Genomic DNA, 57,671 nt, shown 5'->3' with positions numbered 1-57,671 from the left:
GCTGGCCCGCCACGTCGGCCACGTCGAACGACGCCTCGCCGGGGGTAATGGTCGGGTCCGGCCGGGTCAGTTCGCGATGCCCGTAATACACCGCAGGCACGGCGGCACCGGTCAGCGCCAGGCCTGCCATGAACCATCGTCGAGAAATCGTCATTGCCTTACCTGTGTCCAGCCCTGGAGCGGGCTTTATCCAAGCTAGAACGAGGGGTGGGCTGACAAATTTATAGGCGAGCTGTGAGGGCCTCATCGCGAGCAGGCTCGCTCCCACAGGTTGACCGCGTTCCAATGTGGGAGCGAGCTTGCTCGCGATGGCGGCCCCGAGCGCACCTAAATTTCCCGCCCGATCACTCGTTCTCCCCAGATAGCAAAGGCCCCCGCGCCTGTCCTTCCAAGGCGAACCTGACTGAGATCGGCAATGACAACACCTCGTTCGAAAAAGGCTCTTTTCATTGGCGTGCCCCTGGCCCTGGCGCTGGCCGTGGGTGGCGGCCTGGCGGCCTGGGACCACTGGTGGCGGGACAACCCCGGCTACCCGGTCAAAGTGATGAAAGAAGCCAGGGAACTGCACGAACGCCTGCTGTCCTTCGACAGCCACATCACCGTGCCGCTGGACTTCGGCACCGCCGGCAATGAAGCCGACAAGGACGGCAGCGGCCAGTTCGACCTGGTGAAAGCCAATCGCGGCCACCTGTCCGGCGCGGCGCTGACGGTGTTCGGCTGGCCGGAGTTGTGGAACGGCCCCAACGCCCCGCACAAGCCCACCGCCGGTTTTGTCGAGGAAGCGCGCAACCAGCAGGAAGTGCGCTACAAGATCATCACCGGCCTGGTCCGGGACTTCCCCAACCAGGTCGCCATCGCCTACACCCCGGATGATTTCCGCCGCCTGCACGGGGAAGGCAAGTTCGCGATCTTCATCAGCATGCTCAACGCCTACCCCCTGGGCCACGACCTGAACCTGCTGGACCTGTGGACGGCGCGGGGCATGCGCATGTTCGGCTTCAGCTACATCGGCAACAACGACTGGGCCGACTCCTCGCGCCCACTGCCGTTCTTCAACGATTCGCCCGACGCCCTGGGCGGCCTGTCGGACATCGGCAAGCAAGCGGTGACGCGCCTGAACGACCTGGGCGTGATCATCGACGTGTCGCAGATGTCGACCCAGGCCCTGGAGCAAGTCGCGCAACTGAGCCGCACGCCCCTGGTGGCCTCCCATTCGGCGCCACGGGCGATGGTCGACATCCCGCGCAACCTCAGCGACAAGGAACTGCAACTGATCAAGGCCAGCGGCGGCGTGGTACAGATCGTCGGCTTCTCCCAATACCTGCGCCCGCTGACGCAAAAGACCCAGGACAGACTCAACGCCCTGCGCGAACGCTTCGACCTGCCGCCACTGCCCAACCTGGCGATGGCGCTGATGCCCGGCGACCCGATCATCGCCGCCTGGCCGGAACAGAGGTTTGGCGAATACGCCGGCCAGCTCTACGCCATCCTCGAAGAAGAACCCAAGGCCAGCCTCAAGGACCTGGGGGACGCCATCGACTACACCGTGCGCAAGATCGGCATCGACCACGTCGGCATCAGCTCGGACTTCAACGAAGGCGGCGGTGTGAAAGGCTGGGAGAACGTCGGCGACATCCGCAACGTCACCGCCGAATTGCTGACCCGCGGCTACTCCGAAGCCGACATCGCCAAACTGTGGGGCGGCAATTTCCTGCGAGTCTGGGATCAGGTCCAGAAAGCCGCCCGCCCCGCTGTCGTCTCGATCCAGAAGGCGGCCCAACCATGAATGAGCGTCGTACCTTCCTCAAGCAGGCCGGGATCCTCGCCGCGGGCCTGCCGCTCGCCGCCAACCTGCCCGCCACGGCCAGCGCCGATTCTCTGCCGCCACTGCCCAGGGATAAATGGGCGCAACTACGCTCACTGTTCAACCAGGACCCGGACTACCTGCACTTCTCCAACTTCCTGATCACCACCCACCCGCGCCCGGTGCGCGAGGCCATCGAGCGGCACCGCGCCGCCCTGGATAAAAACCCGGGGCTGTTGATGGACTGGGATCTGGGCGTCACCGAAGAACGCGAGGAAAACGTCCGCACCTGGGCCGGCCGCTACCTGCAAGCGACGCCGAAGCAGATCGCCCTCACCGGCAGCACCACCGAAGGTTTGTCGATCATCTACGGCGGCGTCCACGTGGCGGCCGACCAGGAAATCCTCACCACCGCCCACGAACACTACGCCACCCACACCATCCTCGACCTGCGCACCCAAAGGACGGGGACACGGGTGCGCAAGATCAAGCTGTTCGAGAACGCCCACGACGCCAGCCATGAGCAGATCCTCACGGCCATCGACCGCAACATCCGCCCCGGAACCCGGGTGCTGGGCATGACCTGGGTGCACTCGGGCAGCGGCGTGAAGCTGCCGATCGACAAGATCGGCGCCCTGGTGGACAAGCACAACCAGGGCCGCAGCGATGAGCAGCGGATCATTTTTGTGGTGGACGGCGTGCACGGTTTCGGCGTCGAAGACCTCAGCTTCCCCGCCATGAATTGCGACTTTTTCATCGCTGGCACCCACAAGTGGATGTTCGGCCCGCGCGGCACGGGCCTGGTGTGCAGCCGCAGCGAAGCGCTCAAGTACGTCACGCCGATCATCCCGACCTTCTCCGAAGCCACGGCGTTTTCCACCGTCATGACCCCGGGGGGCTACCACGCTTTCGAGCATCGCTGGGCGGCCGACGAGGCGTTCAAGTTGCACCTGCAACTGGGCAAGGCCGAGGTGCAGGCACGCATCCATGCCCTCAACAGCTACCTGAAAAAGCAATTGGTGGCACAGCCGCAGATCGAACTGGTCACGCCCCTGAGCCCGGAGCTGTCCGCCGGTTTCACCTTCTTCCGGGTCAAGGGTCGCGACAGCGACGAGATCGCCGCCTACCTGATGAAGAACCGGGTGATCGCCGACGCCGTGCATCGCGACGCCGGGCCGGTGGTCCGTACCGCACCGGGGCTGCTCAACACCGAAGCCGAGATCGATCGCTTCATGGGGTTGCTGGGCAAAACGCTCTGAGCCGAACCTTTTTGACCTTATCGAGAGAGATGGATGAACAGTTTTTCGCTGAAGTTTTTCCCGGCATTGGCCCTCGCCGCCCTGCTGCCCTCCGGCGCCCAGGCGTCGCAACCGGGCCAGGTTTTCCGCGACTGCAAGGACTGCCCGGAAATGGTCGTACTGCCCACCGGCACCTTCCAGATGGGCACCCCGGACGACGAAGTGGGCCGCGAACCCGACGAAGGCCCGCTGCACCCGGTGACGTTTGCCAAGCCGCTGGCGATCAGTCGCTTCCAGGTACTCAAGGGCGAATGGTTCGCCTACCTGCGCGACACCGGCTACACCATGCCCGACGGCGATGAGCGCCCCGGTCGGGCGTGCAAGGCCGGCATCCCGGACTACCAGGGCAGCGACCCGCGCAAGCAGTACACCGACCGGCACCCGGCGGTGTGCATGGATTTCGCCGAGGCCAATGCCTACGTGGCGTGGTTGTCGAAAAAGACTGGCAAACCGTATCGGCTGGTCAGCGAGTCCCTGCGCGAATACGCGGCACGCGGCGGCAGCACCGGGCCGTTCCCCTTCCCGTTCGATGAAGGCAAGGCCTACAGCATCGCCCAGCACGCCAACACCTACGGCGCGGCCGACGGCTACAACTTCACCGCCCCGGCCGGCAGTTTCCCGCCCAACGCCTTCGGCGTGTACGACATGCACGGCAACATCTACGAATGGACCGCCGATTGCTACAACGAAAACTATGTGGGCGCCCCGAGCGACGGCAGCGCCTGGCTGACCGGCAAGTGCGAGTTCAAGCGCATCCGCGGCAACGACTGGGGCGAGGCGCCGGTGTTCTCCCGCTCCGGCAACCGCAACGCGCTGGTGCCGGATAATCGGGGGGACTGGATTGGTTTTCGGGTGGCGCGGGATATGTAAATCAACCTGCCGGACACAGACAAGCTTTTGTGGCGAGGGAGCTTGCTCCCGCTGGGCTGCGCAGCGGCTCCAAGATTTTGCGGTCGCTGCGCAACCGAGCGGGAGCAAGCTCCCTCGCCACAATAATGTGTGTCAGACGGTTCCTCACTAAATGCCCTTTCCTCTCAATCGTTCTACAGGTGGGCGCGCCCCAACCCGGCGTGCCGCCGTCCTCCAGCCATGCGGTGAATGCCCCGCGATGGCCTTCGCCCTTTTCATCTAGCAGGGAAACCTCCATGAGCCAACCAAAACGCGGGGTGATCAATGAATTGTTCACCCTGCTCAAACCCTTCCGGCTGATTGTCATCGGCGCCATCCTGCTGGGCATGGTCGGTGGCCTGAGCGTGACCGTGCTGCTGGCGACCATCAACCAGGTGCTGCACGCCGAAGGCGGGTTGAGCCACACCGTGGTGGGCGTGTTCGCCGGGTTGTGCCTGCTGGCCCTGGTCAGCTCCATCTGTTCCGACATCGGCACCAACTACGTCGGCCAGAAGATCATCGCCAAACTGCGCAAGGAGCTGGGGGAAAAAGTCCTCTCGGCGCCCATCCAGCAGATCGAACGCTACCGCAGCCATCGCCTGATCCCGGTGCTGACCCACGACGTCGACACCATCAGCGATTTCGCCTTCGCCTTCGCCCCTCTCGCCATCTCCCTGACCGTCACCCTCGGGTGCATGGGTTACCTGGCCATGCTGTCGTGGCCGATGTTCCTGATGATGGTCGTGGCGATTGTCATCGGTACCGTGGTGCAGTACATCGCCCGCGGTCGTGGGATCAAGGGTTTCATGGAGGCTCGCGACTCCGAGGACGAATTGCAGAAGCACTACAACGCCATCGCCGAAGGCGCCAAGGAACTGCGTATCCATCGCCCCCGTCGGCAACGCATGTTCGTCTCAGGCATCGAGCACACCGCCGACAAGATCTGCGACACGCAGATCCGCTCGGTGAACATCTTCGTGATCGCCAAGACCTTCGGCTCGATGCTGTTCTTCGTGGTGATCGGCCTGGCCCTGGCCCTGCAATCGCTGTGGCCGAGCGCCGACAAAGCGGTGATGAGCGGTTTCGTGCTGGTGTTGCTGTACATGAAAGGCCCACTGGAGCACCTGATCGGCACCCTGCCGATCGTCAGCCGTGCGCAGATCGCCTTTCGCCGCATCGCCGAGTTGTCGGAGCAGTTTTCATCCCCTGAACCGCACCTGCTGCTCAATGACCAGGGCCAGCCGAAAACCCCGGTGCAGACCCTGGAGCTGAGCAATGTGGCCTACAGCTTCCCGGCGGCGGAAGGCGCCACGCCGTTCCGCCTGGGGCCGGTGAACCTGAAGATCGACCAGGGCGACATCGTGTTCATCGTCGGTGAAAACGGCTGTGGCAAGACCACGCTGATCAAGCTGCTGTTGGGCCTGTACGCGCCGCAGCAAGGGGAAATCCGCCTCAACGACCACGTGGTGACGGCCGTGACCCGCGACGACTATCGACAGTTGTTCACGACGATTTTCGCCGACTACTACCTGTTCGACGACATCGTCCAGGGCGACACCCATATCCCGGACGACGCCAACCAATACCTGCAACGCCTGGAGATCGCCCACAAGGTCAGCGTGCGCGACGGCGCCTTCACCACCACCGACCTGTCCACCGGCCAACGCAAGCGCCTGGCACTGGTCAATGCGTGGCTGGAAGAACGCCCGGTGCTGGTCTTCGACGAATGGGCCGCCGACCAGGACCCGACCTTCCGGCGGATTTTCTACACCGAGCTGCTGCCGGACCTCAAGCGCCTGGGCAAGACCATCATCGTGATTTCCCACGACGACCGTTACTTCAACGTGGCCGACCAATTGGTGCGCATGGAAGCCGGCCGCGTCATCACCGAATTGCAATCCGCGTAAATAATCACGATTCTCATTCTGGTTTTTCCGGGGTCGTGCGTCCTAATTAAGAATTGATAACAACTACACCCCTATTAAAACTAAAACCTGCAAGAGTGAAACACATGCCAGCAACTCCGGGGATTCCACGTTTTACCAAGGCACTGATCATGCGCCGCCTGCTGCAACCAGGCTTCAGCGCCACCGCGTTCAGCCTGGCACTGGCCATGCCGTTCAGCGCGCAGGTCCAGGCACAGGAAGTCGACCTCAATATTCCGGCGCAGTCGCTGGCCAGTGCCCTGCAGGCGTTGAGCAATCAATCGAACATGCAAGTGCTCTACAGCGCCAACGATGTCCAGGGCCTGCGCAGCCAGCCGGTCAGCGGCCGGTTGTCGCCGGCCCAAGCGTTGTCGCAGATGCTGGTGGGGACCGGCGTCATGTTCACCATTCAAGGCAACACGGCCAGCGTGCGCGCCAGGACGGCGGGCGACTCGCTGGAACTGGGCGCCACCACCATCACCGGTAAATCCGTGGAGTCCGCCTACGGTCCGGTGGACGGTTACGTCGCCACCCGCAGCGCCACCGGCACCAAGACCGACACGCCGATCCTGGAGATCCCGCAGACCATCAACGTGGTCACCGCCGAGCAGGTCGCCACCCAGGGCGCACGCAACCTGACCCAGGCCCTGCGCTACACGCCGGGGCTGAACACCGGCGGCTTCACCGACCGCAACGCCATCGCCGACGAAATCACCAGCCGGGGATTCTCGCCCACGCCGCTGTACCTCGATGGGGCCTACCTGCCCTACGCCGGCAGCCTCGGCGGCGCGCCGCAAATCGACCCGTACACCCTGGAACGCATCGAAGTGCTCAAGGGCCCCTCGTCGGTGCTGTACGGGCAGAACCAGCCCGGCGGCCTGATCAACATGGTCTCCAAGCGCCCGACCACGGAACAGCGCAGCCAGATCAAGCTGGGCGCGGGCAGCTACAGCCGGGTCAACGGCGCGTTCGACACCAGCGGCCCGATCGACGACCAGAAGGAATTCAGTTATCGCGTCATCGGCGTGGCGAAAAAAGGCAACCAACAGGTCGATCACACCCACAGCGAACGCATGCTGCTGGCGCCGAGCCTGACCTGGGCGCCCAACGAAGACACCTCGCTGACCGTGCTGGCGCAGATCCAGCGCGACGACGGCCTGGAGGACTACCAGGCGCTGCCGAGGATCGGCTCCCTGGAGCGCGGCCCCAACGGCCAGCGGATCGACCGGGACTTTTTCTCCGGCGATACGCGGTGGAACGACTACAAGCGTGACCAGTTCATCCTGGGCTACGACTTCAGCCACAACCTCACCGATGACCTGAAATTCCGCTCCACGGCGCGCTACACCGACGTGCGTGACCAGTACCGGGGGTTCTACCTGCGCAGCTTCGTCACCACCGGTGGCGTGACTGACCAGACCCAGGCCAACCGCGTAAAACTCGACTGGCAGCAACACAACACCGCCTACACCGTCGATAACAACGTGGAATACAAATTCAACACCGGCGCCCTGGAACACACCACCCTGGCGGGCGTGGACTATCGTCATTTCAACCGCAAGTACGACGGCTACAACGCCTACAACGTCGCGCCGATCGACCTGTACGGCAATAACAACAACTACGACACCGGCAGCGTGACCCCGACGCTGGACACCAAGTGGGACAACACCGTTCGCCAGACCGGCGTCTACCTGCAGGACCAGATCAAGCTGGACAAGTGGATCCTGACCGTGGGTGGCCGCCAGGACTGGGCCGAAGTGGACAACAAGGACCTGCTGGCGGGCACCGTCTCGTCACTGCGTGACAACAAGTTCACCGGCCGGGTGGGCCTGACCTATGTCACCGATTTCGGCCTGGCGCCGTACATCAGCTACTCGGAATCCTTCCTGCCGACCACCGGCACGGACGCTAGCGGCAACGCCTTCAAGCCGACCGAAGGCGAGCAATACGAAGTGGGCGTGAAGTACCAGCCGTTCGACAAGACGATGATTACCGCCTCGGTGTTCCAGATCAAACAGAAGAACCTGGTGACCGCCGACCCCGCCGATCCGCAGAACTCGATCCAGTCGGGCCAGGTGCGTTCACGGGGCGTTGAATTGGAAGTCAAATCCACGGTCGACAACATCGACGTCATGGCCGCTGCCACCTACCTCGACTCGTTCTACACCAAGGACAACTACGGCAACGAGGGCAACCGCAGCGAACAACAGGCTCCGTTCTCCGCCACGCTGTGGGTCGACTACCACTTCACCCAGGCCGTCCTCAATGGCCTGACCTTCGGCGCAGGCGCCCGCCACACCGGCCGCAAGCCGGGCGATGCGGCCAACTCGTTCGACGTACCGGCCTTCACCGTGTTCGACACCACCATCAGCTATGACATGGGCAAGGCCACCTCGAGCCTGCGTGGCGTCACCACCAGCCTGAACGTGCAGAACGTCTTCGACCGCGAATACGTGTCCCACTGCAACTACTCGTTCGGCTGCTACTACGGCCAGGAACGCGTGGCCTCGCTGGACGTGACCTACGACTTCTAAGCAATACCCCACACAAAAAAACCGGGCCTGGCCCGGTTTTTTTGTGCCTGCAAAATACTGAAATCACCACAAAACAACTGTGGGAGCGAGCTTGCTCGCGATGGCGGTGTATCAGGCACTTAAGTGCTGGCTGACCTGCCGCTATCGCGAGCAAGCTCGCTCCCACAGGGGATCTGTGGCCTATGCAAATTCTGAGACCACCCACAGTTGTTTTGTGGTGTTTCAGGCAGTGAGTGCAATCCGCAAGGCTTGGCTCAATTGCGCGTACACCTCGTCAATCTCCGGCACCACGCTCTGCAAACGCAGGTAGTCGTGGATCAGGCCGGTGTATTCGATCAGCTCCACGCTTACCCCCTGTTCCTGCAAGCGCCGGGCGTAGGCGCGGCCTTCGTCGAGCAGCGGGTCATGGCCGGCCAGGGCGATCAGGGCCGGGGCCAGGCCTGGGTAACCGGGTGCCAGCAACGGCGAGAAACGCCAGTCCAGGCGATCGCTGGGCTCATTGGCGTAGTGCCGGTAGAACCACTCCAGGGTTTCGCTCTCCAGCAGATACCCTTCGCCGAACAACTCGGTGGATGGGCTGCTGGTGGACGCATCGGTCACCGGGTAGCAGAGCAACTGAAAGCACGGTTGGATCGCCAGGGAGGCGGGTTCCAGGGCCGCTTGCAGCGCAAGCACCGTCGCCAGTGTCGCGCCGACGCTGTCGCCGCCGAACGCCACGCGGCTGAGGTCCAGGCCCTCGGCGCGGGCCTGCCGGGCCAGCCAGTCGAGGGCATCGGCGCCGTCGTTCAGCGGGGTCGGGAAGGTGTGTTCCGGGGCCAGGCGATAGCCCACCGACAACACCGCGCACGGCGTCCGGGCGCAGAATTCGCGGCAGACACCATCGTGGGAGTCCAGGCTGCCGACCACATAGCCGCCGCCGTGAAAGTACACCAGCACCGGCAACACCTGGGCCGCAGCCGTGGCCGGACGATACAGACGCAGGGTCAGCGGCGCACCGTCACGGGCGGTGAATGCGTGAGCGGCGCACTGCACATCCGCCGGAGCGTTCCAGCGCAATTGCCCGGTGGTACGCTCGAACGCCTCGCGGGCCTGGGCCGGCGTCGACAGGTGAAACGGCCCGGGGCCCTCGGCCTGGCTTTCTTCGGCCAGGTCGAGGAAGGCGTTGAGTTCCGGATGCAGGGACATCGCAGGGGTTCCTTGTGAAAAACCATGGGTAAAAGATGAGCCACTCAGGCTCATGCAAAACCCTGTGGCGAGGGAGCTTGCTCCCGCTGGGCTGCACAGCAGCCCCAATGGCCAGCACCTCGGTGGGTCAGTTGTTTCGAGAGGGCTGGTTTTGGGGCCGCTTCGCAGCCCAGCGGGAGCAAGCTCCCTCGCCACAGGTTCGGTGCTGGCTATCTTCCTCCAGGCGACGGCGGGTTCCTCATATAACGATGAACCCGCCCCCATCCTTAGGCAGCCTGCGCCACGCAGTGCTCGATCAACGCTTCCAGTTCCTCCTGGTACGCGCACATCAATCCCTCGACAGTCTCGGCACGGTAGCGGCGGGTGCTGAAGATGCAGCGCAGCGCCAGGCGCCCGTCGTACACCTGCCCCACCACTTCCAGCCAGTTGCCCAACGCGGCATGGGGGCTGTAGCAACTGCCGTAGCTTTCCGCCGCTGGCACCAGCAACGCCTTGTCGTCGAAACTCTGGTCGAACTGCCCCAGGTAGTTGAACGTCACCCGCGCCTGGGGGGCGCGGCCCAGGGTGGCGGCCATCGGCTCGCCGCTCATGTAGCGCAACACGCCATAGCCCAACCCCTTGTTCGGCACGGCGGCCAACTGCCGCTGCACCGCCCGCACCGACGTGCCGATGTCGGCGTCCGGGCTCGGGGCCAGGCGCACCGGGAACATGCTGGTGAACCAGCCCAGGCTGCGGCTCAGGTCGATGTCCTTGACCAAATCCTCGCGACCATGCCCCTCCAGCTGGATCAGCACCGAAGGCTGCTGGCTCCAGCGGCACAACACCCGGCTCAGCGCCGCCAGCAACACGTCGTTGATCTGCGTCTGGTAGACCGCCGGCACCTGTTTGAGCAACTGCTGGGTGTGCTGCTCCGACAGGCTCAAATGCGCGACCGACTGGTACTGCACCTGGTTCTTGCCCCGCAGGTTGTCACACGGCAACTCGCTGCCCGGCTGGTCGATCTGCTCCAGCCACCAGGCTTTTTCCTGGGCCGGATAATCCCGTGCATAGGCCTGCAAGCCCTCGGCCCAGGCCCGGTAGCTGCTGGTGCGAATCGGCAGGTTCGGCGTCTGGCCGTCGCTGTAGGCCGCATAAGCGGTCTGCAAATCCTGCAGGAGCAAACGCCACGACACCGTGTCGATGACCAGGTGATGAATGACCATCAGCACACGAATCTCACCACTGCCCAAGGTCACGTGCGCGGTGCGCCACACCGGCCCGTTGTGCACATCGAGGCTGCGCTGTACCTGTTCGGCGTACAGCTCCAGCTCGGCTTCATCGGCCACCGTGTGCTGCCACAACAAGGGTTCGCTGGCCCACTGCGCCTGCATTTCCTCCAACGCCTGGTAATGTTGCAGGTGACGCCCGCCGACCTCACTGAAGCGCAGGCGCAAGGCGTCGTGCTGCTGCATCATGCCGCGCAACGCCAATTCCAGCGCCGTCAGGTTCAACCCCTGGCGGGCCCGCAGCATCAACGCCTGGTTGTAGTGGTGGGGTTCACTCATGCGCTGGTCAAACCACCATTGCTGGATCGGAATCAGGTTGAACTGCCCTTCGCCCGCCACCTGGGTCACATCCTCGACCGTCACGGCAAGCGTGTTCGAACGCTGGTCGAAAATCGCCTCGATGGTCTGGCCACGCATCAGGTCCCGCAGCTTGAGCTCCATCTTCAGCTCCGGATGGTTGCGTACCCGCGAGACCACTTGCAGGCTGAGGATCGAGTCGCCGCCCAACTCGAAGAAGTTGTCGGTGATGCCCACCCGCTCGACCTGCAACACCTCGGCCCAGACCTCGGCCAACAGCTGCTCATCGCGGTTGCGCCCGGGCACATACTCGGCGCCCTTGAATTCCGGCTCTGGCAGGGCCTGGCGGTCGAGCTTGCCGTTCGGCGTGACCGGCAACGCCTCCAGGCAGATGACCTGGGCCGGCACCATGTAATCCGGCAACTGCGCCCGCAGCTCGGCCTTGAGCCGATCACCGATGGCCATGCCCTCGGGGGTGACCACGTAGCCGATCAGTTGCTTGCCCGAGGCACTGTCGCGGGCGATCACCAACGCATCGCTGACGTCGTTCAACTGCCGCAAGCTGGCTTCGATTTCCCCCAGTTCGATGCGGAAACCCCGCACCTTGATCTGGTGGTCGATACGCCCGACGTAATCGAGCACCCCGTCGACACGCTGGCGCACCAGGTCGCCGCTGCGGTACAGGCGATCGCCCGGCTGGCCGAACGGGTCCGGCACGAAGCGCTCGGCACTCAGGTCCGGGCGGCGGTGATAACCACGGGCGATCCCCTCGCCACCGATGTACAACTCGCCGGCAATGCCCGGCGGCAACGGGTTGAGGTTGTCGTCCAGGACATACAAGGCGCGCTCGCCCACCGCCCGCCCGATCGGCGCGTAGGCGGCTTCGCAACGTTCGCTGGCCGGCACCTTCCACAACATGGGCGTGACCACGGTTTCCGTCGGGCCATAGCCGTTGGTGAAGCATTGCGGGCGCAGCGCCGCCTTCACTTGCTCGAAGGTCTGGTCCGGCACCGCATCGCCGCCGAAGCAGTACACCCGCACCGGCGGTGGCGACAGCTGGCTGTGGGCAGCGTATTCGGCCAGTTGCTTGAGGTAGGCCGGCGGGAAGCAGGCGATGGTGATGCCGTGGCGGTGCAAGGCGTCGAAGGTCTGCTCCGGCGTCCACAGCGCGCCGTCGCGAATCACCAGGGTGCCGCCGCTCAATAGCGTGCTCAGCCAGCGCTCATGGGCGCCGTCGAAGGCGAACGACATGAAATGCAGCTCACGGGTGTGCTCGTCCATGTCATACAGCCCGGCGATGGCCTGGCAATGCATGCTCATCGGCCCGTGCGCCACGGCGACGCCTTTGGGTCGGCCGGTGGAGCCGGAGGTGTAGATCAGGTAGGCCAGGTTGCCACCCAGCAAGCCGCTGTGCGGCGGCAGGTCGCTGTAGCCACGGCTGTCGAAACCGTCGATGACCAGGCGCGCCAAACCGTCGAGTTCAGGCAGGCGCCCCTGCACCCGGCTGTGGGTCAGCAACAGCGCCATGGCCGAATCTTCGATCATGAACGCCAGGCGCTCGGGTGGGTAATCGATGTCCAGCGGCACATACGCCGAGCCGCTTTTCATCACCGCCAGCAGCGCCACGACCATGTCCACCGAACGCTCCAGGGCCACGCCGACCACCACTTCCGGGCCGGCGCCGAGTTCGATCAAACGGTGGGCCAGGCGGTTGGCCCGACACTCCAGTTCGCCATAGTCCAGCGAGTCGTCGCCACACACCAGCGCCGTGGCCTGTGGACGCGACCGGGCATGCCGGCCAATCATTTCCGGCAGCAACTGCGCCTGATAGCAGCCGTTCGGTGCCGCGCTCCATTGCTCGAAGGCCTGCCACTGCTCCAGCGACAAGCGCTGCAGGTTGCCCAGGCACGCGTGGGGCGCATTGATCATCGCTTCCAGGGTGTCTTCCAGGGTCCGGCGGATTCGCTCCACCGCTTCGACACTGAACGCGTTGCGCAGGAACAGGTACTCGATGGACAGCGTTTCGCCCAGGTTGACCGCCAGGTCCATCGGGAAGTTGGTCACGTCATGATTGCGCGACTCGCCGAAGCTCAGGCCGGTGTCCTGCTGGTCGCCCAGGCGTTCGTCGATGGGGTAGTTCTCGAACACGATGATGCTGTCGAACAAGCCCTGCCCGCCCAGGCCCGACCAGCGCTGGATGTCCGCCAGTGGCGCATGGGAATGCTCACGGAGGTCCAGGTTGTAGGCCTGCAACTGCTGCAGCCATTGATCCAGCGGCTGCTCCGGGTCCAGGGTCTGGATCACCGGCAAGGTGTTGATGAACAGGCCAAGGATGTTGTCGGCGTTGACCAGCCCCGCCGGACGCCCGGCGACGGTGGCGCCAAAGACCACGGTGTTTTGCCCGGTGAAGCGCTGCAGCAACAGCAGCCACGCCCCTTGGATCAAGGTGTTCGGTGTGATCTGCAAGGCGCGGCAGGCCTGTTGCAGCCGCGCGGTCTGCGCCGCGTTCCAGCGCGAATACAGCGCCTGGTGCCCCGGCAATGCCGCGACATGCCGCGGGAACATCGCCTGGTTGAGGGAGGTCGCCTGTTCCAATGGGTCGAGGCGGCTGCGCCAGAAGCGCTCCAGCGCACCCTGGTCCTGGCGTTGCAGCCATTCGATGAATTCGCGGTAGCGACCATTGCGGCTTGGCACCTGCCCATGGGCGTAGAACTGCAACACCTCACCGAACAAGCGCGAACTGCTCCAGCCGTCCATGAGGATGTGATGGCAGGTCCAGATCATCTGGTAGCGGTCGTCTTCCAGGCGCAGCAACAGCACCCGTTGCAAGGGCGCACGGCTCAAGTCGAAACCGGCCAGGTAATCGGCGGTCGCCCGGGCGCTGATCGCCTGCTCGCTGATGTCCTGTCCTCGCCAGTCTTCGATCTGCAACGGCAACTCAACGTAACGGTGGACGATTTGCACCGGCGCGCTCAAGCCATCCTGCCAGTGGAAACTGGTGCGCAGGATGTCCTCCCGCTCGATCACCGCGGTCCAGGCCCGGGCGAAACGCTCGGTGTCCAGGCCGTGTACCGGCAGGCTGATCTGGTTGATGTACAAGCCGGAGCTGTCGTCGGCCAGGGTGTGGAACAGCATGCCGTCCTGCATCGGCGACAGCGGGTAGATGTCCTCCACCTGGGCCACGGGCACCGGCAGGCCGTTGAGTTGCGACTGGCTCAGGCGCGCCAGCGGGAAGTCGGAAGGTGTCAGGCCCTGGTGCCCGTCGGTGCAGCAGTGGTCGATCAGTTGTTGCAACGCCACCGCGTAGGCATCGGCCAACTGCTGGAGCGTGGCCTCGTCGAAGACATCGCCACTGAAAGTCCAGTCCAGGGACAACTGGCCGTTGAAGATCCGCCCGTCGAGGGTCAGCCAGTTGCCCAGCGCCACGTCATCGCCGTGCCCTGCGCCACTGCCCTCCTCGCTTGGCACGAACAGCGCCTGCTCATCGAAGCTCTGGTCGAACTGCCCCAGGTAGTTGAAGGTGATGCGCGCTGGCGGCAGTTTTGCCAGCCGCTGCTGGACCGCTTCGGCACCGAGGTAGCGCAGGACGCCGTAGCCCAGGCCCTTGTTCGGCACCGCGCGCAGCTGTTCCTTGATCCGCTTGATGGACTCGGCGGGGTCGCTGGCCGGTGTCAGCAACACCGGGAACAGGCTGGTGAACCAACCGACGGTGCGGCTCAGGTCGATGCCATCGAACAGCTCTTCGCGGCCATGGCCTTCGAGCTGCACCAGGCAGGCCGGTTGCCCGGTCCATTGGCAGACCACTTGCGCCAGGGCGCTGAGCAGCAAATCGTTGACCTGGGTGCGATAGGCCGTCGGCGCTTGCTTGAGCAGACGCTGGGTCTGGGTAGCGTCCAGGCGTGTGCTCACCGAACGGCCATGGGCCGCGGCCTGGCTGCCTTCGGGACGGGCCCGTGGTAACGGCGGCAGAGGCTGATCCAATTGCCCGACCCAGTAATCCAGTTCCTTGTTCAGGGTTTCGCTGTGGGCGTAGTCCTGCAACTGAGCGGCCCAGGCCTTGAACGCCGTGGACTTGCCCGGCAAGGCCGGCGCCTGGTTCGCCCGTAATTGGCGGTAGACGTTTTGCAGGTCTTCCAGCAGCACCCGCCACGACACGCCGTCCATGACCAGGTGATGAATCGCCAGGTGCAGGCGCGAACTGCCGTCCTGCACCGCGATCAGGCTGCAGCGCAGCAACGGGCCGTGCTGCAGGTCGAGGCTGCGTTGCGCCTGGTCGGCGATGGCGACGATCTCGGCGGCGTTCTGGGCGGTGCGCTGCCAGATCTCCAGCGGTGGCTCATCCACGGCCTGATGGCTGGCGTGCCAGCGGCCATCGTCGGCCTGGGTGAACCGCAGGCGCAGGGCATCGTGATGGGCCACCACGTGCCGCAGGGCCTGTTGCAGATGGGCGATGTCCAGAGGTTCGCGCGGGGTCAACAGGACCGATTGGTTCCAGTGGTCGCGGTGCGGGATATCGCTGGCGAAAAACCAGTGCTGCATCGGCACCAGCAAGCTGTCGCCGGTGACCGGTGCCAGGTCGATCACCGCCTCATCGGCCACCATGGCGACCCGCGTCAGGGCCTGGATGGTCTGGTGCAGGAACAGGTCCTTGGGAGCCAGGCCGATGCCTTGGGCACGCGCTCGGCTGACCACCTGGATCGAGTTGATCGAGTCGCCACCCAGGGCGAAGAAGTTGTCGGCGGTGCCCACCCGCTCGACGCCGAGCACCCCTTGCCAGATCTCCACCAGCGCCCGCTCGATGGCGTTGACCGGTGCCGTGAATGCCTCTTGACGTTCGGCCAGGTCCGGCGCCGGCAGCGCCTTGCGGTCGAGTTTGCCGTTCGGGCTCAGCGGCATGTGTTCCAGGCGGGTCAGGTGCGTCGGCACCATGTGTTCCGGCAGGTTCAGGCGCAAATGGACCAGAAGCGCTTCACGCAGCAGCGACCAATCACCGGTTGCCTCGGCCTGGACGACCACGTAGCCGCTCAGCACCTTGCCGCTGCGGCTGTCCTGGGCCACCACCACCGCTTCGCGCACCGCCGCATGTTCAAGCAGGCGCGCTTCGATCTCGCCCAATTCGATACGGAACCCGCGGACCTTCACCTGATGGTCGATCCGGCCGATGTAGTCGATCACCCCGTTCGGGCGATAGCGCGCCAGGTCGCCGGTGCGGTACAGCCGCTCGCCGGCCACGAACGGGCTGGCGACGAAACGCTCGGCGGTCAGTTCGGGGCGGCGGTGATAACCGCGGGCCAGGCCCTGGCCGCTGAGGTACAGCTCGCCGTTGACGCCGCTCGGCACCGGGTTCAGTTCATCGTCGAGGATGTAGGTCATCAGGTTGGCAATCGGCTCGCCAATCGGCACCGCATCGCGCCCTTCGTCGCGGCAGGTCCAATGGGTCACGTCGATGGCCGCTTCGGTCGGACCGTACAGGTTATACAGCCGGGCATCGGGCAACTTGGCGAACACCTGCTGCTGGGCATCCACCGGCAGGGCTTCGCCGCTGCAGACAATACGGGTCAGGCTGGTGCAACGACTGACGTTGGCGTCGAGCACGAACGCTTGCAGCATCGACGGCACGAAATGCAGGGTGGTGATGCTTTCCCGTTCGATCAGGCTGACCAGCTTCTGCGGATCGCGATGATCCCCCGGTGCCGCGACGACCAGGCGTACGCCCGTCATTAGCGGCCAGAAGAATTCCCAGACCGACACGTCGAAACTGAACGGGGTCTTCTGCAAGACACTGTCGCCCGCCTCCAGGCCATAGGCCTGTTGCATCCAGCACAAGCGGTTGGTCAGCGCGCCATGGCTGTTGCCGGCGCCCTTGGGCTTGCCGGTGGAGCCAGAGGTGTAGATCACATAGGCCAGGTTCTCGGCGACGACCCGGGAAGGTGGGTTGTCGGTGGGATAGTCCCGCAGCCAGGCGTCGTCCCCATCCAGCACCAAGGGGGTGACACCGCCCCCTGTGGGAGCGAGCTTGCTCGCGATAAGGCCCTCACCTTCAACATCACTATTGACTGGACCACCGCCATCGCGAGCAAGCTCGCTCCCACAGGACAGCGGTAGTTGGTTGAGCAACGAGCTTTGGGTCAGCAGCAGCTCGATGCCGCTGTCCTCGATCATGTAGGCCAGGCGCTCCGTCGGGTACTCCGGGTCCAGCGGCACGTAGGCGCCGCCGGCCTTGAGGATCGCCAGCAGGCCGACGACCATCTCCACGCTGCGCTGCACCGCGATGCCCACCAGCACATCCGGGCCGATGCCGCGGGCGATCAAGGCGTGGGCCAACTGGTTGGCGCGGGCGTTGAGCTGGGCATAGCTCAGCGATTGCCCTTCGAACACCAGTGCCTCGGCGTGCGGGTCACGCTCGACCTGGGCTTCGATCAACTGATGCACCGGAACATGGTTCGGGTAGTCGGCGTAGGTGCGGTTCCAGTCCTCGACGATCACTCGCCGCTGCGCCCCGTCCAGCATCGGCAGTTCGGCGATGCGCTGGGTCGGGTGGGCGACGATGGCGCGCAACAGGTTCAGCCAGTGCTCGCCCAGGCGGGCGATGGTGCCCGGTTCGAACAGGTCGCGGGCATAGGTCAACGCGGCGCTGAGGCCATCGGCGTATTCGAAGGTGTCCAGGGTCAGGTCGAACTGCGCGGTACCTGAGTCCCAGGTCAGTTGTTCCAGGCTCAGGCCCGGCAACGCCGACAGATCCCGGCGGGCCTCGCTGGCATGGTTGAACATCACCTGGAACAACGGCGTGTGACTCAGGTTGCGCGCCGGTTCCAGCCGTTCCACCAGTTGTTCGAACGGCAGGTCCTGGTGGGCCTGGGCGCCCAGTGCGCGTTGCTTGACCTGATCGAGCAACTGGTCGAACCGCAGGTTGCCGTCGATGTCGGCCTTGAGCACCTGGGTGTTGACGAAGAAGCCCAGCAGGCGCTCGGTTTCCTCCCGGTTACGGTTGGCGATCGGCACGCCGACGCGGATGTCGTCCTGGCCGCTGTAGCGGTGCAGCAAGGTCTGGAAGCCGGCGAGCAAGAGCATGAACAGCGTGCTGTTGTGTTGCTGGGCCAGGCGCTTGAGGCCTTCGGCCAAAGCCGGCTCGATGACGATGGGCAGCCGTGCGCCCCGATAGCTTTGCTGGGCCGGGCGCGGATGGTCGGTCGGCAGTTCGAGAATCGGTTGTTCGCCGCCCAACTGCTCGAGCCAGTAATCGAGTTGACGTTGTTGCTCCCCCGCCGCCAGCCATTGCCGCTGCCAGTGGCCGTAGTCGGCGTACTGGATCGGCAGCGGCGCCAGCGCCACGGGCTGGCCCTGGCTGAAACCCGCGTACAACTGCAGCAGGTCGTCGACCATGATCTGCATCGACCAGGCATCGGACACGATGTGGTGCTGGGTCAGGATCAGCACATGCTCATCAGCCCCCAGTTGCAACAACTTGACCCGCAGCAACGGACCGCGCTGCAAATCGAACAATCGTCGGGTTTCGGCTTCGATCAAGCCGCGCAAGGCCTGTTCATCGATACCGGCGTCCACCGATTCCACCGCCAGGGTCAGCGGCGCCGGTGCATCGATCACTTGCAGGGGACGCTCATTGTCGAGCACGAAGCGGGTCCGCAGACTCTCGTGACGCGCCACCAGTGCATCGAAGCTCTGTTGCAACGCGGCACGGTCGAGGGCACCGCGCAAACGCAGCGCGGCGGGAATGTGATAGGCGCTGCTGGTGGGTTCCAGTTGCCAGAGGAACCACTGCCGCTGCTGGGCGAACGAGAGCGCCAGCGGCTGGTCGCGAGGAATACGGGGGATGCTCGGCTCATCATTCGCCGACGCCGTGCCCAGGGCCTCGACAAACGCTCGCAGGCTGTTGTGGGCGAACAACAGGCGCAACGGCACCTGGACATTCAGTTGCTGGCGAATCCGCGACATCACCTGGGTGGCCAGCAAGGAATGGCCGCCCAGTTCGAAGAAGTTGTCATCCAGGCCCACCCGCCGGACCTTGAGGATATCGGCCCAGATCGTCGCCACCGCCTGCTGCACGGAGGTCTGCGGCGCGACATAGGTTTTCTGCCACTGACTGGCATCGGGCTTGGGCAACTGCTTGCGATCCAGCTTGCCGTTGGGCGTCAGCGGGAAGCGCGGCAACAGCACCACGTGGGCCGGCACCATGTAGTCGGGCAGATTGACCTTGAGCCCTGCGGTGAGGCTGTCACGCAGGTCGCTCTGGGCGGTGGCGTCCAGGTCATCCAGTTCGGCGGTTGGGACGATGTACGCCACCAGCGCCTGGCCGCCCGGCGCGTCCTGGGCCAGCACCGCCGCTTCGCGCACGCTGCCCTGTTCCAGCAGGCGCGCCTCGATTTCCCCCAGTTCGATGCGGAACCCGCGGATCTTCACCTGGTGGTCGATGCGCCCGAGGTATTCGAGGATGCCGTCGGCACGCTGGCGCGCCAGGTCACCGGTGCGATACAGGCGCTCGCCGGCGACAAACGGATGGGGCACGAAACGTTCGGCGGTCAGCGCCGGACGCTGGAAATAACCCCGGGCCAGGCCCTGGCCGCCGATCAGCAATTCACCGGCCACGCCATAGGGCACCGGCATCAGGTCGGCACCGACGATGTACAGCGTGGTGTTGTCGATGGGGCCGCCCAGCCACGGTTGCGCAGCCTGGGTTTGCAACGGGTGCAGGGCCGACCAGATGGTGGTTTCCGTCGGGCCGTAGAGGTTCCACACTTCACCGCCAAGGGCGAGCATGCGCACGGCCAGTTCCCGGGGCAGCGCCTCGCCACCGCACAGGCACTTGCAGCCGCGCAAAACCTGGGCGTGCTCGTTGTCCAACAACATGCGCCAGGTCGACGGCGTGGCCTGGACCACATTGACCTGCTCCGCCGCGATCAGCGCCAACACCGCGTACGGGTCCTGGGCGACGTGTTTGCCGGTCAGCACGATGCACGCGCCGACCATCAGCGGCACGTAGATTTCCAGGCCGAAAATATCGAACGAGAACGTGGTCAGCGACAACGCCCGGCCCTGGGCGGTCATGCCCGGCGCCTTGGCCATGCTCGCGACGAAATTGGTCAGCGCGCCGTGGCGCACCATCACGCCCTTGGGCTTTCCGGTGGAGCCGGAGGTGTAGATCGCGTAGGCCAGGTGCTCCGCATCCAGGCGCGTCGCCGGCGCCTCGCAGGCATAGCCGTCGAGCCAGTCACCCTCCTGGTCCAACACCAGCGTGGTGATGCCAACACCGGCCCCTGTGGGAGCGAACCTGTGGGAGCAAAGCTTGCTCGCGATAGCGTCGGCACACCCACCATCACCATTGACTGAACTACCGCCATCGCGAGCAAGCTTTGCTCCCACAGGCTCGCTCCCACAGGGTGCCGAGAATCGGTTGAGCAGCGAGTTCTGGGTCAGCAGCAGCTCGATGCCGCTGTCTTCGATCATGTAGGCCAGGCGGTCCTGGGGGAACGCCGGGTCCAGCGGCAGGTAGGCGCCGCCGGCCTTGAGGATCGCCAGCAGGCCCACCAGCATGTGCGCGCTGCGCTCCACGGCAATGCCGACCAGGACATCGGGGCCGACGCCAAGGCTCTGCAGCTTCCCCGCCAGTTGATTGGCCCGGGCATTGAGTTGGCCGTAGCTCCAGCGTTCGTCGTCGATCACCAGCGCCGGAGCGTCCGGGGTGCGCGCCGCTTGTCGTTCGAATAATTGATGGACAAACCCCGCCTCGGGCGCTGGCGCCGCGTTGCGCTGGCCGTCGTCGAGCTGGGCCTGGCGTTCGGCCGCGTCGAGCAACGGCAGTTCACCGATGCGCTGCGTCGGGTCGGCCACGATTGCCCGCAACAGGTTCTGCCAATGCCCGGCCATGCGCGCGATCGTCTCGGCGCCAAACAGGTCGGTGGCATAAATCAGCCCTGCCGAGAGCCCTTCGCTGTGCTCCACGGTTTCCAGGGTCAGGTCGAATTGCGCCGTGTGCGAATCCCAGCGCAGCCCCTCGACTTTCAACGCACCGACCGGCCCCTCGCCCGCCGGGCCTTGGGTCCGGTGGTTGAACATCACCTGGAACAGCGGGCTGTGGCTCAGGTTGCGTTCAGGCTGCAATGCCTCGACCAGTTGCTCGAACGGCAGCTCTTGGTGCGCCTGGGCGCCCAGGGCTGCCTGCTTCACTTGTTGCAGCAGGGCACCAAACGAATCCTGGCTCTGGACATCGCTGTCGAGCACCTGGGTGTTGACGAAAAAGCCGATCAGGCGCTCGGTCTCGACCCGGTTACGGTTGGCCGTCGGCACGCCGACACGAATATCGTGCTGGCCGCTGTAGCGATGCAGCAGCGCCTGGAACGAGGCCAGCAGAAGCATGAACAGGCTGACGCCTTCGCGCTGGGCCATGTGCTTGAGGTCGCCAGCCAGTACCGCATCGATGGCAAGTTCCAGCCGCGCGCCGCGATAGCTCATCACCGCCGGACGGGGGAAATCGGTAGGCAGTTCCAGCACCGGTTGCTGGCCACCCAAGCGTGCGGTCCAGTATTCCAACTGGCGTTCACGCTCGCCCGCTTCCATCCAGTGCCGCTGCCAGATGGCGTAGTCGGCGTACTGGATCGGCAGCGCCGGCAGCTCCGGCACGTGGCCCTGGCTGAAGGCGGCGTAGCCGTTGACCAGTTCCTCGACCATCACCTGCATCGACCAGCCATCGGCAACGATGTGGTGCAAGGTCACGATCAGCACGTGGTCATCCGCCGCCAACCGCAGCAGGCGCGTGCGCAGCAACGGCCCTTGTTGCAGGTCGAAGAGCTGGCGGGTTTCGGCTTCGATCAACTGGCGCAGCTGGGTTTCGTCCGGCCGTTGTTCCAACGTGTCTGCCTGCAAGCGCACTGGCGCCGCCGCGTGCACCTGCTGCACGACCTGCTCGCCCTGGGTCTGGAAGGTGGTGCGCAGGCTCTCGTGACGCGCCACCAACGCCGTGAAACTCTGCTCCAGCGCAGCGATGTCCAGCGGCCCGCGCAAGCGCAGGGCCGTAGGCATGTGGTAGGCCGCGCTCTCGGGGTCCAGCTGCCACAGGAACCATTGGCGTTCCTGGGCAAATGACAGCGACAACGTGTCGAACTCGGCACTGACGGGCGCAATGGGCAGGTTCGCTGGGGAAACGTTCTCTTCGAGCATTTTCTGCAAGTACAAGCGACGTTTTTCCAGCGGCAGCGTTATGAAGCGCCTGGCAATACGTTGTGCGACAGCGGTGTCCATCAAACCTCCTCAAATTCATCGAGCAGCGCTTCAAGCTTGCTCAATTTCGACGTACTCATGGGTTCGCCGGCAGGCTCGAGTTGCGCCACGAACGCGCCGAGTACCGGGAATTGGAAAATCAGTTGCGGGGTCAAGGTCAGGCCCAGCTCCAGTTGCAGGCGCGAGACCACGCTCACCACCAGCAGCGAATGCCCGCCCAGCTCGAAGAAGTCGTCGCCCAGCCCGACCCGCTCGACCTTGAGCACGTCTTGCCAGATGGCCGCGACCCGGCATTCGAGGTCGCTCTGCGGTGCGAGGTAAGCCGAGTGCAGGGCACGGGTGTCCGGTGCCGGCAAGGCCTTGCGATCGAGCTTGCCGTTGGGGGTCAGCGGCAAGCGGTCGAGGAAGACCCAATGGGTCGGCACCATGAAGTCCGGCACCTGGGCCGCCAGTCGCGCCTTGAGCCGGTCGCTCAGGCTGGCCTGGTCAAGAGGGCTGTCGAGCGGGCTGTCCTGGCCGACCAGGTAGGCCACCAGGTTCGGCCCGCTCACGTCGTCCCGCGCCAGCACCACCGCATCGCGCACATCGGCATCGGCCTGCAGGCGCGCTTCGATTTCCCCCAGTTCGATGCGCAGGCCACGGATCTTCACTTGATGGTCGATCCGGCCGAGGTACTCGATCACCCCGTCCGCGCCGTAACGCGCCAGGTCACCGGTGCGATACAGGCGACCGCCGGCATCTGGCGCGAACGGGTCGGGAATGAAGCGTTCGGCGGACAGTGCCGCTCGTTGGTGGTAACCACGGGCCAGGGAATCACCGGCGATGTGCAACTCGCCGACGGCGCCCACGGCGCAAGGCCGCAACGCCGCGTCCAGCACGTAGGTGCGCACGTTATCGATGGGACGGCCGATGGCGATGATCCGCTCGGCGTCCTCTTCGCGGCCGCGCACCACGGCATGGCTGCTGGTGTCGATGGTCGCTTCGGTCGGGCCATAGAGGTTGCGCAGCTCGCCCTCGAACAGCGCCATGACCTGGCGTGACAGGTGCGTGCTCAAGGCCTCGCCGCCGCACAGCAGCAGGCGCAGGGAGGCCAGTTGCTCGCGGGTCGCCAGAGGCAGCAAGGCCTGCAACAGCGAGGGCGCCATTTGCAGCACGCTGATGCGCCACCGCGCCACGTCGGCCCAGAGGGTGGTCAGGTCGAGGTTCAGGTGCGGGCTGGCGAGCACCAGTTGCGCGCCGCTCATCAACGGCAGCCAGAACTCCCAGACCGAGGCATCGAAACTGATCGCGGTTTTCTGCAGGACGCGGTCGGCGGCGGTCAGTTTCAAACAATCCTGCATCCACGCCATGTGGTTGCTCAGGCCGGCATGGCGAAGGGTCACGCCCTTGGGCTTGCCGGTGGAGCCGGAGGTGTAGATCACATAAGCGAGGTGCTCGCCGTCGATGGCCACGCCCGGGTCGCGCTCGCTGTAGCCGGCCAGCCATTGCCCGGGCTGATCCAACAGCAGCGTGGCCACGGCAGCGTCGCCGAACAGCGGCAACCCATCGGTATCAGTGAGGAGCAAGGCGATGCCGCTGTCCTCGACCATGTACGCCAGGCGATCCCGCGGATAGGCCGGGTCCAGCGGCACGTAGGCGCCACCGGCCTTGAGCACCGCCAGCAAGCCGACGACCATCTGCACGCTGCGCGACAGCGCCAGCCCCACCAGCACGTCAGGGCCGATGCCGCGTTCGATCAAGCCATGGGCCAGGCGATTGGCCCGGGCGTTGAGCTCGGCGTAAGTAAGCGTTTCCTGCTCGCTGACCACGGCGACCGCGTCGGGGGTGCTTCGGGCCTGGGCCTCGATCCATTGATGGACCGGGCGCCGAGGCGGCTCCACCACCGAAGTGGCGTTCCAGTCGTGCAGCAGCCTGTCACGGGTCACCTCATCCAGCAGTTGGATGTCGCCCACGCAACCGCCGGCCGGCAGGCTCACCATCTGCGCGAGCACGTAGGCCACCTGCTCAGCCAGGCGCTCGACGGTGTGTATAGGGAAAGCAGCATGGGCATAGGTGAAGTGCAGGCTCAGGATGTCAGTTAGATTGACGGCCAGGGTCAACGGGAAATTAGTCTGTTCCTGGCTGGCCACGCTGCCGAAGCTCAAACCCGAGGGCGCCTGCGCTTGCAGGGCCTGGGACACGGGGTAGTTTTCGAACACCAGCAAGGTGTCGAACAAACCGTCACCGCCCTGCCCGGCCCAGCGCTGGATCTCGAACAATGGCGTGTGCTCGTGCTCGCGCAAGGCCACGTTCTGGCCCTGGATCTGTTGCAGCAGTGCGCTCAGCGCTTGCTCCGGACGCGGGCTGGCGATGACCGGCAAGGTGTTGATGAACAGGCCGATCTGCTGCTCAACGCCCTTGAGCTCGCTCGGCCGCCCCGACACGGTGGCGCCGAAGGCCACGGTGGCGTGCCCGGTGTAGTGCTGCAGCAGTAACAACCAGGTCGCCTGGACGACGGTGTTGAGGGTGACTTTCTGCTGGCGGGCGAACTCGCTCAGGCGTTGGGTCTGCTGGGGCGTCAGGTCGTGGTAGTGGCTGGCGTGGCTGCTTTCCAACGCCGGTTGCAGCGGTGCGACACGGGGCTCGGCCAGACGGGTCGGCGCCTCCAGGCTTTGCAATTGCGCCAGCCAGAAGGTTTCGCTGGCCTGGGCGTCGCGGCCTTGCAGCCAGGCGATGTAGTCCCGATACCGCCCGGCCGGGCGCGGCAGGGCCTGGCCGTCGTAGCGTTGCAGGACCTCGCCGAGCAACTGCGAGTTGCTCCAGCCGTCCATCAGAATGTGGTGATGGGTGTAGATCAGGTGATAACGCCGCTCAGCGGTGCGCACCAGCACCAGGCGCAGCAACGGCGCGCAGGCCAGGTCGAAGCCCTGTTCGCGCTCGGCGTCCGCCCGTTCGGCCAGGGCCTGGGTGGCATCGGCACGGGCGCTCCAGTCCAGGGAGGTGAACGGCACTCGCACCTGCTTGTGCACCACTTGCACCGGCCGCTCGCTGCCCTGCCAGATAAAACTGCTGCGCAGGCTGTCATGGGCATCGACCGCCGCTTGCCAGGCCGCCTCGAAACGCCGAGGGTCGAGGCCTTCGATGTCCAGGCGCATCTGGTTGATGTACTGGCCGCTGCCCGCTTCGTACAGGCTGTGGAACAACATGCCTTGCTGCATCGGTGCCAGCGGGTAAAGGTCTTCCACCCCGCGTGCCGACAGCGCCAGGCCATCGAGTTGTGCCTGGGTCAGGCCGGCCAGGGGAAAGTCCACCGGCGTCATGCCCTGGCTCGTCGGGTCGCAGCAATGGGCGATCAACAGCGCCAGCTCACGGGCGTACTCATCGGCCAACCGCTGGATGGTCGCCGGCTCGAACTGTTGCGCACTGAACGTCCAGCCCAGCCGCAGCGCGCCATCGAACACCTGACCGTTGAGCGTCAGCCAGTTGCCCAGGGTGGTCAGCGGGCTTTGCTCGTCGCCGGCGCTTTCGCTGGCCGGGCTGAACAGCGCGCCTTGGTCCTGATCGAAACTGCCGTCGAACTGGCCGAGGTAGTTGAAGGTAATGCGCGGCACCGGCAAGGCTTCCAAGGCCGCCCGACTGGCGTCTTCGCCCAGGTAACGCAGCGCACCGAAGCCCACGCCTTTGTCGGGAATCGTCCGCAGCCCTTGCTTGATCGACTTGATCGAGTCCGCCAGTTCGACCGCCGGCGACAACCGCACCGGGAACAGACTGGTGAACCACCCCACCGTGCGGGTCAGGTCGACGTTGGCGAACAGCTCTTCGCGGCCATGGCCTTCGAGCTGGAGCAACAGGCTGTCGTGGCCGGTCCAACGGCAAATCACCCGGGCCAGGGCCGTGAGCAACAGGTCATTGACCTGGGTGCGATAGGCCGCTGGCGCCTCTTGCAGCAACTGCCGGGTCAAGGGCGCGTCCAGCCGTGTGTGAACGGTGACGGCCTCGCGGTTTTGCCCGATCGCCTCGGGGTCGAGGCACGGCAGGTCGGTCGGTGCGTCGTGCAGTAGCCCTTGCCAGTAGGCCAATTGCTGCTGCAGCTCCGCGCTGCGAGCGTGGGCTTGCAACTGCTCGGCAAAGGCCTTGACCGAGCTGGTCTTGGCCGGTAATTGCAGGGCTTGGCCGGCGAGCAACTGCTGGTAGGCGGTTTGCAGGTCGTCGAACAGAATCCGCCACGACACACCGTCCACCGCCAAGTGATGAACCACCAGCAACAGGCGCTGGCTGCCATCGGCCAAGGTCGCCAGGACGCCGCGCAACAGCGGCCCGGCGTCCAGGTCGAGGCTGCGCTGGGCCTGATTGGCGAGGGTTTCCAGCGCGCTGGCATCGGCCACGTCACGCTGCCACAGCAAACCGTTGCTCGCCCAAGCCTGTTGTTGCGCCGCCACCTCACGGTGTTCGGCGCGCCATCCTTCGGCGGTTTCACTGAAGGACAAACGCAAGGCGTCGTGGTGCAGCACCAACGCCTGCAAGGCCTGCCCCAACACGGAAGCTTGCAACGGGCTGGCCGGTTTCAGCAGCACCGACTGGTTGTAGTGGTGACGCTCGGGAATCACCTCGGCGAAAAACGCCTGCTGGATCGGCAACAACGGTGTCGACCCTTCGGTCGACGCTTGATCGATGGCCTGCGCCTGCCCACCCATTTGGGCGACGCTCGCCAGCGCCTGCACGGTCTGGTGCTGGAACAAGTCCTTGGGGGTAAAGCGGATGCCCGTCTGACGGGCGCGGCTGACCACCTGGATGGAGACAATCGAATCGCCGCCCAGCTCAAAGAAGTTATCGCTCAAGCCGACCCGCTCCACTTTGAGCACGTCCTGCCAGATCGTTGCGATCTGTTGCTCCAGTTCACTTCGCGGCGCCACGTAGTCCTGCTGGATCTGGCTGGCGTCGGCGGTTGGCAAGGCCTTGCGATCGAGCTTGCCGTTGGCGGTCAGCGGCCATTGCTCGAGGAACAGCAGGTGCGTCGGCACCATGTAGTCCGGCAGCTCGGCCTTGAGTTGGGTCTTGATCTGTTCGCGCAGGTCGGCTTCGTCCTCGCCGACTTGCGCCGCAATCACGTAACCCACCAGTTGCTGGCCGCTCGGGCCTTCCTGGGCCAACACCAGCGCTTCGCGTACCGACACCAGGGCATTCAGGCGCGCTTCGATTTCGCCCAGCTCAATGCGGAAGCCACGGATCTTCACTTGATGGTCGATGCGGCCGACGTACTCGATCACCCCATCGCTGCGGTACTGCGCCAGGTCGCCGGTGCGGTACAAACGTGCGCCGCTGTCGCCGAACGGGTCGGGGATGAACCGCAATGCGGTGAGGTCGCCACGATTCAGATAACCCCGGGCCAGGCCGGCGCGACCGACGTACAACTCTCCGATGCAGCCTTTCGGCACCGGATTCAAATCGCCGTCCAGCAGGTACCACGACAGGTCGGCAATCGGCTCGCCGATGGGGCTGCTGGCGTCCTGTTCCAGGTCCGCTATCGACAGCGGACGGTAAGTCACGTGCACGGTGGTTTCGGTGATGCCGTACATGTTGATCAGTTGCGGCGCCGCGTCGCCGAAGCGCTCGAACCACGGGCGCAAGGACTTGACGTCCAGCGCCTCGCCGCCGAACACCACGTAGCGCAAGGCATTGCTTCGCGAGTCGGCGCAGGCTTCGTGCATCAATTGCTTGAACGCCGATGGCGTCTGGTTGAGCACCGTCACCCCGGCGTCGCAGAGCAATTCGTGGAACTGCTGCGGGGAACGGCTGATGTCGTACGGCACGATAAGCAACTCGCCGCCGTGGAGCAGTGCGCCAAAGATTTCCCAGACCGAAAAGTCGAACGCATAGGAATGGAACAGGCTCCAGACATCCGCCGCACCGAAGTTGAACCACGGCTCGGTGGCCTCGAACAGGCGCAGCACGTTGTGGTGCGGCAGCAACGTGCCTTTGGGGTTGCCGGTGGAACCGGAGGTGTAGATCACGTAGGCGAGGTTTTCGGCGTCCATCGACACCTGCGGATCGCTGTCGGCGAATGCACTGACGTCGGCGTCCAGCAGCAGCGTTTGCACGCCGTCCGGCACCGGCAATTGATCAATCAGGGACGCCTGGGTCAGCAGCAAACGGATGCCGCTGTCCTGCATCATGTAGGCCAGACGATCCTGGGGATACGTCGGGTCCAGCGGCACATAGGCACCACCGGCCTTGAGGATTGCCAGCAGGCCCACCAGCATGTCGAAACCGCGCTCGGCCGCCAGCCCCACCAGTACATCCGGGCCAACACCGTGGGTGATCAACTGATGGGCGCGACGGTTGGCCTGGGCGTTGAGGGCGCCGTAAGTCAGGCTGTTTTCGTTGAAACGCAAAGCAGTGGCATCAGGACGCAAACGCGCTTGTTCGGCGATGCGCTGATGCAGGCAGGCCTCGCCCGGGAAGCTGCGCGGCGCTGGGTTCCATTGGCCAATGTGCTGCTGTTGCTCGGCGGCCGTCAGCAGCGGCAGTTCACCGATGCGTTGCCGAGGGTTGGCGACAATGCCGTGCAGCAGGTTCAGCCAGTGCTCGGCCATGCGTTGCACGGTGCTGGCGTCGAACAGGTCGGTGGCGTAGCTCAGGGACGCGGCCAGCTCACCGTCGGTCTCGTGGGTGTCGAGGGTCAAGTCGAATTGGGCGGTGTGGGAACGCCAGTCGAGGCTCTCGACCTGCAATCCCGGCAGTTGCAGGGCCTGGGCCGCGCCGCCGCTCTGGTGGTTGAACATCACCTGGAACAGCGGGCTGTGGCTCGCCTGTCGCTGCGGTGCCAATGCCTGCACCAACTGCTCGAACGGCAGGTCCTGATGGGCTTGCGCCCCCAGCGAGGCCTGCTTGACCTGCGCCAGCAACTGCACGAAAGGCAAATCGCCCCGCACCTGGGCATTGAGCACCTGGGTGTTGACGAAAAAGCCGATCAGGCCTTCGGTTTCCGGGCGATTGCGGTTGGCGATCGGGACGCCGACGCGGATGTCCGACTGGTCGCTGTAACGGTGCAACAAGGCCTGGAACGACGCCAGCAAAACCATGAACAACGTCGAAGCTTCGCGCTGGGCCAGTTGCTTCAGGCCCTGGGTCAGCCCGGCGTCGAAGCGCAAGTCCAGGCGTGCGCCGCGATGGCTTTGCAGCGCCGGGCGTGGGCGGTCCGTTGGCAACGGCAGGACTTCGCCGCCATCGCCCAGCCGTTCGGTCCAGTAGGCCAACTGTCGTTCCAGCTCGCCGGCCTCCATCCATTTGCGCTGCCAGATCGCATAGTCGGCGTACTGGATCGGCAAGGGTGCCAGGGTCGGTGCCTGACCGCTGCGGTGGGCGGCGTAGAGTTGGACCAGGTCGTTGACCATGATCCGTGCGGAGGCGCCATCGCAAATGATGTGGTGCTGGGTCAGCACCAGCACATGGTCGTCGGCAGCCAGTTGCAGCAGCTTGATCCGCAGCAACGGCCCCTGTTGCAGGTCGAACAATCCAGCGATTTCGTCATCGATCAGGGTTTTGAGCGCGGCCTCATCCGCGGCTTCCGGTTCGATCGCCAGGCGCAATTGTGCCAGCACTTCTTGCCGAGGCCCTTGCGGGCTGTCGACGAACACCGTGCGCAGCACATCGTGACGGGCCAGCAAGGCGTCGAAACTGCGTTGCAGCGCCGGCAGGTCGAGGGCGCCGCGCAGGCGCAGCGCCGTGGGCACGTGATAGGCCCCGCTGTGACGGTCCAGTTGCCAGAGGAACCACTGGCGCTCCTGGGCGTAGGACAGGTCCAGGGTCTCGAATTCGTCGCGCATCGCCGGGATCGGCAATGCCGCCAGGCTCATGTTTTTGCTGTGCAGCTTGTGCAGGAACGCTTGCCGTTGGGCGAGCGGTAAACGGATGAATCGCTGAACCAGAGACAGGTTATCGAGCTGAGTCATTCAAAGGGTCTCCAGGTCTGCCAGGAAATCATGCATCTCACTCAGGTCGGCGCTGGAGTGAGGGGTCAGGTGGGCCGCCAGTTGTGCGGCGTAGTCGGCCAGGGACGTGGTGCTGAACAGCAAGTCCAGGGGCACCGCGGCGCCTTGCTGCATTTGCAGGCGCGCCGTCGCTTGCGTCGCCAGCAGGGAATGCCCACCCAGTTCAAAGAAGTTGTCGTCGCGCCCTACCCGTTCGAGCTTGAGCACGTCTTGCCAGATGTCGGCGATGCCCTGTTCGAGCGCGCCTTGTGGCGCCACGTAGGCACGCAGCAGTTGCCGGGCGTCCGGCAGCGGCAGGGCCTTGCGGTCGAGCTTGCCGTTGGGGGTCAGCGGCAAGCGTTCGAGCAACAGCCAGTGCGCCGGCATCATGTAATCGGGCAGCAACGGCGCGAGCTGCGCCTTGAGGGCTTCGCGCAGTGCCGCCGGCTCAGCCACCTCCGGATGGGCGGCAATCAGGTAGGCCACCAACTGCAGGCCGCCCGGCCCTTGCTGGGGCACCACCACGGCTTCGCGGATCGCTTCCTGGGCCAGCAGGCAGGCTTCGATTTCCCCCAGTTCGATGCGGAAGCCGCGGATCTTCACTTGATGGTCGACCCGACCGATGTACTCGATCACGCCGTCGCCACACTGGCGCGCCAGGTCACCGGTGCGGTACACCCGCGCGCCGTTGCCGAACGGGTCCGGCAGGAAGCGCTCGGCGGTGAGCGCCGCACGGTCGTGGTAACCCCGGGCCAGGCCGTCGCCGCCAATCAGCAGTTCGCCGATCAGCCCGACCGGGTTTGGCGCGAAGTGATCGCCGACGATGTACAGCGACGTGTTGGCAATCGGCCGGCCGAGGTACGGCACGCGTTGCTCTTCAGTCAAGCGGTAGGCCGCCGACCAGATGGTGGTTTCAGTCGGGCCATACAGGTTCCAGACCTCGCCAGCGACATCCAGCAGCCGCTCGGCCAGGTCCTCGGCCAACGCCTCGCCACCGCACAGGCACTTGCGCCCGGCCAGCAACGCGGACGCCGGGTGGTCGAGCAACATGCGCCAGGTCGAGGGCGTGGCCTGGACCACGCTGACCTGTTGCCGGTCGATGGTCTTGAGCAGCGCCTCGGGGTCGTGGGCGCTCTGCTTGTCCACCAGCACCACGCAGGCACCGCTCAACAGCGCTCCGTACAGTTCCAGGCCGAAGATATCGAACGAGAACGTGGTCAGCGACAGCACTCGATCACTGGCGGCGATGCCCGGTTCACGGGCCATGCTGGCGACGAAATTCACCAGCGCCCCATGACGCACCATCACGCCCTTGGGCTTGCCGGTGGAACCGGAGGTGTAGATCACGTAGGCCAGGTGCTCCGCATCCAGGCGCGTCGCCGGCGCCTCGCAGGTATCACCGTCGAACCAGACACCCTCCTGATCCAACACCAATGTCTTAACGCCAACACCGCTCCCACAGGACAGCGGTAGCTGGTTGAGCAGCGAACGTTGGGTCAGCAGCAGTTCGATGCCGCTGTCTTCGATCATGTGCGCCAGGCGGTCCTGGGGGAACGCCGGGTCCAGTGGCAGGTAGGCGCCACCGGCCTTGAGGATCGCCAGCAAGGCGACAATCATCTCCACGCCGCGCTCCAGCGCGACACCGACCAATTGATCGGGCCCCACACCCTGTTCGATCAAGCGATGGGCCAGGCGGTTGGCCCGGACATTGAGTTCGGCGTAGCTCAGCGCCTGCTCGGCGAACACCAGTGCCGTGGCATCCGGCGTTTGGCGGGCCTGGGCCTCGAACAATTGATGGACGCAACGCGTCTGTGGATAACTGGCTGCGGTGGCGTTCCAGCCTTGCACGTGCTGGCGGGTTTCGCGCTCGTCGAGCAAGCTCAGCTCGCCCAAGGAACGTTGCCCGGCGTCGGTCATTTGCACCAGCAAGCGCTGCAGATGCAGGCCGATCCGCTCGACCGAGGCCTGAGCAAAACTCTCGCACTGATAGCTGAACTGCACCGCCAGTTCGGCACCGAGGCTGACCAGCAGGGTCAGCGGGTAGTTGGTCTGTTCCAGGTTATCCACGGCACCGAAACGCAAGCCTTCAGGCGCCCCCTGCGCCAAGGCTTCGGAAATCGGGTAGTTCTCGAACACCAGGATGTTGTCGAACAAGGCTTCGCCGCCCAGGCCAGCCCAGCGCTGGATGTCGAACAGCGCCGTGTGCTCGAACTCGCGCAAGGCCAGGTTCTGCGCCTGGACGCTGTGCAGCCAGTCCCCCAGGCTCTGTTCCGGACGCGGGCTGGCGATGACCGGCAAGGTGTTGATGAACAGGCCGATCTGGCCCTCGACGCCCACCAGGTCCGCCGGCCGCCCCGCCACCGTTGCGCCAAACGCCACGCTGGCCTTGCCGGTGTAGCGCTGCAACAGCAGCAGCCAGGCCGCTTGCACCAGGGTGTTGACGGTGACTTTGGATTCCCGGGCGAACTCGGCCAGGCGTTGGCTCTGCAGCGCATCCAGCTGTACGCGGTGATGGCCGTACGGCTTCGCCGAGACGTCCTGCGCCGGGCGGGCAAACACCTGGGCCAGGCGCACCGGCTCATCCAGCGTGCGCAACTGTTGCGTCCAGAACCCTTCGCCGAGGCTCGCGTCCTGGCGTTGCAGCCAGGCAATGTAATCGCGATAACGACCGGCCGGACGGGCCACGCTGTCGCCCCGGTAATGCTGCAACACTTCACCGAGCAACTGCGCGCTGCTCCAGCCATCCATCAGGATGTGATGGTTGGTGTAGATCAGGTGATGACGATCAGTGCCGGTGCGCACCAGCACCAGGCGCATCAGCGGCGCCTGGGTCAGGTCCAGGCCTTGGGCACGCTCTTCATCGGCCAGGGTTTGCAAGGCGCCGCCAATGTCCGTCCGCCCATTCCAATCGAGCACACGGAACGGCACCTCGACCTGACGCTGGACGATTTGCACCGGCTGCGCCAGGTCGCCCTGCCAGAAGAACCCGGTGCGCAGAATGTCATGGGCATCGACCACCGCCTGCCAGGCCGCGCGGAAACGTTGCGGGTCGACGCTCTCGACGTCGAGGCGCATCTGGTTGATGTAGTCGCCACTGCCTTGTCCGAGCAAGGAGTGAAACAGCATGCCCTGTTGCATCGGCGACAGCGGGTAGATGTCGTCGACGGCCTGGGGTTGGCGCACCAGGGTATCCAGTTGCGCCTGGGTCAGCCGCGCCAACGGGAAGTCCGACGGCGTCACGCCACGGTGCTGGCTGTCGCAGCAATGACGGATGAGCGCGGTGAGTTCTTCCAGGTAGTCGTCGGCCAGTCGTTGAATGGTCGACGCCTGGAACAGGTCGCCGCTGAAGGTCCAGGTCAAGTCCAGCGCGCCGCCGAAGACTTTGCCGTCCAGCGCCAGCGGACTGCCCAGCGGGCCCTGCATGTTCAACTCTTCACCGCCATGCTCGTCGGTGGGCACAAACAGGGCATCGTCAGCCGCCGCGAAATTGCCGTCGAACTGGCCGAGATAGTTGAAGGTCAGTTGCGGCGTCGGCAAGGCCTGCAACGCTTGCCGCGCTGACGCATCGCCCAGGTGCGCCAGGGCACCGAAACCGATGCCCTTGTGGGGGATGGCGCGCAGTTGTTCCTTGATCTGCTTCAGCGAAGCAGCGAGGTCGGCAGCGGGTGTCAAACAGGCCGGGAACAGGCTGGTGAACCAGCCGACCGTGCGGGTCAGGTCGATGTGCTCGAACAGTTCTTCACGGCCGTGACCTTCGAGTTGCACTAACACATTGTCAGCGCCAGTCCAGCGCACCATCACCCGCGCCAGGGCGGTGAGCAACAGGTCATTGACCTGGGTGCGATAGGCCGCCGGGGCTTGCTGCAGCAATTGCCGGGTGAGGTTTTTGTCCAGGGCCGTGCGAATCGTCACGGCTTGGCCATGTTGCTGTCCGCCCTGGGGGTTATCCCATGGCAACGCCGTGGCGGCGCCTTGCAACTGCTGTTGCCAGCCCCCCAGCTCGGCCTGCAAGGATGGGCTGCTGGCGTAGCCCTGTAACGCTTCGGCCCAGGCCTTGATCGCGCTGGTCTTGGCCGGCAGTTGCACGACCGCACCGGCGAGCGCCTGCCGATAAGCCATTTGCAGGTCTTCGACGAGGATCCGCCAGGACACCCCGTCGACCACCAGGTGATGCACGATCAACAGCAGGCGCTGGGTGCCATCGGCGAGGTTCGCCAGCACCGCACGGATCAGCGAGCCACCGTCCAGTTGCAGGCTGCGCTGGGCCTGATTGCCCAGCGTTTCCAACCCAGCGAGATCGGTGACGTCGGCTTGCCAGACAATCCCGTCAGCCACCCCGTCACGGTAGCCCGCCGTCCAGCCTCCGGCCTGTTCGATGAACGCCAGGCGCAGGCTGTCGTGGTGCACGACCAGGGCGTTCAAGGCCTGCTCCAGCGCCCGGGCATCCAACGCCTGGGTCGGCTTGAGCATCACCGACTGGTTCCAGTGATGACGGTCAGGAATCGCCTGGGCAAAGAACCACTGGTGAATCGGCAGCAGCGCCGTTTCGCCGCTGGCCGGTTGCTGGTCCAGCGCTTGCCGCGGTGCGCCCGTCTGCGCCACCGCCGCCAGCGCCTCGATGGTCTGGTGCTGGAACAAGTCCTTGGGCGTGAAATGAATACCGGCCTGGCGTGCGCGGCTGACCACCTGGATCGAGACGATGGAATCGCCGCCCAGTTCGAAGAAGTTGTCCCGCAGGCCCACTTGCGCGAGCTTGAGTACGTCCTGCCAGATCGACACCAGTTGCTGTTCCAGCGCGCTGCGCGGGGCCACGTAGGTCTGCTGCAATTGGCTGACGTCGGGCTTGGGCAGGTTCTTGCGGTCGAGCTTGCCGTTGGGGGTCAGCGGCAGGCGGTCGAGCCGCAGCAGATAGGCCGGGACCATGTGCGCCGGCAAGGTTGCCTTGAGCTGGTCACGCAGGTGCTCGGCGAAATCCTCCGGCACCGGTTCATTGGCCACCACGTAGGCGACCAGGCGCTTGCCACTGCCGGCGGTGCCTTCCTGGGCCACCACCACCGCTTCGCGCACGCCGTCGAGGGCTTGCAGGCTGGCTTCGACCTCACCCAGCTCGATGCGGAAGCCGCGGATCTTCACCTGGTTGTCGATGCGGTCCAGGTAATCGAAGGTGCCATCGGCCCGTTGGCGCACCAGGTCGCCGGTGCGATAGAGCAAGCCGCCGCTGCGGCTGAACGGGTCGGCGACAAAGCGCTCGGCCGTCAGGCCCGGACGGTTCAGGTAACCCCGCGCCAGCCCGGTGCCACCCAGGTACAGCTCACCGGCCATGCCTTGGGGCAGCAGGTTCAGGTCGGCGTCGAGCACATAGGCGCTGCGGTCGCCGATGCGGCTGCCGATGGGTGCATAGGCGGCGCCACACGCCACGTCGCGGCCGGCCTTCCAGATCAGCGGGGTGACCACGGTTTCGGTCGGGCCATAGCCGTTGATGATGAAGTCCGGATCGAGGGCGCGCTTGACCCGTTCGAAACTGGCGTTGGGCACCGCATCGCCGCCGAAGCAGTAGATGCGCACCTTCGGCGGATTGCCCTCGCGCTCGGCGTGCTCGGCCAGTTGTTGCAGGTACACCGGCGGGAACGCCACTACCGTCACGCCGTGTTCGCCCATGGCGTGGTAGGTCTGTTCCGGGGTCCACAGGCTGTCGTCGCGAATCAGCAGCGAGGCGCCGTGGGTCAGGCTGGTGAGCCAGCGCTCGTGGGCACCGTCGAAGGCGAAGGACATGAAGTGGAATTCGCAATCGCTGTCGCGCATTTCATAGCGCTCGCCGATGGCCTGGCAGTGCATCGCCAGCGGGCCGTGGGCCACGCTCACGCCTTTGGGGTTGCCGGTGGAACCGGAGGTGTAGATCACGTAGGCGAGGTTCTGCGGATCGACGGCGACCGAGGGTGCATCCGCAGGTTGCAAGCTCAAGTCCAGGCGATCGAGTTCCAGCACTTGATTGGCGCCCTCCAGCGGCAGTTGCGCCGACACCCGGGAGTCGGTGAGCAACAGCGCCAGCCCCGAATCCTCGATCAGGTACGCCAGGCGTTCCCGTGGGTAACTGGTGTCCAGTGGCACATAGGCCGCGCCGGCCTTGAGCACCGCCAGCAGCGCGACGATCACCCCTTCGCTGCGTGGCAGGGCCACACCAACCCGGGTTTCCGGGGCTACGCCACGGGCAATCAAGGCGTGGGCCAACTGGTTGGCGCGCCGGTCGATGTCGCCATAGCTGAAGCGCTGGCCGTCGAAGATCACCGCCGTCGCCAGGGGCTTGTGCGCCGCCAGATGGGCGATGCGCTGATGCACGGCGATGTCGGTCGGGTATGGCTGCGGGTGGTTGGCAGCCTGTTGCCGGGCCTGTTCCTCGACGCTGACCAGGGCGATTTGCCCGAGGGTGCGCGTCGCCGACTCGGCGAAGCGTTCCAACAGCAGCGACAGCTGCGCGCTGATGCCGTCGATGGCCGCCGGGCTGAAATGCGCCCGGTCGAAACTGTAGTGCAGCGCCAGGGTCTGGCCGAGGGTCACGGCCACGCTCAACGGATAATGGGTTTGCTCCAGGTGGCTGACGTCGCCAAATACCGCGCCCTGCCCGGCGCCTTCTGCCAGGGCCTGGGCAATCGGGTAGTTCTCGAACACCAGGATGTTGTCGAACAGCGCCTCGCCGCCCTGCCCGGCCCAGCGCTGGATGTCCGCCAACGGCGTGTGCTCGAATTCCCGCAAGCTGAGGTTCTGCGCCTGCACGGCTTGCAACCAGGCGCCGACCGACTGGTCCGGCCTTGGCGCGGCGATCACCGGCAAGGTGTTGATGAACAGGCCGACCTGTTGCTCGATGCCCGGCAGATCCGCCGGACGCCCGGCCACGGTGGCACCGAAGGCGACGCTGTCATGGCCGGTGTAGCGTTGCAGCAACAACAACCACGCCGCTTGCACCAGGGTGTTGAGGGTGACTTTCTGTTGGCGGGCGAACTGTTCCAGGGCCTGGGTGCGGGTCGCGTCCAGGGTCTGGAAGTGATCACCATGGCCGCTGTGGATTTCGCTGGTGGACATGACGCGCGCCAACCGCGTTGGCTCTTGCAAGGTTGCCAACTGACCGGTCCAGAACGTCTCGCTCAATTGAGCGTCCTGGCGTTGCAGCCAGGCGATGTAGTCGCGATAACGCCCGACATTGGCCTTGGGCAAGCGACCGCTGTAGCGCTGCAACACTTCGCCCAGCAATTGAGCGTTGCTCCAGCCGTCCATCAGGATGTGGTGATGGGTGTAGATCAGGTGCCAGCGCTCGGCCTCGGTCTGCACCAGCACCAGGCGCAGCAACGGCGCCTGGGTCAGGTCGAAGCCCTGACGACGCTCGGCGTCGGCGCGCTCATTCAGGGCCTCGGCGAGGTGCTCGCGCCCGCGCCAGTCGAGGACCGTGAATGGCAACTCGACCTGGCGATGAACGATCTGCAACGGCTGCTCCAGGTCACCCTGCCAGACAAAGCCGCTACGCAAACTATCGTGGGCATCGAGGGTGGCCTGCCAGGCGTCGGCGAAGCGCTGCGCATCGATGCCTTGGACGTCCACGCGCAACTGGTTGATGTACTCCCCCGCCGCCTGCTCGTACAAAGTGTGGAACAGCAAGCCCTGCTGCATCGGCGACAACGGATAGAGGTCGTCCAACTGCCCGGCGGCCATCGGCAGGTTGTCGAGTTGCGCCTGACTGATGCGGGCCAGGGGGAAGTCCGATGGCGTCGCCTGTGGCGTTTCCAGCGCGCAGCAGTGTTCGATCAACGTCCTCAGCTCGGCGAGGTAGTCAGCGGCCAGTGTCTCGATGGTCTGCTGCTTGAACATCCGCTCGCTGAACCCCCAGTTCAGGGACAACTCCCCACCGTAGACCTGGCCTTCCACTGTCAACCAGTTCGCCAGCGGCGCCCGGGCATGTTGCGCCGCGCCACTGCCTTCGCTGGAGGGTACGAACAGCGCGCCGTCGTCGAACTGCCGGTCGAACTGCCCCAGGTAGTTGAAGGTGATGCGCGGCGCCGCCAAGGCTGCCAGTTCGGCACGCACCGCCGGTTCGCCCAGGTAGCGCAGCACGCCATAGCCCAGGCCCTTGTCCGGTACGGCGCGCAGTTGCTCCTTGATGGTCTTGATCGACGCACTCAACGCCGACGCCGGGCGGAGGCTGACCGGGAACAGGCTGGTGAACCAACCGACGGTGCGGGTCAGGTCAACGCCCTCGAACAGCTCTTCACGGCCATGGCCTTCGAGCTGGATCAGTGTGCTGTCCTGCCCGGTCCAACGGCACACCGTACGGGCCAGGGCCGTCAGCAGCAGGTCATTGACCTGGGTGCGGTAGGCCCTGGGCGCCTGTTGCAGCAGTTGGCGGGTCTGTTCGGCGTCCAGCCGCACTTGCACCTTGCGCTCGTCACACGCCAGGAGCAGGCGCTCGGGGTAGTCGCACGGCAAGCCGTTGCCGGCCGGCGCATGGCCCTGGGCACGCCAGTAATCGAGGCTGTCCATGAAGCCATCGAGATGCCCGTGCAGGTGCGCGGCCCATTGTCCATACGCGCTGGTCTTGGCCGGCACCTGGATCGGCTGGCCGGCCTGCAATTGGCGGTAGAACTGTTGCAGATCGTCCAGCAGCACGCGCCACGAAACCCCGTCCACCACCAGGTGATGGATCGCCAGCAACAAGCGCTGGCTGCCATCGGCCATGTCCACCAGCAAGGCTCGCAACAGCGGCCCATCGTCCAGGTCGAGGCTGCGCTGGGCGTCGTCGCACAGGGCGTTGAGTTGTTCGACCGACGTCGCCTGGCGTTGCCACAACACACTGGCCGCCGACGGCTCGGCATAGGCTTGCTGCCAGTGGCCGTTCACCTGGGTAAAGCGCAGGCGCAGGCTGTCATGGTGCTCGACCAAACGGGCCAGGGCCGATTCCAATGCCGCGACGTCAAGGGGCTCGCCGGGCACCAGCAGCAGCGACTGGTTCCAATGTTGCCGCTCGGGAATGTCACGCTCGAAGAACCACTGCTGCACCGGCGTCAACGGCACCGCGCCGCGCGCCAGGCCTTGATCGACCGCATGGCTGTCGCCCTGGCGCGCAACCAGCGCCAGGCTGCGCAGGGTCTGGTGCTGGAACAGGGCTTTGGGATTGAGCACGATCCCGGCTTGCCGCGCACGGCTGACCACTTGCATGGAGACGATGGAATCACCGCCCAGCTCGAAGAAGTTGTCTTCCAGGCCGATGCTGTCGAGGTTCAGTACGTCCTGCCAGATCGCCGCCAGGGCTTTTTCCATGGGGCTGTGGGGCGCGACGAATTCGCGCTGCTGCTCACTGCCGTCAATGGCCGGCAAGGCCTTGCGGTCGAGTTTGCCATTGGGGGTCAGCGGCAGTTGATCGAGGAACACCAGGTAGGCCGGCACCATGTAATCCGGCAGGTGTTCACGCAAAGCAGCCTTGAGGGTTTCGCGCAATTGCACCTGGTGCTCGGCCTCGGTCAGCACCTTGGCGTCGCTCGGGACGAGGAAGGCCACCAGTTGCTGACCGTGCTCACTGTCCTGGGCCAGCACCGCCAATTCGCGCACCTGGGGCTGTTGCAGCAGGCGCGCTTCGATCTCCCCCAGCTCGATACGGAAGCCGCGGACCTTGACCTGATGGTCGATGCGACCGACGTACTGCAAGGTGCCGTCGGCCTGGTAACGGGTCAGGTCGCCGGTGCGGTACAGGCGTTCGCCGTGGGTGGAAAACGGGTTGGGCACGTATTTCTCGGCGGTCATCGCGGCACGGCCGAGGTAACCACGGGTGATGCCCGCGCCGCTCAGGTACAACTCCGCCGAGACGCCTTGGGGCACCGGTTGCAGGTCGGCGTCCAGCAGGTAGCTGGCCGTGTGCTTGAGGGGGCGGCCGATGTTCGCCGTGCCGCCGGCGGTGCGGCGGGTCCAGGTGGAATAGGTGGTGTCTTCCGAGGGGCCGTAAAGATCGTAGACATGTTCAACGCCACCCACCTGTGGGAGTGAGCCTGTGGGAGCAAAGCTTGCTCCCACAGGCACTGACTCCACAGGCTTTGCTCCCACAGACTCACAGGGTGAATGTTGGTACAGCGCATCCACCAGGCTCTGCTTCAGCGGCTCTCCAGCGAGGTTGATGATGCGCACGCTGGCCGGGATCTCACCATTGCGCTGCAACGCGGCAATCGCCGACGGCACGGTGTTGATCAGCCGCACCTGGTCCCGGGCCGGCAGTTGCGGCAATTCCAGGGCATTGCGGGCGATGATCAGCGAGCCGCCGTTGGCCAGGGTCACGAACAGTTCCCACACCGACAAATCGAAGCACACCGACGTGGCGGCGAGTACGCCCTGGATGTCGTCGCGGCTGTAGACCGATCGGGACCAGTCGATCAGCGCCAGCACGTTGCGATGGGCAATCGCCACGCCCTTGGGTTGACCGGTGGAGCCGGAGGTATAGATCACATAGGCGAGGTTGTCTGGCGTGACGTGGGTAATCGGTGCACGGAGTGGGTACTGCCCCAGCTCGATCCGATCCAGCATCAGCACGGCGGTTTCGCTCGGTACGCTCAGCGTCGCCGCCACCGCCTGCTCGGTCAGCAAGACCCGGGCGCGGCTGTCGTCGAGCATGTAGGCCACGCGCTCGGCCGGGTAGTCCGGGTCCAGCGGCACGTAGGCGCCGCCGGCCTTGAGCACCGCCAGCAAGGCGATCAGCAGGTGTTCGGAGCGCAGCATCGCCACGCCCACGCGCACTTCCGGGCCCACGCCCAATTCGATGAGCTTGTGGGCCAGGCGATTGGCGCGGCCGTCGAGTTCGCTGTAGGTCAGTCGGGTGTCGGCGAAAGTGACGGCCAGGGCATCCGGCGTGGCCTGGGCCTGGCGAGCGATCAGTTGGTGAATGCACAGCGTCTGGTCGAACGGCGCGCCCAGCGGGTTCCAGTCATGGATCAGGCGCTGATACTCATCGGCTTCGAGCAACGGCAACTCACCGACGCGTGCATGGCTGTCGGCAACCATGCCGTGCAGCAGCCGCGTCCAGTGTCGGGCCATGCGCTCGACCGTGGCGGCGTCGAACAGATCGTTGGCGTAGGTCAGCGCCGCGTGCAGTTTGCCGGCCTTTTCCCAGGTGTCGAGGGTCAGGTCGAACTGAGTAGTGCGGCCCTGCCATTCCAGCATCGACAACTCCAGACCCGACGCGGTGCGAATGCTGGCGATGTCGGCCACGTGCGGCTGGTGGTTGTACATCACCTGAAACAGCGGCGTATGGCTGAGGCTGCGCTCCAGTTTCAGGGCTTCCACCAGGCGTTCGAACGGCAAGTCCTGATGGGCCTGGGCACCGAGGGCGGCTTCCTTGACCGTGCGCAGCAGCTCATCGACACGGGTCTGGCCGCCGAGCTTGGTGCGCAATACCTGGGTGTTGACGAAGAAGCCGATCAGCCCTTCGGTTTCGGCGCGGTTGCGGTTGGCGATGGGCACGCCGACGCGGATATCGGTGTGGCCGGTGTAGCGATGCAGCAGCACGTTGAAGGCGCCGAGCAGGAGCATGAACAGGGTGATGTTGTGCCGCTGGGCGGTGGTGCGCAGTTGCTCGGCCAGGGCCGGCTCCACGGCGAATTCAAAGCGCGTGCCGCGATAGCTGGGCATCGCCGGGCGCGGGTGATCGATGGGCAGTTCCAGCACGGGGTGTTCATCGCCCAGTTGCGCCTGCCAATAGTCGAGTTGACGCGCCTGCTCGCCGGCTTCCAGCCAGCGGCGTTGCCACAGCGCATAGTCGCTGTACTGGATCGGCAAATCGGCCAGTTGCGGCGCCACGCCCGCTTCATGGGCGTCGTAGCAGCGGATGAACTCGTCGATCAGCACGTTCATCGACCAGCCATCGGAGACGATGTGGTGCAAGGTCAGCAGCAGCACATGCTCGCGTTCATCGAGCGTGAGCAATTCGACCCGCAGCAACGGGCCGCTGGACAGGTCGAAAGGCTGCATCGATTGTGCTTCGGCGGCCTGACGCACCGCCTGTTCGCGTTCGGCGGCTGGCAAGGCGCTGAAGTCCTGGCGCCCGATCTTCAGCGCGGCGTTGGAGGGGATCTGCAGCAGGCTGTCGTCGGCCTGGCGCTGGAACACCGTGCGCAGGGTTTCATGACGGGCCACCAGGCTGGCGAAGGCTTGCTCCAGCGCCGGCAGGCTCAACGCGCCCTTGAGACGCACCGCACCCGGCAGGTTATAGGCGCCGCTGCCCGGCTCCAGTTGCCAGAGAAACCACATGCGCTGCTGGGCATAGGACAACGCCTGGCGATCCTCGGCCTCGACGCCCCGGGGAATGGGAAAACCGCTGAACTCCACGCCCTCCTTGTCCAACGCGGCCAGGAACATCCGGCGCTTTTCCAGGGGCAACCCGATAAACCGGCGAGCAAGTTTCAAGGCGTCTTCAGCATTCATTTCTGGGGTATCCGGAATCAGTGGGCACTAGGCACAAAGGCAAGTCGTCCCTATGAAACGAATGCAAACCGGAAAAATTAGCGTTTGGGAATTTGTGTCAGGAAGGAAAAACCGTGGCGAGGGAGCTTGCTCCCGCTCGGCTGCGCAGCAGCCGCAAAATCTGCCAGCCTCGAAAGAAAGGGGGCCTGGCCTGGCTGGGGTCGCTTCGCAACCCAGCGGGAGCAAGCTCCCTCGCCACAAAAGCAGGTCGTTTAGATCAGTGGTCAGGCGCTGGTGGCCAACCCATGCCGCCGATGATGCACGCTCAACTGATCCTTGATCAGCCGCAGCACCTTGGCCTCGTGCTCATGAATGAAGAAGTGCCCACCGGCCAGCATGTCCACCGAGAAGCTGCCCGTGGTTTCCCGGCGCCAGCCCATCAGTTGCTCCGTGGTGGCCTTGTCGGCCGTGCCGCCGAACACATGCACCGGGCTGTTGAGCAGCGGCCGCTGCCGCGGCTGGAAACGTCCGCACAGTAAAAAGTCGGCCCGCAGGATCGGCAGCGTCAGGGCCATCAGTTCTTCATTGGCCAGGATCTCCTCGCTCGTACCGTTGAGGGTGCGCAGTTGCTCGATCAACTCAGCATCGGTTTTCGCCTTGGCGAAATCGCGATCGTAGTCGGCCCGCATCGTCGGCGCCGCGGTGCCGGAGGCAAACAGCGCCACCGGTTCCGGGCTGCCGAGTTCACGCAAGGCGTGGGCGATTTCACAGGCCAGCAGCGCGCCCAGGCTGTGGCCGAACAAGGCGTACGGGGCCTGGAGCGTCGGGTACAGCTCCCGCGCCAACTGCATCGCCAACGAACCCATGTCGGTGTGCAGCGGCTCGTCGAAGCGCGCCCCGCGCCCCGGCAACTCCACTGGCTGCACGTGCAGCCATTGCGGCAACGTGCGCCGCCAGCGGCTGTACACCATCGCGCTGGCGCCGGAATAAGGCAGGCACAGCAGGGTCAGTTGGGTCACTGCGGTTTTCTCCGATCGGTCGTGTAGGGAAGATAACGAAATCGTAACCCACAGAATTAGTCAAAACCGTTACGTTCGCTCTATCTTCTTCACCCGGCCTTATACTGGCCGCACCTCGACTCACTGCGCCGCACAGGAGAACGCCATGGGCTGGTCCGCCAAGCAATACGTCACCTTCGAACAGGAACGTACCCGTCCGTCCCGGGACCTGCTCGCCGCCATTCCCCCCACCCAGGCCCGTTCGGTGATCGACCTGGGGTGCGGCCCGGGCAATTCCACCGAGCTGTTGGTGGAACATTTCAGCGGTGCCACGGTGCGCGGCCTGGACAGCTCCAGCGACATGGTCGACGCCGCACGCAAACGCTTGCCCGCCGTGGCGTTCGACACCGCCGACATCGGCCAATGGGATGAACCCGGGCCATTCGACGTGATCTTCGCCAACGCCGTGCTGCAATGGCTGCCGGACCACGCCACCCTGCTGCCCTCGCTGCTCGGCAAACTCGCCCCCGGCGGCAGCCTGGCGGTCCAGATGCCCGACACCCTGCACCAGCCCTCCCACCGCCTGATGCGGGAAATCGCCGCCAATGGGCCGTGGGCCAGCCAATTGGCCGGGGCGGCTGATTCGCGCACCGAAATGAAGGATCCCAGCACGTATTACTCGATCCTCAAGCCCCACTGCAGCCGCGTCGATGTATGGCGCACCATCTACCATCACCCCCTGGCCGGCGGCGCCGCAGGCGTGGTGGAATGGTTCAAGGGCAGCGCCTTGCGGCCCTTTCTCGAACCGCTGGATGAGGCCCAACGCGAGCAGTTCCTGGCGCGCTATCTCCAGGCGATCGAACAGGCTTATCCGGCATTGGACGATGGGACGGTGCTGCTGCCGTTTCCCCGGGTGTTCATGGTCGCGACGCGTTAGGGCGACGGTCGATGATGCAGTGACGGGGCCTAAATTTCTGATCCAGGCCCTCGTTACCTGCTAAGACCAAAAACCCGCAAGAGTGACCGCCGTGGACCTGCAAACCATCCTGGGCAAGCTGTTCGCCAATGCCGGCGCCGTTGGTATCGAAGGCGTCTTCCAATTCGTGTTCGGCCCGCACCAGGCGTACTGGTCCGAGGTCAAGGCCAGCAGTCGCACCGAGGCCGGCCGCCATACCAGCCCCGACGTCACCATCGAGGTGGCGGAGAAGGACTTCCTCGGGATCATGGCCGGCATGGCCAATGTCGAGGAACTGTTCGCCAGCGGTCGCTTGAAGATCGGCGGCAATATGGGCCTGGCGACGTTGCTGCCGCAGATCATCGATCATGCCCGGCATGGCGGTGGCGTGGTGGAAAAGGTCGACATGAACAAGCGCTACCCCACCCCGCCGCGCTTCAGCGAAAAACTCACCGCCAGCCTGCCGACCCAACGCAGCGTGGAACGACGGCCTCGCAGCGGGCTGTCAGTGCAGGAATTTCGCGCACAGTACCTGCCCCACGGCATTCCGCTGGTCATCAGCGATGCCTTGCAGGACTGGCCGCTGTTCAAGCTCAGCCGCGAAGAATCCTTGGTGCATTTTGCCGAGTTGCAGGGCATCACCCGCCACGGCGACTATGTGAAGAAGACCTTCTCCACCGAGCGGGATTTTCGCTCCACGTCCATGGCCGACTTCATCGCCTCCCTCGACAGCCCGGCGGCCAGGGGCGCCGACGGCGAACCACCGGCCTACATGGGTAACAACATCCTGCCAGAGCGGCTGATGAAACAGATCAAGTACCCGCCCTACTTCGACCCATCGTTGTTCATCCCGCCGCGCATCTGGATCGGCCCCAAGGGCACCCTCACGCCGCTGCACCGCGACGACACCGACAACCTGTTCGCCCAGGTCTGGGGCCAGAAAACCTTCACCCTCGCCGCGCCTCACCACCGCGAAGCCCTGGGTACCTGGTCCACGGCGCCCCAGGGCGGGCTGGACGGTTGTGATTTCAACCCGGATGCGCCGGACTACCAACGCTTCCCCCACGCCCGCGACGTGACCTTCATGCGCGTGACGCTGGAGGCTGGGGATTTGCTGTTCTTGCCTGAAGGTTGGTTCCATCAGGTGGAGTCGGTGTCGACGTCGTTGTCGGTAAATTTCTGGGTGAATTCGGGGCGGGGTTGGTAACCGCTGATCTGAAGCAACATTCTTTGTAGCAGGCAGATTGTGGGAGCAAGGCTTGCCCGCGATGAAGGCAATGCGGTCTTTCGGAAATCGAGTCGCCTGTTTCGCGAGCAAGCTTTGCTCCCACAGTCCCCTTGCCACAGGTTTGTGTTTGGACCTGAAATATGAAGACCGCTTCACCCAAGTGAACTCCTCCCACCTCCCACCAGTCAGCAGGTAAGGCCCTCCATTCAAGGTGCTAGACCATGCAGATATCCCTCGCCCGACAGGTTGCCCTGGTCACCGGCGCCAGCTCCGGCATTGGCGCAGGCGCGGCCAGGGCATTGGCGGACGCCGGTGCTGCGGTGGTGCTCAACTACCACTCCAGCGCCGGCCCGGCACAAGACCTGGCCAGTGAAATCAACGCCAACGGTGGCCGCGCCATCGCCGTCGGTGCCGATGTGTCGAAGGAGCAGGACGTCGAGCGACTGTTCGCCCAGACTCTCGAAGCCTTTGGCACGCTGGACATCCTGGTGGCCAATTCCGGCCTGCAAAAAGACGCCGCCGCCGTCGACATGAGCCTGGAGGACTGGAACACGGTGATCGGCACCAACCTCACCGGCCAATTCCTCTGCGCCCGCGCCGCCCTGCGGATTTTCACCCGCCAGGGCATTCGCCAGGGCGTGTCCCGGGCCGCCGGCAAGATCATCCACATGAGTTCGGTGCACCAGCGCATTCCCTGGGCCGGCCACATCAATTACGCGGCGTCCAAGGGCGGTGTCGATCTGTTGATGCAGAGCCTGGCCCAGGAAACCAGCCAGCAGCGCATCCGCATCAACAGCATCGCCCCCGGCGCCATCCGCACGGCCATCAACCGTGACGCCACCGAGGGCGAGCAGGAGCAAAAGCTGTTGGAACTGATTCCCTACGGTCGCGTCGGCGATGTGGAAGACGTCGCCAACGCCGTGGTCTGGCTGGCCTCGGACTTGTCCGATTATGTGGTGGGCACCACGCTGTTCATCGATGGCGGGATGAGCCTTTACCCGGGGTTTCGCGGCAATGGCTGATCATGACGAACCGCAAAGCCCCATCGAGAACCACGGCATCATCGGCGACATGCGCACGGCTGCGCTGGTCAATGACCGCGGCAGTGTCGACTTTTTCTGCTGGCCGGAATTCGACAGCCCATCGATCTTCTGCTCGCTGCTGGACACCCCGGAGGCAGGCATCTTCCAGCTCGCGCCAGACCTGCCGGATGCCCGTCGCCAACAAATCTACCTGCCCGACACCAACGTCCTGCAAACCCGCTGGCTGAGCGACAGCGCGGTGGTGGAGATCACCGACCTGCTGCCCATCGGCGACAGCGAGGATGATCTGCCGGTGTTGATCCGCCGTGTGGGCATGACCATCGGCAGCGCGACGTTTCGCCTGCGCTGTGCGGTGCGTCACGACTATGCCCGGGCCGCCACCACAGCACGCCAGGACAGTACCCACATCTGTTTCGAGGCGCCGGGGCAACCGAGCCTGCGCTTGTGCGCCGATCAGCCCATGACGCTGGACGGCAACGCGGCGGTGGCCGAGTTCACCCTGGAACAGGGCCAGAGCGCCGAGTTCCTGCTGGGCGGCATCGACGACCCGCGCCTTCAGGATGACGTCAGCGCGATATGCCTGGAGCGGACCCTGGCGTTCTGGCGCGGCTGGATCGGCCAATCCACCTATCGGGGGCGTTGGCGGGAAATCGTCAACCGCTCCGCCCTGGCGCTGAAACTGCTGACCTCGCGCAAACACGGCGCGATCCTCGCCGCCGCCACCTTCGGCCTGCCGGAAACCCGCGGCGGCGAACGCAACTGGGATTACCGCTACACCTGGATCCGCGACGCCTCGTTCACAGTCTACGCGTTCATGCGCCTGGGCTTTGTCGAAGAGGCCAACGCCTACATGCGCTGGCTGCGCGGGCGAGTCAGCGACTGCTGTGACCAACCGATCAAACTCAACATCCTCTACGGCCTGGACGGTCGGCTGGAGCTGCCGGAAACCGAGCTGTCGCACCTGAGCGGTTTTGGCAATGCGCAGCCGGTGCGCATCGGCAACCTCGCCTACCAGCAGGTGCAGTTGGACATCTTCGGCGAGCTGATGGACGCCGTGTACCTGGTCAACAAATACGGCGAAGCCATCTCCCATCAAGGCTGGAAACACACCGTCGACGTGGTCGACCAAGTGTGCAAGGTCTGGCAGGACAAGGATGTGGGTATCTGGGAAATGCGCGGCGACAAACAGCATTTTCTGCATTCGCGGCTGATGTGTTGGGTCGCCGTCGACCGCGCCATCCGCCTGGCCGAAAAACGCTCCCTGCCCGCCCCGTTCGCCCGCTGGGACGAGACCCGCCAGGCCATCTACCAGGACATCTGGACCAATTTCTGGAGCGAGGAACACCAGCATTTCGTCCAGCGCCTGGGCAGCACCGCCCTGGACGGTTCGATGCTGTTGATGCCCCTGGTGCGCTTCGTCAGCGCCCGCGATCCGCGTTGGCTCTCGACGCTCGACGCCATTGAAAAAAGCCTGGTGCGCGACGGCATGGTCTATCGCTACCGCAACGACGACAGCCCCATCGACGGCCTCAGCGGCATCGAAGGCTCCTTCGCGGCTTGCTCGTTCTGGTACGTCGAATGCCTGGCCCGCGCCGGCCGCGTGGAAAAAGCCCAGCTGGAATTCGAACAACTGCTGCGCTACGCCAATCCGCTGGGGTTGTACGCCGAAGAGTTCGACAGCCACGGCTACCACTTGGGCAACACCCCCCAGGCCTTGACTCACCTGGCGTTGATCAGCGCCGCCAGTTTTCTGGATCGCAAGTTGAGCGGGGAGAAAAATCATTGGCAGCCGTGAGCTGCCCTTCAGCCTGAACGCGATCCCTGTGGCGAGGGAGCTTGCTCCCGCTCGACTGCGCAGCAGGCGCAAAAATCTTGGGGTTGCTTCGCAACCCAGCGGGAGCAAGCTCCCTCGCCACAGAGAAAGCGGTGTGCTGGCTACTGCGCTGAGTCGGCCAGTTCGATGTCATCCAACGCTCGGTTGGCCAGCAATCGGGCCAGCTCGATCAACTGCTGAATCCCCAGCGCAACATGCCGCCGGGAACCTTCCAACTCGAACCCCAGGTCACTGACCAGCGCATCGGCCGAGGCGAGGGTTTCGCTGAGGGTGGTGAGCACCGATTCGGTGTTGAGGCCGGGGACCACGGTGAAAACCTGGCCGTCCTGGGTGTCGGGTTTGGGCGGGGTGGGCGACAAGTGGATGTTCAACGCCCGGTCGGCGGCTTCGCGGAGTTTTTTTGTGTCGAGGGTGGTGTAGGTAGAGAGGTCTTCGGCGCGTGGCGGGTTGGGGGTGATCTTGACCATAGTGAAACTCCTGACTTGAAGTTGAGCTCACCCACCTCGTGACCAAACGAGGGTGGTGGGCTATACGCAGGTTGGTCAACCGGGAAGTCAGGCACCCGGCGCACTCGAAAGTGCCCCGCGCACAGCCCACCGCAAAGCATACCGTCAAGCACACAAAAAAGCGCCGACATGCTGAGGTTGGCGCGTGTGCGCCTGACATTGGACGGGTGACCAAACCCGGTCGCTGATTTTGCAGCGACGAGCAAAGCCTATCCCCGCCCTTTCCTAACCGGCAACCGCCGCGACTCGTCAGAAAATTCCGGTTCACTTATTTTTTTGTAGGAACACCGCACCACTGTGGCGAGGGGATTTATCCCCGCTGGGCTGCGCAGCAGCCCCCTAAACAGTCAACTCAATCTGCCTGATGCACCGAAGCGCTGGTTACAGGGGCCGCTTCGCAGCCCAGCGGGGATAAATCCCCTCGCCACAAAAACTAGTTACGCCCCCCTTTCGAGTTGCCAGCCCCACAACCCTCTCCTAAGATCGATGCACTCACGGGTGCAGCGGAGCTGCCCGATAAAAACCCGACTCAAGGATCTGACATGACCCATATCAAACGCCCCATCACCACCCCGCCCCGAACAGGCCTGACCCGCGAAGACCTCTGGGAAGGCCAGGACCGGGGCTTGATCAAATGCTGGGAAATCGGTCGCGAGCGCGCGGTGAAGTTTCCCGAACTGGCACAACGCTGCCTGGCCGGTGAATTGCCCGTGCTGGGCTGGAAAGGTGGCGTGAGCCGCAGCCTGAAAAAAAGCGAAAAATTCGGCTGCCTCAAATACCTCGCCCAATGGCAGGGCCTGCGCGGTGAAGACCTGGACATCGACCTGACTCAGGAGCGCACCCTGACCTGCGCCAACACGAAGATGATCGTGACCTTCACGCCGGATCGGGCCAAATACGTCAATCAGGAACCCGCCTGACTGCAACCGCGCTATACCGGAGGCCAACATGAACTTGAATCCCAAGGTCAACTTCGCAGTCACGCCGCTGTTGCGCATCGCTTACGAAGAGCATGGCCCCGCCAGCGGCGAGCCGATCATCCTGCTGCACGGTTTCCCTTACGACCCGAGAGCCTTCGATGAAGTCGCGCCCGCCTTGGCCGAGCGTGGCTACCGGGTCATCGTGCCCTACCTGCGCGGCTACGGCCCGACCCGCTTCAACAACCCGGCCATCCTGCGCTCCGGCCAACAAGCGGCGTTGGCGCAAGACCTGCTGGACCTGATGCACGCGCTTTCCATTCCCCAAGCGGCACTGTGCGGCTACGACTGGGGCGGCCGGGCGGCGTGTATCGTCGCGGCACTGTGGCCCGAGCGCGTGCGCTGCCTGGTGACCGGCGACGGCTACAACCTGCAGGACATTCCCCGTTCCACGCAGCCACTGCCCCCGGAAACCGAACATCGATTGTGGTACCAGTACTATTTCCACACGGCGCGGGGTGTCGAAGGCCTGACGCAAAACCGCCGTGAATTGTGTGAATTGCTCTGGCGCCTGTGGTCCCCCACCTGGAAACGCGGCGCCGAACTGTATCCCCTCAGCGCCCCGTCGTTCGACAACCCGGACTTCGTCGATGTGGTGATCCATTCCTACCGCCATCGCTTCATGTACGCGCCGGGCGACCCGACGCTGGAGTGGATGGAGGAACGGCTTGCGGCACAACCGGCCATCAGCGTGCCGAGCATTTCCCTGTGCGGCGCCGATGACGGCGTGGGGCCCGCGCCGGAACACGACGAAGACGCCGGGCATTTCACAGGTTTCTATGAGCGCCGAGTGCTGGCCGGTGTTGGCCACAACATTCCCCAGGAAGCCCCCGAGGCCACGCTCAAGGCATTGCTGGATCTGCTTGAGGGCTGACGGCGAACCGCTCGCGATAGGCCTGCGGCGTTACGCCCATGGCCCGCAGGAAACTGCGGCGCAGGGTTTCTTCGCTGCCGAAGCCGCATTGCACCGCCACCCGCTTGATCGATACGGCGGTGTCGGACAACAGACGGCGAGCGGTTTCCACGCGAATCAACTCTACCGCCCGCGCCGGGGTCTGGCCGGTGTCGGCGCGGTAGTGCCGGACAAAGCTGCGCTCGCTCATGCCCACCTCGGCGGCCAGGCTCGACAGGCCCAGGTCACGGGTGAGGTTTTCGGCGATCCAGGCATGCAGGTCATCGAATCGACTGCCCTGTTTTTGCAGCGACAACGTCACGCTGAACTGCGATTGACCACCAGGACGCTTGAGGAACACCACCAGATGCCGGGCGACTTCCAGGGCCACCGCGCGGCCCAGATCTTCCTCCACCAGTGCCAGGGCCAGGTCGATACCAGCCGTGACCCCCGCCGAGGTCCACACAGGACCGTCGTTGATGAAAATCGGGTTGGGTTCGACCCGCAGTTGCGGATGTTGCTCGGCCAGTTGTTCGCAGCGGGTCCAGTGCGTCACCACGCGTCGTCCGTCCAGCCAACCGCTGGCGGCCAGCAGGAACGCCCCGGTGCACACCGACGCCACTCGCCGCGAACGCAAGCCGTGATCCTTGACCCAGGCCACCAACGCTGGGTCCTTCGCCGCCTCGTACACGCCCCAGCCACCAGCGATCAATAGCGTATCGCTGCCTTCGCTCGGCAGCGGCTCGGCCATCAGCGCCAACCCGGCCGAAGACATCACCGCCCCGCCCCCCACGGCGACGACCGTCGGCGTGTACGGCAACGGCAGGCCTTGCTGGCGGGCCAGGTCGTTGGCCGAAGCAAACACCTGCAAAGGCCCGGTGACATCCAGCACTTGCACGTTGGCGAAGGCCAGGACATGCACGGTTTTCGGTGGGTTGGGCATATTGGCGTGATTCGTGGGTTTATTGGCGTATACGCCAGAGCCTACGGATCTAAAGTAGAACCGTCCACCCCTCGGGCAATCATCCACAGGAGAACACGACATGACGTTGCAGATCGGTTTGCTGTTATTCCCTCAAGTCCAGCAGTTGGACCTGACCGGCCCTTACGACGTACTGGCCTCGTTGCCAGACGTGAAGGTCCACCTGATCTGGAAGGACCTGGCCCCGGTCACCGCCAGCACCGGTCTGGTGTTGTTGCCCACCACCACGTTCGAGGACTGCCCGAAGCTCGACGTGATCTGCGTTCCTGGTGGAACCGGCGTCGGCCCCCTGATGGAAGACGAGCAGACGCTGGCCTTCATCAAGCGGCAAGCCGCCGAGGCGAAATACATCACCTCGGTGTGCACCGGCTCGCTGGTGCTCGGTGCGGCGGGTCTGTTGCGGGGCAAGCGCGCCACCACCCATTGGGCCTATCACAGCCTGCTGCAAACCCTGGGCGCGACGCCGGTCAAGGACCGCGTGGTCCGCGATGGCAATCTGTTCACTGGTGGCGGCATTACCGCCGGGATCGATTTTGCCTTGACCCTGGCGGCCGAACTGTTCGACCAGGACACCGCGGAACTGGTCCAACTGCAACTCGAATACGCCCCTGCCCCGCCGTTCAACGCCGGCAGCCCGGACACCGCGCCGACGCGCGTGCTGGAAGAAGCAAACCGGCGTGCGGCCGAGTCGTTCCGGGTACGCTCGCAAATCACCCAACGTGCTGCGGCGCGGTTGGAACGGGCGTAACGATGGACCTCCGCCAGGCATGAACGGCTGACTGGAGACAGGATTAAATCTGTGGCGAGGGAATAAATCCCCTCACCACAACGGTCAGGTGCCAACCTTGGGTTCATCACTCATCCTGGCGATACAACACCATCCCCGCGTGATACAGCACGCCCTCACGAAAATCCCCATCGGCGGTGAAGCCCGTATCGTCGTGGTATTCGATATGGTCGTCCTGCAGCCAGTAATCGCCCTGGTAAGCGCTTTCCCGCAAACCTCGCGCTTCGTCATAGCGCCCTCCCGGCAGCAGCCGATGGCGAATCACGCCATCAGCCGTCACCCACAGGCCGACAAATTTGTCCTGGTCTCCAAAGGCCTTTCTCATGGGATATCTCCTGTTGGGTAAACCTGGGGTCAGAACGGGCTGGCGGTGGGTCGCACGATCAGTTCGCTGACGTCCACGTCCGCCGGTTGTTCGATGGCGTAGGCGATTGCCCGGGCGATGGCTTCGGCCGGAATGGAGATCTTGCGGAACTCGCGCATTTCGGCACGTCCACCTTCATCGGAAATGCTCTCGGCCAGTTCCGACTCGGTCACGCCAGGGGAAATCACCGTTACGCGCACATCCCCCCCGACTTCCTGGCGCAAGCCCTCGGAAATCGCTCGCACGGCAAACTTGGTGGCGCAATACACGGCGGCAGTCGGGCTGACGGCATAGGCACCGATGGACGCGATGTTGATGAACTGGCCGCTGCGCTGGCGCTGCATCAGCGGCAAGCCGGCAGCGATGCCGTGAAGCACGCCACGGATGTTGACGTCGATCATGCGGTCCCACTCCTCGACTTTCAGAGCTTCGAGCTTGGAGAGCGGCATGACCCCGGCGTTGTTGATGATCACATCGACACGACCGAACCGCTCGACAGCAAAGTCGATCAGGTTCTGGACGTCATCGCGACGGGTCACGTCCACGGCTTTGCAGACCGCTTGCTGGCCGGCGGTTTCGAGTTCGTGTACCAGTGTTTGCAAACGATCGATGCGCCGGGCGCCAAGCACAACACGCGCACCACGAGCCGCGAGCAACCGCGCCGCTGCTTCACCAATCCCGCTGCTGGCACCCGTGATGACCACTACTTTGTTTTGAATATCGGACATGATGATTTCCTCGTCTGGATGTGTCGGCCCCCGGTGGGAGCGTTTTGACAGGTCCAGATTAGGGAACCGCCCCATGCCCGGGTTAGCCGGATCCTCCTGCGCACTTGCACGATCCTGTAGCGATAAAACCGACTCTGGCCGACAGCCGCGCAATCGGTTTTACTAGCGCGGTCCACTTATTTGGTCTGGGAGATTGATCGGCATGTCGGTATCCACGTCCATCCACCTTGCGCCAGACGACGGCGTCAGCCAGCGCCGCGCTGAACTGGCGAGCTTGATGAAGCGCTTTGCGCCGGAGTTCGGCGTCCACCCCACGGCCATCGAGGCCTTGCACCTGATCCGCAGCGACCAGCCAACCGAGGCGCTGCACACCGTGCACAAGCCTGGTTTGTGCGTGATCATCGAGGGGCGCAAGGAAGTGCGCCTGGCGGACGAATGCTACGTGTATGACCCGCTCAACTACCTCGTTGTCTCGGTGACCCTGCCGTTGGCTGGCCAGGTGATTGAAGCCAGTCCCGAGTGTCCCTACCTGTGCATCCGTCTCGACATCGATCCGGCACAGATCTGCCGCCTGATCGCCGACGCCAGCCCTATCGGCGTGCCGCCCGAAAGAAGCGGACGTGGATTGTTCCTGGACCGCATCGATGCGCCATTACTCGACGCGATGCTGCGTTTACTGCGGCTGTTGGACAGCCCGGACGATATCGCCACCCTCGCGCCATTGGCCCAGCAGGAGATTTTCTACCGGCTGCTGCGTGGTTCCCAAGGCCAGCGCTTGCACGAAATCGCCATTCCCGACACCCAGACCCATCGCATCAGCCGAGCCATCGAGTGGCTCAATACCCATTACGCCGAGCCACTGAGCATCGACAGCCTGGCACAAATGATCAATCTCAGCCCTTCGGCACTGCATCACCGCTTCAAAGCCGTAACCGCCATGAGCCCGCTGCAATACCAGAAACAGCTGCGCCTGCAGGAAGCCCGACGGTTGTTGTTGGCGGAGAACAGCGACGTTTCATCAATCGGCTACAAGATGGGGTATGAAAGCCCTTCGCAGTTCAGTCGTGAATACAGCCGTCTATTTGGCGCCTCGCCGAGCAAGGACATCGCTCGTTTGCGCGCCCAGGCGCTGCAAGCCAGTAGCGCCTGATCCTGCCCACAGACAGGATCAGGCAAAACCAGGACAGTATCCGTCTAACGCCCGCCCCCTCCTCGCCCCTAATCTGAACCCATGCAGCAAGACAACCGTCGCCGCTGCAACGGGTTCAGCAGATCGCGATATCTGAACGACCCGGCACTCGACCCTTGATATGACCGGAGTCTTTACCATGAAAACGTTCAACACTTTGATCGCCGTTACCGCCTTCGCCCTGAGCGCCAGCGCGTTTGCCTTGCCGAGCCAGCAGCAAGACCGTTTCTTTACCCAAGTTAGCGACTACCAGCAGCCTGTGGCCTCTGATGGCGCAGACCGGACACCTGGCGGGCAAACCTTGGCCGCCGATGGTGCAGACCGGACGCCTGGCGGGCAAACCTTGGCCGCCGATGGTGCAGACCGGACGCCTGGGGGCCAGACCTTGGCCGCCGATGGTGCAGACCGGACGCCTGGGGGCCAGACCTTGGCGGCCGATGGTGCGGACCGGACACCTGGAGGACAAACCTTGGCCGCCGATGGTGCGGACCGGACGCCTGGGGGCCTGATCCTGGCGGCCGATGGTTCCGACCGCACCATGGCTCGGCGCTTGGCATGATCAGTCCACTTTTTCACAGACGAAAAAAAACCCGCCTAGGCGGGTTTTTTGAGGACCAATTTGACTCCCTGTCCGGCATTCCATGCCTGGTCCAATCATCCATGACCCTGAGCACTCCCTGTACCCAGTGGATGAACATAGATTAGGCCCACCGGAGTTTCTGGAAAAGACGAGAAAGCAGCAACAGCGTGTAAGCGTTTCGCTATAGAACCTTTCCAGACTTTTTTGTGGGCGAAAAAAAACCCGCCGAAGCGGGTTTTTCCAAGACCATTACGACTCCCTGTCGATAGCTTTCCTTGCAAGGTCGATCGTCCCTGATCCTGAGCACTTCCTGTGCTTCAGTGGATAAGTCCAGATTACGCCTCGGATCCAAAATGAAATAGACGACATAGCTACCATCTCGTGTAAGACATTCGCTATACAACCCCCCTCCGAAAACCCTTAACCCTGCAGGCCAGGATCAAGACTTGCTCAGGAAGGCTTCAATATTGGCCATCTGCTCGTCCCAGCCACGGCTGTCCATGCGAAAAGCCTTGAGCCGACGGGCCTCAGGGATATTGTTGAAGCCCGACTCCACGACTTTGAGCAAGGTACCGCCATCCATGTCCTCGAGTTCGAATTGCACCCGGGTTTCAGACTCCTGGGAATAATCCACCTGCGGCTCGACAGCGTAAGGATGCCAGCGAAACGAGAACACACGCTCTGGCTCCACCCGCTCCACCGCCACGTCCCAGATGAGGTGCTCGTAACCTGGGTAAGTGATTTGCCCCTGGGTACGCTCACCTGCCACAAACCGTTTCCCCTCAAGGGCGACACCGAACCATTGGCCGAAGGCTTCGGCATTGGCCAGGGCTCGCCAGACTTGAGAGCGCGGAGCCTTGAGCAGGATCTTTCTTTCAATGCGATCGGATGAATGCATGAGTCACCTCTGTGTTTCAACAGTAGGCTTGTAAGACCACGAGGCCAACCGGAAAGTTGTATCAGACTCTTGTTTAGCACTCGCTACCTTTAAAACTGCATGGGCGATGTAAACTCCCACGGTGTACCCCTCAAGGAGAGACCGAACATGTCCCCACGCTTGCTTATGGCCTTGATGCCGCTGCTTTTCTTCACTGTTGCCCAGGCCGACGACTGCGCCAACGCCACCACCCAAGGCGAAATGAACCAATGCGCAGCCAAAGAGAATAAGGCCGCCGACAACGAGCTGAACAGCTTGTACAAGCAGATCACAGCACGCTTGAAGGACAATCCCGAGGCCAAGCAAATGCTGGTCAAGGCCCAGCGTGCCTGGATAGGCTTCCGTGACGCCGAATGCAACTTCTCCGCCTCTGGGGTCGAGGGCGGCAGCGTCTATCCGCTGATCTACAACAATTGCATCACGGCCCAGACCAAAGCCCGGGTCGAAGCATTCAAGACCTATCTCAAGTGCAAGGAAGGGGATCTGAGCTGTCCAGTACCCGAGGCTTAAGGGCCACGATGTAAAAAAGGATGGCCCCACAGGTCATCCTTTTTTGGCCAAGCTTTTTCTTGCAGGCAAAACAAAACCCCTACCTGCGTCAGCAGATAGGGGTTTCGGAATTTAATCTTGACGATGACCTACTCTCACATGGGGAAACCCCACACTACCATCGGCGATGCATCGTTTCACTTCTGAGTTCGGGATGGGATCAGGTGGTTCCAATGCTCTATGGTCGTCAAGAAATTCGGTAGCCGGTGCGTGCCTTGCGGTCACGTGCCAGCGAATGGGTATGCGATAGATTTGTGTGTTGCGTTCGTGAGCGATGCGAACTTTCGGTTCGTGTCGTCTTCACACACCGCAATCT

Annotated in this window: 26 protein-coding genes and 1 rRNA gene (1 of these 27 running past the window's edge); 15 read left to right on the top strand and 12 right to left on the bottom strand. The window is 64.3% G+C overall.

The genetic code is table 11. The annotated features are described in order from the left end of the window. Positions 1-154 carry the beginning of a PvdJ/PvdD/PvdP-like protein gene (locus DTP52_RS17930; RefSeq protein WP_109754559.1) on the bottom strand. 1,463 nt of this gene lie to the left of the window's left edge, so only the first 154 of its 1,617 coding nucleotides appear in the window; it begins with the start codon at positions 152-154; its stop codon lies off the left edge, out of view. A gap of 261 nt (positions 155-415) precedes the next feature. Between DTP52_RS17930 and pvdM the strand changes: the two genes are divergently transcribed. The 5 genes from pvdM to DTP52_RS17905 all read left to right on the top strand — a co-directional run bounded on the left by pvdM (position 416) and on the right by DTP52_RS17905 (position 8,452). Continuing rightward, on the top strand, positions 416-1,786 hold the full coding sequence (pvdM, locus tag DTP52_RS17925; RefSeq protein ID WP_109754558.1) for a pyoverdine-tailoring dipeptidase-like protein PvdM: 1,371 nt from the start codon (positions 416-418) through the stop codon (positions 1,784-1,786). Beyond that, a complete protein-coding gene (locus DTP52_RS17920) occupies positions 1,783-3,063 on the top strand; it encodes an aminotransferase class V-fold PLP-dependent enzyme (protein ID WP_109754557.1) in 1,281 nt (426 codons plus the stop codon). The genes pvdM and DTP52_RS17920 overlap by 4 nt, the downstream gene beginning before the upstream one ends. A gap of 33 nt (positions 3,064-3,096) precedes the next feature. Continuing rightward, entirely contained in the window at positions 3,097-3,972 is an 876-nt protein-coding gene (locus DTP52_RS17915; RefSeq protein ID WP_109754556.1) for a formylglycine-generating enzyme family protein, read from the top strand. 275 nt (positions 3,973-4,247) lie between these two features. Beyond that, positions 4,248-5,897 carry a cyclic peptide export ABC transporter gene (locus tag DTP52_RS17910; RefSeq protein ID WP_109754555.1) on the top strand — a complete coding sequence of 550 codons (1,650 nt, stop codon included), beginning with the start codon at positions 4,248-4,250 and terminating at the stop codon, positions 5,895-5,897. A 104-nt stretch (positions 5,898-6,001) separates the two neighbouring features. Further along, positions 6,002-8,452: a TonB-dependent siderophore receptor gene (locus DTP52_RS17905; RefSeq protein ID WP_109754554.1), complete on the top strand. Its 2,451-nt coding sequence runs from the start codon at positions 6,002-6,004 to the stop codon at positions 8,450-8,452. Between the two features lie 222 nt (positions 8,453-8,674). Here the strand turns inward: DTP52_RS17905 and DTP52_RS17895 are convergent, their stop codons facing one another. From DTP52_RS17895 to DTP52_RS17870, 5 genes are all read right to left on the bottom strand, one after another. Next, positions 8,675-9,637: an alpha/beta hydrolase gene (locus DTP52_RS17895; protein WP_109754553.1), complete on the bottom strand. Its 963-nt coding sequence runs from the start codon at positions 9,635-9,637 to the stop codon at positions 8,675-8,677. Between the two features lie 266 nt (positions 9,638-9,903). Then, positions 9,904-22,452: a non-ribosomal peptide synthase/polyketide synthase gene (locus tag DTP52_RS17885; protein WP_256594262.1), complete on the bottom strand. Its 12,549-nt coding sequence runs from the start codon at positions 22,450-22,452 to the stop codon at positions 9,904-9,906. Then, positions 22,452-30,362: a non-ribosomal peptide synthetase gene (locus DTP52_RS17880; RefSeq protein ID WP_109754552.1), complete on the bottom strand. Its 7,911-nt coding sequence runs from the start codon at positions 30,360-30,362 to the stop codon at positions 22,452-22,454. The genes DTP52_RS17885 and DTP52_RS17880 overlap by 1 nt, the downstream gene beginning before the upstream one ends. Further along, a complete protein-coding gene (locus DTP52_RS17875) occupies positions 30,363-42,827 on the bottom strand; it encodes a non-ribosomal peptide synthase/polyketide synthase (protein WP_109754551.1) in 12,465 nt (4,154 codons plus the stop codon). 263 nt (positions 42,828-43,090) lie between these two features. Continuing rightward, entirely contained in the window at positions 43,091-43,825 is a 735-nt protein-coding gene (locus DTP52_RS17870; protein ID WP_109754550.1) for a thioesterase II family protein, read from the bottom strand. 145 nt (positions 43,826-43,970) lie between these two features. Between DTP52_RS17870 and tam the strand changes: the two genes are divergently transcribed. The 4 genes from tam (at position 43,971) to DTP52_RS17845 (ending at position 48,825) form a co-directional block, all read left to right on the top strand. Further along, positions 43,971-44,741, top strand: a complete 771-nt coding sequence (gene tam / locus DTP52_RS17865; protein WP_109754549.1) for a trans-aconitate 2-methyltransferase — start codon at positions 43,971-43,973, stop codon at positions 44,739-44,741. A 91-nt stretch (positions 44,742-44,832) separates the two neighbouring features. After that, positions 44,833-45,966: a cupin-like domain-containing protein gene (locus DTP52_RS17860; RefSeq protein ID WP_109754548.1), complete on the top strand. Its 1,134-nt coding sequence runs from the start codon at positions 44,833-44,835 to the stop codon at positions 45,964-45,966. Positions 45,967-46,208: 242 nt separating this feature from the next. Next, on the top strand, positions 46,209-47,009 hold the full coding sequence (locus tag DTP52_RS17850; RefSeq protein WP_109754547.1) for an SDR family oxidoreductase: 801 nt from the start codon (positions 46,209-46,211) through the stop codon (positions 47,007-47,009). Further along, a complete protein-coding gene (locus DTP52_RS17845; RefSeq protein ID WP_109754546.1) occupies positions 47,002-48,825 on the top strand; it encodes a glycoside hydrolase family 15 protein in 1,824 nt (607 codons plus the stop codon). Before DTP52_RS17850 ends, DTP52_RS17845 begins: the two co-directional genes overlap by 8 nt. Before the next feature lie 140 nt (positions 48,826-48,965). Here the strand turns inward: DTP52_RS17845 and DTP52_RS17835 are convergent, their stop codons facing one another. Next, positions 48,966-49,331 carry a DUF6124 family protein gene (locus DTP52_RS17835; protein ID WP_109754544.1) on the bottom strand — a complete coding sequence of 122 codons (366 nt, stop codon included), beginning with the start codon at positions 49,329-49,331 and terminating at the stop codon, positions 48,966-48,968. Between the two features lie 581 nt (positions 49,332-49,912). On the opposite strand from DTP52_RS17835, the gene DTP52_RS17830 reads away from it, so the two are divergent. Beyond that, positions 49,913-50,290, top strand: a complete 378-nt coding sequence (locus DTP52_RS17830) for a hypothetical protein (RefSeq protein WP_109754543.1) — start codon at positions 49,913-49,915, stop codon at positions 50,288-50,290. Between the two features lie 28 nt (positions 50,291-50,318). Next, positions 50,319-51,221, top strand: coding sequence for an alpha/beta fold hydrolase (locus DTP52_RS17825; RefSeq protein ID WP_109754542.1), 903 nt, complete (start codon positions 50,319-50,321; stop codon positions 51,219-51,221). Here DTP52_RS17825 and DTP52_RS17820 read toward each other — a convergent pair. Then, positions 51,190-52,182 (bottom strand): GlxA family transcriptional regulator, encoded by a 993-nt coding sequence (locus DTP52_RS17820; protein ID WP_109754541.1) that lies wholly within the window; start codon positions 52,180-52,182, stop codon positions 51,190-51,192. The genes DTP52_RS17825 and DTP52_RS17820 overlap by 32 nt on opposite strands. Positions 52,183-52,282: 100 nt before the next feature. Here DTP52_RS17820 and inhA point away from each other — a divergent pair, with 100 nt between their 5' ends. Beyond that, the gene (inhA, locus tag DTP52_RS17815; protein WP_109754540.1) at positions 52,283-52,969 is read left to right on the top strand and encodes an isonitrile hydratase; all 687 of its coding nucleotides are present in this window, start codon (positions 52,283-52,285) and stop codon (positions 52,967-52,969) included. A gap of 106 nt (positions 52,970-53,075) precedes the next feature. Here the strand turns inward: inhA and DTP52_RS17810 are convergent, their stop codons facing one another. After that, complete coding sequence (locus tag DTP52_RS17810; protein WP_109754539.1) at positions 53,076-53,333, bottom strand: Atu4866 domain-containing protein; 258 nt, start codon at positions 53,331-53,333, stop codon at positions 53,076-53,078. Between the two features lie 29 nt (positions 53,334-53,362). After that, positions 53,363-54,100: an SDR family oxidoreductase gene (locus tag DTP52_RS17805; protein WP_109754538.1), complete on the bottom strand. Its 738-nt coding sequence runs from the start codon at positions 54,098-54,100 to the stop codon at positions 53,363-53,365. 202 nt (positions 54,101-54,302) lie between these two features. On the opposite strand from DTP52_RS17805, the gene DTP52_RS17800 reads away from it, so the two are divergent. Continuing rightward, entirely contained in the window at positions 54,303-55,250 is a 948-nt protein-coding gene (locus DTP52_RS17800; RefSeq protein ID WP_109754537.1) for an AraC family transcriptional regulator, read from the top strand. Between the two features lie 160 nt (positions 55,251-55,410). Beyond that, entirely contained in the window at positions 55,411-55,848 is a 438-nt protein-coding gene (locus tag DTP52_RS17795) for a hypothetical protein (RefSeq protein ID WP_371925598.1), read from the top strand. A 460-nt stretch (positions 55,849-56,308) separates the two neighbouring features. On the opposite strand, the gene DTP52_RS17790 is transcribed toward DTP52_RS17795, so the two are convergent. Next, positions 56,309-56,767: an SRPBCC family protein gene (locus tag DTP52_RS17790; protein WP_109754535.1), complete on the bottom strand. Its 459-nt coding sequence runs from the start codon at positions 56,765-56,767 to the stop codon at positions 56,309-56,311. A gap of 147 nt (positions 56,768-56,914) precedes the next feature. On the opposite strand from DTP52_RS17790, the gene DTP52_RS17785 reads away from it, so the two are divergent. After that, positions 56,915-57,316: a lysozyme inhibitor LprI family protein gene (locus DTP52_RS17785; RefSeq protein WP_109754534.1), complete on the top strand. Its 402-nt coding sequence runs from the start codon at positions 56,915-56,917 to the stop codon at positions 57,314-57,316. 115 nt (positions 57,317-57,431) lie between these two features. On the opposite strand, the gene rrf is transcribed toward DTP52_RS17785, so the two are convergent. Further along, positions 57,432-57,547: ribosomal RNA gene (gene rrf, locus DTP52_RS17780) — 5S ribosomal RNA — on the bottom strand. Between the last annotated feature and the right edge of the window lie 124 nt (positions 57,548-57,671).

Origin of the sequence: Pseudomonas sp. 43mfcvi1.1 (genome assembly GCF_900115935.1) — a bacterium.
In the GTDB taxonomy this organism is placed as follows: domain Bacteria; phylum Pseudomonadota; class Gammaproteobacteria; order Pseudomonadales; family Pseudomonadaceae; genus Aquipseudomonas; species Aquipseudomonas bijieensis.
This window is presented reverse-complemented; position numbering and strand designations above follow the sequence as displayed.

What these genes read in the sequence shown, in the direction of transcription:
- DTP52_RS17800 (WP_109754537.1), top strand. Translation starts at nt 54,303, where the DNA reads ATGTCGGTATCCACGTCCATCCACCTTGCGCCAGACGACGGCGTCAGC.
- DTP52_RS17875 (WP_109754551.1), bottom strand. Translation starts at nt 42,827, where the DNA reads ATGAATGCTGAAGACGCCTTGAAACTTGCTCGCCGGTTTATCGGGTTG.
- DTP52_RS17805 (WP_109754538.1), bottom strand. Translation starts at nt 54,100, where the DNA reads ATGTCCGATATTCAAAACAAAGTAGTGGTCATCACGGGTGCCAGCAGC.
- DTP52_RS17785 (WP_109754534.1), top strand. Translation starts at nt 56,915, where the DNA reads ATGTCCCCACGCTTGCTTATGGCCTTGATGCCGCTGCTTTTCTTCACT.
- DTP52_RS17885 (WP_256594262.1), bottom strand. Translation starts at nt 22,452, where the DNA reads ATGGACACCGCTGTCGCACAACGTATTGCCAGGCGCTTCATAACGCTG.
- DTP52_RS17820 (WP_109754541.1), bottom strand. Translation starts at nt 52,182, where the DNA reads ATGCCCAACCCACCGAAAACCGTGCATGTCCTGGCCTTCGCCAACGTG.
- DTP52_RS17810 (WP_109754539.1), bottom strand. Translation starts at nt 53,333, where the DNA reads ATGAGAAAGGCCTTTGGAGACCAGGACAAATTTGTCGGCCTGTGGGTG.
- DTP52_RS17915 (WP_109754556.1), top strand. Translation starts at nt 3,097, where the DNA reads ATGAACAGTTTTTCGCTGAAGTTTTTCCCGGCATTGGCCCTCGCCGCC.
- DTP52_RS17895 (WP_109754553.1), bottom strand. Translation starts at nt 9,637, where the DNA reads ATGTCCCTGCATCCGGAACTCAACGCCTTCCTCGACCTGGCCGAAGAA.
- DTP52_RS17905 (WP_109754554.1), top strand. Translation starts at nt 6,002, where the DNA reads ATGCCAGCAACTCCGGGGATTCCACGTTTTACCAAGGCACTGATCATG.
- DTP52_RS17910 (WP_109754555.1), top strand. Translation starts at nt 4,248, where the DNA reads ATGAGCCAACCAAAACGCGGGGTGATCAATGAATTGTTCACCCTGCTC.
- inhA (WP_109754540.1), top strand. Translation starts at nt 52,283, where the DNA reads ATGACGTTGCAGATCGGTTTGCTGTTATTCCCTCAAGTCCAGCAGTTG.
- DTP52_RS17825 (WP_109754542.1), top strand. Translation starts at nt 50,319, where the DNA reads ATGAACTTGAATCCCAAGGTCAACTTCGCAGTCACGCCGCTGTTGCGC.
- DTP52_RS17850 (WP_109754547.1), top strand. Translation starts at nt 46,209, where the DNA reads ATGCAGATATCCCTCGCCCGACAGGTTGCCCTGGTCACCGGCGCCAGC.
- DTP52_RS17835 (WP_109754544.1), bottom strand. Translation starts at nt 49,331, where the DNA reads ATGGTCAAGATCACCCCCAACCCGCCACGCGCCGAAGACCTCTCTACC.
- DTP52_RS17920 (WP_109754557.1), top strand. Translation starts at nt 1,783, where the DNA reads ATGAATGAGCGTCGTACCTTCCTCAAGCAGGCCGGGATCCTCGCCGCG.
- DTP52_RS17880 (WP_109754552.1), bottom strand. Translation starts at nt 30,362, where the DNA reads ATGACTCAGCTCGATAACCTGTCTCTGGTTCAGCGATTCATCCGTTTA.
- DTP52_RS17830 (WP_109754543.1), top strand. Translation starts at nt 49,913, where the DNA reads ATGACCCATATCAAACGCCCCATCACCACCCCGCCCCGAACAGGCCTG.
- DTP52_RS17790 (WP_109754535.1), bottom strand. Translation starts at nt 56,767, where the DNA reads ATGCATTCATCCGATCGCATTGAAAGAAAGATCCTGCTCAAGGCTCCG.
- DTP52_RS17845 (WP_109754546.1), top strand. Translation starts at nt 47,002, where the DNA reads ATGGCTGATCATGACGAACCGCAAAGCCCCATCGAGAACCACGGCATC.
- tam (WP_109754549.1), top strand. Translation starts at nt 43,971, where the DNA reads ATGGGCTGGTCCGCCAAGCAATACGTCACCTTCGAACAGGAACGTACC.
- pvdM (WP_109754558.1), top strand. Translation starts at nt 416, where the DNA reads ATGACAACACCTCGTTCGAAAAAGGCTCTTTTCATTGGCGTGCCCCTG.
- DTP52_RS17795 (WP_371925598.1), top strand. Translation starts at nt 55,411, where the DNA reads ATGACCGGAGTCTTTACCATGAAAACGTTCAACACTTTGATCGCCGTT.